Below are 57,671 nucleotides of genomic sequence, written 5' to 3' on the forward strand. Positions count from 1 at the left end.
TGGAGCACTCGAACACGCAACTGGAAGTTGGCAGATGCTGTGTATTTAAACCCAGAGCGCCCTGAAATTAAGAGCGCAACGGGCTAGCAACTGTAAGACAAGGTGACAGGTACCTTGACACGTACCGCTCGGTTGAATAGTAGGGGCCTGCTTCGCAAGCCGACGGGAGCAAGCTCCCTCGCCACAAATAAGCACTATCCCGACAGATAAGCGCTATCGCCACAAACCACGCATCGCCTTAGTATGGCGTTTTCAACTTTTGACAAGGCACGTCCATGACGATCGAAATCCGCCCGGCGACCCCCAGTGATGCACCGCAAATCCTCGCGTTCATCACTGAACTGGCCGACTACGAACGTGCCCGTCATGAAGTCATCGCCAGCGTCACCGACATCGAACGCAGCCTGTTCAGCGAAGGCGCCACGGCCCATGGCCTGATCTGCTTGCGCGACGGTTTGCCGATCGGTTTCGCGGTGTTCTTCTTCAGCTATTCGACATGGCTGGGTAGCAACTGCTTGTACCTCGAGGACCTTTACATCACCCCGGAACAGCGCGGCGGCGGTGCAGGCAAAACCCTGCTGCGTCATTTGGCAAAAATCGCCTGCGCCAATGATTGCGGGCGGTTTGAGTGGAGTGTGCTGGAGTGGAATACACCGGCCATCGATTTCTACAAATCGTTGGGCGCGCAGCCACAGGAGGAGTGGGTTCGGTATCGGATGGATGGGGCGGTGTTGCGGGATTTTGCTTCGGGTAACTGAAGTTTTTAGACGATCGCGGCGTTCGCCAACGCCTGCAGGGAACGCGAATATCCGCTAAATCGCAGGCAACAAAAAGGCCCCCATTTCGGGAGCCTTGATGTTCGCGGTTCGGCTTACATGTTCGGGTAAGTCGGGCCGCCAGCGCCTTCCGGCGTCACCCAAGTGATGTTCTGAGCAGGATCCTTAATGTCGCAGGTCTTGCAGTGAACGCAGTTCTGGGCGTTGATCTGGAAGCGCTTCTCGCCGTCTTCCTTGGTGATCACTTCGTACACGCCTGCCGGGCAGTAACGCTGAGCAGGCTCATCGTACAGGGGCAGGTTCTTGCTGATCGGGATGCTTGGATCGGTCAGCTTCAGGTGGCACGGCTGCTCTTCTTCGTGGTTGGTGCCGGAGATGAACACCGAGCTCAATTTGTCGAAGCTGATCTTGCCGTCCGGTTTCGGGTAGTCAATCTTCTTGCAGTCGGCCGCGAGCTTGAGGCAGGCGTAGTCCGGCTTGTTGTCGTGCAGGGTGAACGGCAGTTTGCCGCCGAAGATGTTCTGGTCGAGCCAGTTGAAACCACCACCGACAATGGCGCCGAACTTGTGGATCGCCGGGCCGAAGTTACGGCTGGCGAACAGTTCTTCGTGCAGCCAGCTGTTCTTGAACGCTTCCACGTAAGTGGTCAGTTCTTCGCTGCCGTCCTTGTCGGCGAACAGTGCATCAGCCACCGATTCAGCGGCGAGCATGCCGGACTTCATCGCGGTGTGGCTGCCTTTGATCTTGGCGAAGTTCAGGGTGCCGAGGTCGCAACCGATCAGCGCGCCGCCCTTGAAGACCATCTTCGGCAGCGAGTTCAGGCCGCCCTTGCAGATCGCGCGAGCGCCGTAGCTGATGCGCTTGCCGCCTTCCAGGTGCTGCTTGAGCACCGGGTGATGCTTGAGGCGCTGGAACTCGTCGAACGGCGACAGGTAGGTGTTGCTGTAGGACAGGTCGACGATCAGGCCGACTACAACCTGGTTGTTTTCCAGGTGATAGAGGAACGAGCCGCCGGTGTTCTCGGTGCCCATGATGTCCATCGGCCAACCGGCGGTGTGCACTACCAGGCCTGGCTGATGCTTGGCCGGGTCGACTTCCCAGATTTCTTTCAGGCCGATGCCGTAATGCTGGGCGTCAGCGTCAGTGTCCAGGTTGAAGCGCTTGATCAGCTGCTTGCCGATGTGGCCACGGCAACCTTCGGCGAACAGCGTGTACTTGCCACGCAGTTCCATGCCAGGGGTGTACAAGCCTTCTTTCGGGTGACCTTCGCGGTCAACGCCAAGATCACCGGTGATGATCCCGCGAACCACGCCGTTTTCGTCGATCAGCGCTTCCTGAGCGGCGAAGCCCGGGTAGATTTCCACGCCCAGGTTCTCGGCCTGCTGGGCCAGCCAGCGGCACAGGTTGCCCAGGGAGATGATGTAGTTGCCTTCGTTGTGCATGGTCTTGGGCACAAAGAAGTCAGGCACTTTCTGCGCGCTTTCGGCGTTCTTGAGCACGAAGATGTCGTCGCGGGTAACCGGCGTGTTCAACGGCGCGCCGAGTTCTTTCCAGTCCGGGAACAGTTCGTTCAGGGCGCGTGGTTCAAACACGGCACCGGACAGAATGTGAGCACCGACTTCGGAGCCTTTTTCGACCACGCAGACGCTGATTTCCTTACCGGCTTCAGCAGCCTTCTGCTTCAAGCGGCAGGCAGCGGAAAGACCAGCGGGGCCGGCACCGACGATGACCACGTCGAATTCCATGTATTCGCGTTCCACAGGTTATCTCCTACTCAAGGCTCAACAGTTTTTTTTCTAATTGGAGTTTGGTGTCGCATCCATGAATCCCGGCGTGATGCCGAAAGCGGACAAACGATTGACCACCTTTCTCTCTGGGTGGCGCATTATATCTACACCACTCCCAGCGTCCAATACAAACGTTTGTTTGAATTGGCTCAAGCCCAGAGAAATCAAAGTCACGCGCCTTATGAACGGCTATTTTGGCGTATTGACCGGAATAGGCGTTCCGGTCAAGATACGGTCGGTTTTGCGCTCGCCGTAGGCTGACTGGTGGCTTCAAGAGCACCTCTAAAGACAGGGCGATGGCAGTAGAGAGTGATGTGCAGCGCAGCTTTGGCGCGCAGTTTACACGCCGCGGTATTGAATGACTCGTCGGTCACGACTGACGAATGGTCATCCACATCATGAGCGATGGTCACTTGACACCTTTGCCGGCGTTTTTGGAGGTGCCCTTGCGCCCGATGAGCATCAACCGCCAGGTTCGCCTAGGCGACTTTCTTTTCACCGGAGAGTAACGAGGAATCCATGAAGGTTCTTGTAGCTGTCAAACGCGTTGTGGATTACAACGTGAAAGTTCGCGTCAAGGCGGACAATTCCGGCGTCGATCTTGCCAACGTCAAGATGTCGATGAACCCGTTCTGCGAGATCGCCGTTGAAGAAGCCGTACGCCTGAAAGAAAAAGGTGTTGCGACTGAAATCGTCGTCGTCTCCGTTGGCCCGTCCACCGCTCAAGAGCAACTGCGCACCGCGCTGGCTCTGGGTGCCGACCGCGCCATCCTCGTCGAATCCGCCGAAGATCTGACTTCCCTGGCCGTTGCCAAACTGTTGAAAGCTGTTGTCGACAAGGAACAGCCTCAGCTGGTGATCCTTGGCAAGCAAGCCATCGACAGCGACAACAACCAGACTGGCCAGATGCTCGCAGCATTGAGCGGCTACGGTCAGGGCACGTTCGCTTCGAAAGTCGAAATCAGCGGCGACAGCGTTGCTGTTACCCGGGAAGTCGACGGCGGCGCGCAGACAGTTTCCCTGAAGCTGCCGGCCATCGTCACCACCGATCTGCGTTTGAACGAGCCGCGCTACGCGTCTCTGCCAAACATCATGAAAGCCAAGAAGAAGCCTCTCGAAGTACTGACTCCGGATGCTTTGGGCGTTTCCACCGCCTCCACCAACAAGACCGTGAAAGTCGAAGCGCCTGCTGCACGCAGCGCGGGTATCAAGGTCAAGTCGGTGGCTGAACTGGTCGAGAAACTGAAAAACGAAGCGAAGGTAATCTAATCATGACTATCTTGGTAATCGCTGAGCACGACAACAAGGTTGTGGCGCCTGCCACCCTGAACACCGTTGCTGCTGCCGCCAAAATCGGTGGCGACATCCACGTTCTGGTCGCTGGCCAGGGTGTTGGTGCCGTGGCTGAAGCCGCTGCAAAAATCGCTGGCGTGAGCAAAGTATTGGTAGCTGACAACGCCGCCTACGCGCACCAGCTGCCGGAAAACGTCGCTCCTCTGGTGGCAGAGTTGGGCAAGGGCTACAGCCATATCCTGGCTGCCGCTACTTCCAACGGCAAAAACATCCTGCCGCGCGTTGCCGCTGCACTGGACGTTGATCAGATCTCCGAGATCATCTCGGTAGAAAGCGCTGACACTTTCAAGCGTCCGATCTACGCCGGTAACGCCATCGCTACCGTTCAGTCGAACGCAGCAGTCAAAGTCATCACCGTGCGTGCTACCGGTTTCGACCCGGTTGCAGCTGAAGGCGGCTCCGCTGCCGTTGAAGCGGTTGGCGCTGCCCACGACGCTGGCATCTCCAGCTTCGTTGGCGAAGAGCTGGCCAAGTCCGATCGTCCGGAACTGACCGCTGCCAAGATCGTCGTTTCCGGCGGCCGCGGCATGCAGAACGGCGACAACTTCAAACACCTGTACGCCTTGGCCGACAAGCTGGGCGCTGCCGTTGGTGCTTCCCGCGCCGCGGTCGACGCAGGTTTCGTACCGAACGACATGCAGGTCGGTCAGACCGGCAAGATCGTTGCTCCTCAGCTGTACATCGCCGTCGGTATTTCCGGCGCGATCCAGCACCTGGCCGGCATGAAAGACTCCAAAGTGATCGTCGCGATCAACAAGGACGAAGAAGCGCCGATCTTCCAGGTGGCCGATTACGGCCTGGTGGCAGACCTGTTCGAAGCTATCCCTGAGCTGGAGAAGCTGGTCTAAACCGGCTGCTTCACTTATAAAGAGCCCGACCTTTTGGTCGGGCTTTTTTTTGCAGTTTTTTCGTAGATGGCATAAGCGGGATTGAGAGGAGTGTATTGCCATGGATCTGCGTTTTGTCTGGAGTTTGCTGGGATTGGCGCTATTACCGGCGCTTTCGTTTGCCGCGGGAAAGTGCGAGCGCCTGGTGGTGACCGGCAGCCCTGATGCGCCACCGTATCTGTGGCAAGACCCACAAAACCCCAGGCACCTGATCGGTGCCAGTGCTGATTTGTTGCGGCACGTGGCGGGGGAGTTGGGAATCAAGGTCGAATTGCTTTACGCCGGCAAACGCTCCCAGGCTCTGGACGAAGTGCGCAGCGGGCGCATGGACATGCTGGCGGACGCGCCGTTGACGGTTAAAGAACTGGAAACGCTGGACTACATTCATCCCCCTCTGCTGGAAAACGATTACCTGGTCTGGACCCGCAAGGATTCCGCGCTGGTCTACAACGAGGCACAGGATCTGCACGGTCATTCCGGTGCCGTGTCGGAAAAGTCTCGATTGACCTCGGGATTTGCCACTTTCGCCGAGCAGCAATTGACCCTCGTCCGTACAGCCAACCTGACCCAAGCCTTTCAGAAACTGCTTTTGAGTGAGGTGGAATTCGTCCTGGCCGGGCGCTACTCAGGTATGGCGATGGCGCAGACATTGGGCATGGCCAACGACCTGGTCGCTCGCCTGCAACCTGTCGACAAGCCGGGCCTGTACCTGGCGGTTTCCCATAACTCCGCCTGCAACGATCCGTGGTTGCGCGGACAGCTGGCCAAAAAGATGACAGAATTGCCCGCGTCCGGACTGACGGAGGCCATGCTGCAACGCAATATCGAGCGCTGGACCGCGCAACAGAAGCAAGCGCCGCTGCAACCCGTCAGTACCCCAAAACAGTAGGGATTTTTAGTGAGTATTCGACCTCTTTTTGCTGCCCTGGCCCTTTTGGCTCTGGCGGGTTGTGCAGCCGATCCGGCGCCGAATGAACAAATGCGCCTGACTGAGCAGGCACTTGAACAAGCCAAGGCCGTAGGCGCCAATGCCGACGATGTGCCGGAAATGAAACTGGCCGAAGACAAGTACAACCGCGCCAAAGGCAGCATGGCCGACGATTCCTTCAAAAATGCGCGCATGCGCGCGGAGCAGGCCGAGCTTGATGCGCGTCTGGCCGAAGCCAAAGTGCTGACGCTCAAGAGCGAGGAGCAGTTGCACGTGCTAGACACCCGCATCACCCGCCTGCGCAAGCAGTTGGGAGATGCCCAATGAGCCTCAAGAACAAAGCGCTCTTCGGTTTGATGCTGGCGGGTTGTGCGAGTCTTTATGGCTGCGCAGGTCAGCGCAGCGAGGTCGCAATACAGCAAGCCAGTACCGACTTCCAGAAGGTCAAGGAAGATTCCAATGTGCTGCGTATCGCTCCCAAGGATGTGATTCGTGCCGGTGAATCCCTGGCCCGCGCCGATCGCTTGTCCAGTTACTGGGGCAGCGGCACGGATGTTGTGCACTACGCGTATCTGAGCCAGCGCTACAGCGAAATTGCCAGGGAGCACACCAATCAGGTGCTCAACGAGGAGCGTGCAGCGAAGCTCGAGCTGGAACGCCAGCGGCTGCAATTGGCCTTGCGTGAATCCAAACTGTTCAGCGTGCAGCAGCAGGGAAAATGGCTCGAAGAGCAGATTCTCGCCTTGACCACGGCCCAGACTGACCGAGGCCTGGTGATGACGTTGGGCGACATGCTGTTCGACACCGGTGAGGCGGAACTGAAAACTTCGGCCAATCGCGTGGTGTTGAAGATCGTGCAGTTCCTGCAACTCAATCCCAAGCGCGTCGTGCGCATCGAAGGCTATACCGACAGTACTGGCGGCAAGCAGGAAAACCTCAAGCTGTCCCGGGACCGTGCGCAATCGGTCGCCGATGTGCTGATTGATCTGGGTATCGATGACAAACGCATTCAAGTCGAAGGCTATGGCGATGAATACCCGGTAGAGGTGAATGCCTCCGAGCGGGGAAGGGCGCAGAACCGTCGGGTTGAAATGGTGTTCTCCGACGAAAAAGGCCAGCTCGGCGCCGCCAGGTAGGAGCGGGCGGAGCCTGCGATCTTTTGATCTTGCGCTTGATACTCAAGTGGGCCTGGACAGATCGCAGCCGCGTTTCACTCGACAGCTTCTATAGCCCGGCCTGTCCTGCAGTGCCGGGTTTTTTACGCCTGCCGATCCACTCACAAAACAGTACAGTTTTTGCTGACAATGCACTGTATGGTCGACTATTGTGGCAACTGTCCCAGTACACTTCTAAACTGTTCCGGTAATGTTTCACACAAGAATAAAATGCCCGTGAAATCGAGTGCTGCGTCATGACAAATCTCTTGCTCTACCAACGTATTGCTCAGCAACTGGCCGAAGACATCCGCCGTGGGGTCTATCAACCGGGAGAGCGCGTGCCTTCGGTGCGCAAGATGAGCTCGCAGCTCAATGTCAGCCATGCAACGGTGTTGCAGGCGTACGCCAATCTCGAAGATCAAGGGTTGATCCGTGCACGGCCGCAGTCGGGTTACTACGTGCACCAGACGCCGGCCTTGACGGCGCCCACGCCGGATATCGCCCGGGTCGAGCGCCCGGGCCTGGTCACCCGCAGCAGCATCATTCAGCAAGTCCTGGTCGAATCCCGTCGTGAAGGCGTTTTCCCATTAGGCGCTGCCGTGCCGAGTGTCGACTATTTGCCGGTGCGAGCCCTGCATCAGCAATTAGCCAAAGTCACCCGTTTCCACAGCCCGCGCGCGTTCAGCTATATGTTCAGCCCTGGGTTCGAACCCTTGCGTCGACAAGTGGCAATCCGCATGCGCGATGCCGGCGTGGTGGTCGATCCGTCGGAAGTGGTGATCACCCACGGTTGCGTGGATGCCTTGCAGATGTCCCTGCGAGTCTTGACCCGTCCGGGCGACTTGATTGCCGCTGAGTCGCCGACCTATTACGGCTTGCTGCAACTGGCGGATCTGCTGGGTCTGAAGGTCATCGAGATCCCCAGCGACCCGTCCACCGGCATGAGTCTCGAAGCCCTGCAACTGGCCGCCAACCAGTGGTCGATCAAAGCGCTGGTGCTGACCACGCGCCTGAGCAATCCATTGGGGGGCACCATGCCCGAGGAGCGGCAGAAGCAACTGCTGCGCCTGGCGTCGGACTTCGATATCCAGATTGTCGAGGACGACATTTACGGCGAACTGATGTTCGAGCAGGGGCGCACCAAATCGCTCAAGGCCTATGATCGGCTGGACCGGGTGATTTATTGCTCGAGCTTCTCCAAAACCCTGTCGCCGGGGGTGCGGATCGGCTGGATGATCGCTGGCAAGTATCAGCAGGAAATCCAGCGCTTGCAGACATTCAGCACCCATTCAGCGTGCAGTGTCACGCAAATGGGCATTGCGGCGTATCTGGAGAATGGCGGGTACGACCGGCATCTGCGTTTCATCCGCCAGGAGTACCGTAAAAATCTCAGCGCGTTTCAACTGGCGGTGCAGCAGCACTTCCCGGAAGGCACGCAGATGACACGGCCGACCGGCGGTTTCATTCTGTGGGTCAGTTTGCCGGGACGGGTCAATACCCAGGAATTGCACGTGCGGGCATTGCAGCAGGGCATCAGTATTGCGCCAGGGCTGATTTTCAGTAACACCGAGCAATTCAATCATTGCATCCGCCTGAACTGCGGCATCCCGTGGAACCGCGAAGCGGAGCGCGCCCTGATGACCTTGGGCATGCTGGCCACCCAGCTCTGCCAGGAGACGGCTGGCGGTCTGTGACCTGAAATGCGCGGTCATTGACCGCGCTTGTCTTGTCCGTTGCAACAGGCGAGCATAGACGTCTCTGCCGTTTGCACCGTTGGGTCCATGAAACCGACTTTTCCTGCCGCCTGGTTGTTGATCTGCTTGTCAGTGAGCGTTCAGCCAGCACCCGCCATTGCCGCTTCCGCGCAGGACGAGTCGTCCAACGGCAGTTCGCAGACACAAGAGACGACCGATACCCCCGTGAAAACAGCGGAACCTGCCGAAAAGCGCGCTGAGATGGTAAAAAGTCGTGCTCCCATTGCCCACAAATCGAAATCGGCCAGTGAAGTGGCGAAAACCAGGCTTCCATCCGCTCACCTGGATTTGAGACTGCCCCGGGACATGGTCCAGGCGCTGAAACCGGTGGGTACTGTGCCGCTGTCCCCGCGTGAACCGTTGTTGCCTGAGATGTTCGGTGACAAAAACAGCCCATTCCAGCTCAACGGAAAGTTGCTCAACAATGAAATGCAGTTGCAGTTGCGCAATGAAGAGCGCCGTGAGGTTGATGGTGCGTTGCTGGAGTTCGAATTCAAACAGTAACGCCTCCCAATCCGTGAGCCTCAGACCAGACGCTTTGTCGGAGACTGGCCGGTCACGCCCGTTTGCGCTGAAAAACCCGCCGGCGGGTAATTTTAAACAACTGTTTTAGGGGGTACTCTGTGCCGCGTCCTTTAACATATCGCTCGTCGCGAGGAGCTTGTCGTCATGAAATGCCGTGAGGGCTGTGGTGCTTGTTGCATTGCCCCTTCCATCAGTTCACCGATTCCCGGAATGCCCAATGGCAAAGCCGCAGGTGAACGCTGTCTGCAGTTGTCGGCCGGGAACCTGTGCAATATTTTCGGGCAACCGGAGCGGCCCGCGGTGTGTTCGGCGTTTGATGCCGACCCCGAAGTATGCGGAAGCAGCAGCGAAGAGGCCATCAGGCTGATAGGCTGGTGGGAGCAAATGACGGCTGCGTGATGTGTTCAACGGACGGAACTTCAACAATAAGGAATAAGACTATGGGTTCGCTGCATCGTATTGCTGTTTTGTGTGGTTTGACGGCCGTGCTGGTCACGTCGGTTGCACAGGCCGAGGACTGGAAAGTCGCCAAAAACGAAGACGGCATCAAGGTGTCCCTGAGTGAAGTGGCCGGCTCCGACTACAAGGCCTACCAGGGCGTCACACTGATGAAGACCTCCATGGCCAAACTGCGTGCGTTGCAGGAAGACGTAGCGGGCGCCTGCGCCTGGATTCACGAATGCAAAACCCAGAAGTTGCTCAAGCACGAAGGTGACCAGAGCTGGACCTACACCCAGTTCAACACGCCGTGGCCAGTCACTGCCCGTGATTCGGTGTTGCACATCACCACCATCGAAGGTGCCGATGGCAGCCTGACCCGCAAACTCGAAGGCGTGCCGAAGTACATTCCCGAGGAAAAAGGTTTCGTCCGTGTCGTCAAAGTCGACGGTTTCTGGAAGTTCGTGCCCAAGGGCGATCAGATCGAAGTGACCTATCAGGTACACACCGAACCGGGTGGTAACGTGCCGTCGATGGTGGCCAACAAGTTCGTGGTGGATGCACCGTTCAATACGTTGAAAGCCCTCAAGGAACGCGCCGAGAAGTAACGGTGCCATTGCGCTGAACAGGCTTGTGAAACGCCCCGACCGGTTCGGGGCGTTCTGTTTTCACAAGCGACAGCGCTTTAATTTGTATCCGAATATTCGTTGAACGAAATTTTCACCAAGCCTCCAAGACAATTCGCCCCCGCTCTTCAGGATGTGACACACATCCCGGCAGCTCTTACTCAGCGTTTGAGTGAGCGTAGTTATCAATGGCAATGCTGCCGTTGATCGTGCAACATTTGCGCACCGCGCAATCCCCGGGGCCAGGTACTGGCCATAAGAGGGCAAGGCGCCGCTGTTTTTTTGAAACTTCAACTTCCAATGGGTCCTAAAACGACATGGCAATCCCGGACGCCCTGAATCAGCAGCGAGCTTCTAGTCGCCTGCTGCAACCGACCGTCAAATCGCATCTGGCCTACACGCTGTTGTGTGCCCTGGTCATGATGGTCATGTTCAGCCTGCTGCGCGTCGCGCTGCTGGTCTACAACCGCGAGATGATCCTCGACACCCCGGCCTCGACCTTTCTCGAAGCATTCACCAATGGCCTGCGTTTTGATCTGCGCCTGGTGGTCTATCTCAGCATTCCGTTGTTGCTGGCGCTGTTCAGTGCCCGGGCCATGGCGGCGCGAGGGTTCTTTCGTTTCTGGCTGACCCTCGTCTCCAGCATCGCGTTGTTCCTGGGCCTGATGGAGATGGACTTCTACCGTGAATTCCACCAGCGCCTGAACGGTCTGGTCTTCCAGTACGTCAAGGAAGACCCGAAAACCGTGGCCAGCATGCTCTGGTACGGTTTTCCGGTGGTCCGCTACCTGCTGGCATGGGCCGTGGGCACCGTGATCCTGAGCATGGCGTTCAAGGGCGCCGACCGTGCGACCCGTCCTCGCGGCCCGTTCAGCGGCGGCAGCATCAGCACACGCAAGGTAGCGCCGTGGTATGCACGCGTTGGCGTGTTCGTGGTTTGCCTGCTGATTTGCGTCGTCGCCGCCCGTGGCACCTTGCGTCAAGGCCCGCCGATGCGCTGGGGTGACGTCTACACCACAGATTCCAACTTCGCCAACCAGCTGGGTCTCAACGGTACGCTTTCTCTGGTTGCCGCCGCCAAGAGCCGGATGTCCGAAGATCGCGACAATATCTGGAAAGCCACGCTGCCACAGCCACAAGCCCAACAAATCGTACGTGACATGCTGGTGATGGCCGATGACAAACTGGTGGATGGCGAGATCGCAGCGGTCCGTCGCGATTACACGCCACCGGCCGACAAGACCCTGCCGATCAAGAACGTCGTTGTGATCCTGATGGAAAGCATGGCCGGTCACTCGGTGGGCGCCCTCGGCGCTCCGGGCAACATCACGCCGTACCTCGACAAGCTGTCGAAGGAAGGCCTGTTGTTCGACCGTTTCTTCTCCAACGGCACCCATACCCACCAGGGTATGTTCGCCACCATGGCCTGCTTCCCGAACCTGCCGGGTTTCGAATACCTGATGCAGACCCCGGAAGGCAGCCACAAGCTGTCCGGCCTGCCGCAGCTGCTCAGTACCCGTCAATATGACGATGTGTATGTCTACAACGGCGATTTCGCCTGGGACAACCAGTCCGGTTTTTTCAGCAGCCAGGGCATGACCAACTTCATCGGCCGTAACGATTTCGTTAACCCGGTGTTCTCGGATCCGACCTGGGGCGTGTCTGACCAGGACATGTTCGACCGTGGTCTGGTCGAGCTCAAGGCGCGGGAAAACGGCAAGCCGTTCTATGCCTTGCTGCAAACCCTGTCCAACCACACGCCATACGCCTTGCCGACACCGTTGCCGGTCGAGCGCGTCACCGATCGTGGCAGTCTGAACGAACACCTGACCGCCATGCGTTATGCGGACTGGGCTTTGGGCCAGTTCTTTGAAAAGGCGCGTAAAGAGCCGTACTTCAAGGAAACCCTGTTTGTCATCGTCGGTGACCACGGTTTTGGTAACGAGCGCCAGATCACCGAAATGGACCTGGGCCGCTTCAACGTACCGATGCTGATGATCGCACCGGGCATCCAGGAAAAATTCGGCCAGCGTAACCACACAGTGGGCACTCAGATTGACCTCGTGCCGACCATCATGGGCCGCATCGGTGGTGAAGTGCGTCATCAGTGCTGGGGGCGCGACCTTCTCAACCTGCCTGAAGGCGACCCTGGTTTTGGCGTGATCAAGCCTTCGGGCAGCGAACAGACCACTGCGATCATTACCGCCGACCAGATTCTGGTATTGCCGCGCGACAAGGACATGGCGCCGAAGATGTACCAGTACGAACTGGGCGCTAATCCGCGTGCCGAGGTTATTCCCAATGCACCGCGCACGGCCGAGTTGAAAACCAAACTCGAAGCGTTCTTGCAAACGGCGACCAAGAGCCTGCTGGACAACACCGCCGGTGTGGTCAACGGCACGCCGGACTAACGTGTGACGCAATAAAAAAGAGGCTCTTCAAGAGCCTCTTTTTTTTGTTTTTAAAAACGTCATATTCTGCCGAGCAAGAGCAGGATCAACAGCACTACCAACACTACGCCGATGATACCGGACGGACCATATCCCCAACTTCTGGAGTGTGGGAAGACCGGTAAACCACCGATCAGAAGCAGGATCAGAATGATGATAAGTATGGTGCCCATGTCTGTTTCCTTGTGGATAGGTTTGTGGATTGACCATGCCAATACCAGCCAGCGGGAATGACATAAATTCGAGCTGCTTAAAAAATCCGACTGTTGCCACGGCAAGAAAATTCCAAGTTTTTTAAAGTATTTCGGACATGTCCTTATTTCGGTTTTTGTTGAGCTAGTTGGTTCGGTCGCTTCCACGGTTTGCCTGGGCCATTCAGCAATCTGATGGAGCGTGGGTCGGGACATATCCTTCGCTACACTCGGTGCATCTTCCCGGACACAACAAGGCTGTTAGCTATGCAAAATCGCATGATGATCACTGGTGCGGGCTCTGGCCTGGGTCGCGAAATCGCGCTGCGCTGGGCGCGTGAAGGCTGGCAACTGGCCTTGTCTGACGTCAGCGAGCCTGGCTTGCAGGAAACCCTCAAACTGGTGCGTGAAGCCGGCGGGGATGGTTTTATCCAGCGTTGCGACGTTCGCGACTACAGCCAGTTGACCGCGTTCGCCCAGGCCTGCGAAGTCAAACTCGGCGGGATCGATGTCATCGTCAACAACGCGGGCGTGGCCTCAGGCGGGTTTTTCAATGAGCTGTCTCTGGAGGACTGGGACTGGCAGATCGCGATCAACCTGATGGGGGTGGTCAAGGGCTGCAAGGCCTTCCTGCCATTGCTGGAAAAGAGCAAAGGCAAAATCATCAACATCGCCTCGATGGCCGCGCTGATGCAAGGCCCGGCAATGAGCAACTACAACGTGGCCAAGGCCGGCGTCGTGGCGTTGTCGGAAAGCCTGCTGATCGAACTGGCGCACCAGGAAGTCGGCGTACACGTGGTGTGCCCGTCGTTTTTCCAGACCAACCTGCTGGACTCCTTCCGCGGCCCGACTCCGGCCATGAAGGCTCAGGTCGGCAAGTTGCTGGAAAGCTCACCGATCAGCGCTGCCGACATCGCCGACTACATCTATCAGCAGGTTGCTGCCGGCGAGTTCATGATCCTGCCTCACGAACAGGGCCGTATGGCCTGGGCGATCAAGCAGAAGAACCCGCAGTTGCTCTACAACGAAATGACCGTCATGGCCGACAAAATGCGCACCAAGGCCAAGCAAACCGCAAGCTGACCTTGCCCCTGTGCAGCGCGGTCGTTAGGGTGGCCGCCATCGGCCATCCTCGCGAGACACGTGCATGCTCAATTACCTGTGGTTTTTTCTTGCCGCGCTGTTCGAAATTGCCGGGTGCTTTGCCTTCTGGATGTGGCTGCGTCAGGGCAAAAGTGCCTGGTGGGTGGTGCCGGCCCTCATCAGCCTGACGCTGTTCGCGCTGCTGCTGACCCGCATCGAAGCGACCTACGCCGGGCGCGCCTACGCCGCTTACGGCGGCATCTACATCATTGCCTCGATCGGCTGGCTGGCGGTGGTCGAGCGGATTCGTCCGCTGGGCTCGGACTGGATTGGCGTCGCGCTGTGTGTGATCGGTGCGAGCATCATCCTGTTTGGCCCGCGATTCTCCGCGTCCTGACAGAAATTTCCGACTCTCAAACGAACCTGTCAGACCTTTCCGTCAGCAGAACAGGTCTGCGTTGTAGGGCGAGACTGATTTACCGCCACTGCATTGTAGGCGTGCAGCCAGCGGGGCATCTTCAAGGGCCGGTAACCCTTGAAGGACAGACCTCATGCTCGTACTCAGCCGCGTTGTGGGCGAAACAATTTCCATCGGTAACAACATTTCCGTGCGCGTTCTTGCGATCAACGGAAACAACATCCACTTTGGCGTCGAAGCACCTCAAGACGTTGCTGTACACCGAGCGGAGGTCTACGAACGCATCCAGACCAAAGTGGCGAAAAAGAAGGGCAACTGAAGGACTCAGTCAAACAGATGCTTGGGCACGTCGTGCTTGAGCATCAATTGGCATTGCTCGCTTTCCGGATCGAACACGATCAGTGCCTGCCCCTTGGTCAAGGCCTGACGCACGCGCAGGACACGGGTTTCCAGCGGGGTGTCATCGCCATTGTCGGTACCGTCGCGGGTCACGAAATCTTCGATCAGGCGGGTCAGGGTATCGACTTCAAGTTGGTCGTGGGGGATCAGCATAGGCACCTCGGTTTCAATCAATGGCGCGATGCTACGGCGATTGGGCGAGGACAGCCAGCCCGGGATTTTGTGTTGCCTGGGCTGACGCCATCGCGAGCAGGCTCGCTCCCACAGGGGAAGGCGATCAACTGTGGGAGTGAGCCTGCTCGCGATAGCGGTTTACCTGCAATCAAGGTCCCGGATCAGCTCTGCGAGCGCTGTCCCACCAGACTGTCCACCGACGGCACCCGCGTATCGCTTTCCATCTGGGTCTCGTGTTCGAGCTGATGACTGAAACGGTCCAGTGAACCCTTGGCCGGTTGCGCATCGCTGGCGAACACCGGCGGGCTGAGGATGTAGGCACCGAGCAATCGGCTCAGCGCGGCGAGGCTGTCGATGTGGGTGCGTTCGTAGCCGTGGGTGGCATCGCAGCCGAAGGCGAGCAGGGCGGTGCGAATGTCGTGGCCGGCGGTGACCGCCGAGTGGGCATCGCTGAAGTAATAGCGGAACAGGTCGCGCCGCGCCGGCAATTCGTTGTCACTGGCCAGGCGTAACAAATGCCGGGACAGGTGATAGTCATAAGGTCCGCCGGAATCCTGCATCGCCACGCTCACGGCATGTTCGCTGGAGTGTTGGCCGGGGGCGACCGGCGCGATGTCGATGCCGACGAATTCGCTGACATCCCAAGGCAACGCCGCTGCTGCGCCACTGCCGGTTTCTTCGGTGATGGTGAACAGCGGGTGACAGTCGATCATCAGTTCTTCGCCGCTGTCGACGATGGCCTTGAGCGCCGCCAGCAACGCGGCGACACCGGCCTTGTCGTCAAGGTGACGGGCACTGATGTGGCCGCTTTCGGTGAACTCCGGCAGCGGGTCGAAGGCGACGAAATCGCCCACGCTGATGCCCAGGGATTCGCAATCGGCGCGGGTGGCGCAATACGCATCCAGGCGCAATTCGATGTGGTCCCAACTGATCGGCATTTCATCGACGGCGGTATTGAACGCATGCCCGGAAGCCATCAGCGGCAACACGCTGCCACGGATCACGCCGTTGTCGGTGAACAGGCTGACGCGGCTGCCCTCGGCAAAACGGCTGGACCAGCAGCCGACCGGTGCGAGGGTCAGGCGTCCGTTGTCCTTTACCGCACGCACGGCCGCGCCGATGGTGTCCAGGTGCGCGGAGACGGCGCGGTCCGGGCTGTTTTTCTTGCCTTTGAGCGTGGCGCGGATCGTGCCGCGCCGAGTCATCTCGAAGGGAATGCCAAGTTCCTCAAGGCGTTCGGCGACGTAGCGCACGATGGTGTCGGTGAAACCGGTCGGGCTGGGAATGGCGAGCATTTCCAGCAGGACTTTTTGCAGGTAACCGAGATCGGGTTCGGGAATTTTGCTAGTCATGGAAACTCCTGATGAGGTGAGGCCATCGATGGTTTCGATGAGGGGATGTTTTTTGCCTGTCAGGCCGCTTTCGCTGGCAAGCCAGCTCCTACAGGCGTGCGCATTCGAATGCAGGAGCTGGCTTGCCAGCGAAGGGGCCAGTCCAGGCACCACAAAACTAAGAGACCACCGGCTGACTGTGCGGAAACAACAAATCCACAAAGCGCTCCGCCGTCGGTTGCGGTTCATGGTTGGCCAGCCCGGCGCGTTCGTTGGCTTCGATAAACACGTACTCCGCTTGATCGGCAGCCGGCACCATCAGGTCGAGACCGACCATGGGAATGTCCAGTGCCCGGGCGGCCCGCACGGCGGCGTCCACCAATGTCGGGTGCAGGATCGCGGTAACGTCTTCGAGAATACCGCCGGTATGCAGGTTCGCCGTACGCCGCACGAACAGATGCTCACCGGCCGGCAAAATGCTGTTGTAGTCATACCCGGCGGACTGCAAGGTGCGCTGGGTTTCTTGATCCAGCGGGATCTTGCTTTCACCGTCGGTGGCCGCTTGTCGACGTCGACTCTGGGCTTCGATCAGCGCACCGACGGCATGCTGACCGTCGCCCACCACTTCGGCCGGCCGGCGAATGGCGGCGGCGACCACTTGGAAGCCGATCACCAGAATGCGCAGGTCGAGGCCTTCGTGGAAGCTTTCGAGCAATACGCGGTTGTCGAAGCGGCGGGCGCTCTCGATGGCTTGCTGCACCTCTTCAATGGTCCGCAAATCCACCGCCACGCCTTGGCCCTGTTCGCCATCCAGCGGCTTGACCACCACCCGCTGGTGCTCGTCGAGAAAGGCCAAATTGTCGTCAGCGTTGCCGGCCAGTTGTTGGCACGGCAAGTTCAGCCCGGCCGCCTTGAGCACTTTGTGGGTCAGGCTTTTGTCCTGACACAGCGTCATGCTGATGGCGCTGGTCAGGTCGCTGAGGGACTCGCGACAACGCACCCGGCGCCCGCCGTGACTGAGGGTGAACATCCCGGCGTCGGCGTCATCGACCTGTACATCGATGCCGCGCCGGTGCGCTTCCTCGACGATGATCCGCGCGTAAGGATTGAACTCGGCTTCAGGGCCAGGCCCGAGGAACAGCGGCTGATTGATGCCGTTCTTGCGCTTGATGGCGAAGGTCGAGAGGTTGCGAAATCCCAGTTTGCTGTAGAGGTTTTTCGCCTGGCGATTGTCATGCAGCACCGACAAATCGAGATAGGCGAGCCCGCGACTCATGAAGTGCTCGATCAGGTGCCGCACCAGCACTTCACCGACACCCGGCCGGGAGCATTGCGGATCAACCGCCAGGCACCACAGGCTGCTGCCGTGTTCCGGATCGTTAAACGCCTTGTGATGATTGAGTCCCATGACACTGCCGATAATCGCGCCGCTGTCCTCGTCCTCCGCCAGCCAATACACCGGGCCGCCCAAGTGACGCGGCGTCAGCAGCGTGGCATCGATCGGCAGCATGCTGCGGGCCTGATACAACTGATTGACCGCCTGCCAGTCGGCCTCGCTTTGTGCGCGACGAATGCGAAAACCACGAAACACACGGGTCGCCTGACGGTAATCGCTGAACCACAAACGCAACGTGTCGGACGGATCGAGAAACAGCTGCGTCGGTTCCAGCCCCAGCACTTGCTGGGGAGCGGCGACATACAGGGCGATATCCCGCTCGCCGGGTTGCTCATTGAGCAATTCCCCGGCAAGGCTCGCAGCATCGGCGAAGGTATGGCCGATCAGCAACCGGCCCCAGCCGCAGTGCACAGCAATCGGAGCGGCGCCGAGTTCACAGCGATCTTCGGCCAGACGTGCCTGCAAGCGTTCATAAGAGGGCGCCTGACCGCGCAACAAGCGTTGGCTGATGGCCGTAGCATGAGGTTTCATCGATCAGATTCCTTGTTCGCTGAGCCACAGGTTCAGCGCAGCCAGTTGCCACAGCTTCGAGCCGCGCAAGGGCGTCAATTGACCTTGTGGGTCGGTCAGCAAGCGGTCGAGCATGGCGGGGTTGAACAGGCCGCGATCCTGGCTTGGATCCAGCAACAGTTCGCGTACCCAGTCCAGTGTGTCGCCTTGCAAATGCTTGAGGCCCGGCACCGGGAAGTAACCTTTCTTGCGGTCGATCACTTCGCTCGGGATCACCAGCCGCGCGGCTTCTTTCAACACCTGTTTGCCTCCGTCCGGCAGTTTGAATTGACCCGGCACGCGAGCCGACAATTCAACCAGGCGATAGTCGAGAAACGGCGTGCGCGCCTCCAGGCCCCAGGCCATGGTCATGTTGTCGACGCGTTTGACCGGGTCGTCCACCAGCATCACCGTGCTGTCCAGGCGCAAGGCCTTGTCTACCGCAGCATTGGCGCCAGGTTGTGCGAAATGTTCCTTCACGAAGTCGCCGGCGGCGTCATTGGCGGTCAGCCATTTCGGCTGCACGGTGGCGGCGTAGTCGTCGTAGCTGCGGTCAAAAAACGCTTCGCGATACGCGGCATACGGGTCGCTGGCGCCGTCCACTTGCGGGTACCAGTGATAACCGGCGAACAGCTCGTCGGCACCCTGGCCGCTTTGGACAACCTTGCAATGCTTGGCCACTTCCCGCGACAGCAAATAAAACGCGATGCAGTCGTGGCTGACCATCGGTTCGCTCATGGCGCGGAACGCAGCGGGCAATTGCTCGATGATCTCTTTCTCGGCGATACGCAGTTGATGATGCTGCGTGCCGTAGTGCCGGGCGATCAGGTCCGAATACTGGAATTCGTCGCCGCGCTCGCCGCCGGCGTCCTGGAAACCGATGGAAAAGGTCGACAGGTTTTCCACGCCCACTTCGCGCAACAAACCGACAAGCAAGCTTGAATCGACACCGCCCGACAACAGCACACCGACATCGACCGCCGCGCGTTGGCGGATGGCAACAGCGTCGCGAGTGCTGTCGAGCACACGATCGCGCCAGTCTTCGAGTGTCAGGTTTTTCTCATCGTCATGTGGGCCATAGGGCAGGGTCCACCAGGTTTTCTGTTCGGTGCTGCCATCGGCTTCAACACGCATCCAGGTCGCCGGTGGCAGCTTTTCGATACCGGCCAGCAAGGTGCGTGGCGCCGGGACCACGGCGTGGAAATTCAGGTAGTGATTGAGCGCCACCGGATCGAGGATCGGGTTGATGTCGCCGCCCTTGAGCAACGCTGGCAATGCCGAGGCAAAGCGCAAGCGTTGGCCGGTGCGCGACAGGTACAGCGGCTTCACGCCGAGGCGGTCGCGGGCGATGAACAGACGCTGGGCATCACGTTCCCAAATGGCAAAGGCAAACATGCCGTTGAGCTTGGGCAGCAAGGCTTCGCCCCACGCGTGATAACCCTTGATCAGCACTTCGGTGTCGCCACCGGAATAGAAGGCGTAACCGAGGTTTTCAAGCTCGGTGCGCAGTTCCGGGAAGTTGTAGATCGCGCCGTTGAAGGCCAGGGACAAACCCAATTGCGGGTCGATCATCGGCTGCGCCGAGCCGTCCGAGAGGTCCATGATTTTCAGGCGCCGATGGCCCAGGGCAATCGGTCCCTGGCTATGAAAACCCCAAGCGTCAGGGCCGCGAGGGGCCAGGTGATGGGTGATTCGTTCTACGGCTGCAAGGTCTGCAGGTTGATGATCAAAACGTAACTCGCCAGCTAATCCGCACATAAATTCCTTACCGGTTTTTCCGTTGGGGAGGGTCAATCGGTACCGCGCCAAAACGGCGGGCACTCAGAAACTGACCCGGCTGGGTGCTCGTAGTTTTAGATCGATGGGTTATAAGCGGGCCATTGAGGAGGACGAGGGCATGGCATAAGCCGTTAACACAGTGGCGGTAAATATTGCTGGGATCCATAGGAGTAGTTGCTTGGATGCCCCCGGATCTGATCCGGTATTCGAATTTTTAATTGCCAATGGCAGACCGTAGGCTGATAGAACCCAAATGCAATAAGGATATTGCTCATGCTGACTACTCCAGCAACAACACCGCCAGTCAACACTGTGACATCGGTTCAACGTCTCGAAGTTTTACTGAAACATACGGGTGAGCTGGCCAAGGCCGAAGCTCTGCAAGCGTCCATACCGCAGTGGTTGGCGAATGCGAGCCTGACGGCGTCGCAAGCACTCAATTCAGATCTTGCACAGTCCCGTCTTACTTACGCCAAAGCCGCAGAGTTACTCGGGCAACTCAAACCGATGGACGAGTTCTGCAAGCAGGCGCTGACGAGCAAACTCAAGGAAAAGTGGAAACTCGACATCGATGTCGAACAGGACACACTGGAGATCGTCGAAACAGTGGTTTCTTCGATAGGACTGGTGCCTGTTGGCTACGAGACGGGCAGCACCAACACGTCTCGCAGCCTGCTTCACGCCGCCATGGAGAACTTCACAGAGCAAGAGACAAAAAGCGCTGGAATCCCTTCGAAATCATTCATCAAAATCAACGGGGTACGGAGTTCAGACCCTGAAATAACCCCCGCGAAATTCGCCAAGCTCTGTCGAGAGCTCGACTGTGGTGCCCTTTATCAAGGTCACATCCAAAAGGTCTTGGCCGTTCCAGACAAACCCAAGGGCGATTCAGCTGCCGATGTTCCAGCGTCCACGGCTGACATCCGCCAGTTGAAGCTGCTGGATATGAAGGTTGCCGCTCATATTGCCCATTTGAAGCAGGACATCAGCCCTGCCGTTTACACGATGTTGCTGAATGTCATCGAGCAGGATGTCCCGGCAGAAAAAACCCAAGACGCTGTGTTTGATGGCGGCCCGGTGATCTGGCAAGGCTTGATGATTCATGACGCCTGCATTTGTGGGGCGTTGGTGTTTACCAAGGAATCCATCGACACGGCACCGTCGGCCAAGTGCGTGGTTTACATGCCGAATGAGCCTCGACGACCGTTGTACGAATACGAGTCTCTAGATGCCTTCAAGACTTATCTGGCCCTTCACCTGAAAAGCACTGGCTATAAACGGGTTTTCGTCGAGCAATACCTTCCAGGCCATGACAAGAGCGATTTTTTCACTGTTTTTGACAAGACCAAGACGCTGGGCACGCTAATCGCCATGCCCGCCGACACCTGTCTGGGCGATTTCTTTTTCAGCGCCTTCCTCAGCAAAACCCAGAAGTATGCGAAAACTCTCGCCGTTCCGAGTGCGGACGTCGATGCGCAACAGCGAGAAAAAACTATCCAGGCACTGCTCAATGGCGGGCTTTTGATGTTGAACGCCGCCTCCTTTTTTGTACCGGTGGTTGGTCAGTTGATGCTGTCGGTTGCGGTCGTCGAAATACTCGATGAAGTGTATGAAGGTGTGCGGGACTGGGCGCACGACGAGCGTGCCGAAGCGCTTTCCCATTTACTGAGCGTCGTCGAAAGCGTCGCGCAGATGGCTGCTTTTGCGGCGGGCGGCAAGGTTATTGCGACCGCCCTTCGTAAAACAGTGAAAGAGCAGGCTGCATTTTTCGACGGTTTCGAGGCTGTGACCCGCAATGACGGCAAAGCGCGGCTATGGAAAAACGACCTCAAGCCCTATCGGCAGATCTCTCCATTGGACGCCGATGTGGAACCTGATTCTGAGGGCGTCTACAAGCAAGGCGAGTTGTCTTCAATCAAGATGGATGGTGCCATTTTTCGGGTCTCTCGCGAGGCTGCGGGGCAGCCATGGAAGATCAATCATCCAATGCACCCAGACACGTTCAAGCCCGCCATTGAGCGAACAGTGGAGGGCGGTTGGCGACATGTTTACGAGCATACGCACGAATGGCCTGATAGTGCTTACGCATTGGAACGGACGGATCCACGCCTGAACGACCTGGGCAGTGAATTGTCTGTGATTGCCGATATCACCGACATGTCGCCCGCCAAACTGCATGCCTTGCATGAAAGTCACCTGAAGCTACCGCAACGGCTCAACGATTGTGTCGAACGGGTCAGGCTTGACCGCAAAATAACGGCACTGATCACGGCAATGGAGCGCGAAGAGACCGCCAACACGAACTATGTGCAGGAGCAATTGCAGGTGCTGCCGAAACTTCCCGGCTGGCCTGCTGAGCGTTTTATTGAGTTGATCGATGAAGACGAGGTTGTCCTCTCGCGTTTTCCGGAAACGGCGCCAACGGATGACATGGTCAATGGTGTGCAGGTCTGCCAGGAGCAACTTGATGCGGGAGAGTTGCTCGATACCGTCATCAAAGGCCTCTACCCGAAAGAAGTCGAAGCAATGATAGGCAGCGAGACGACGCAATCGAAATCAGTGTTGCTGGCAAAGGCAATTGCCAGCCATCTCAAGAGCGATCGTCAGCCGTTACTCGACTGGCTCTACAAAAAACACGATGGACCCGCCATCGGCGATGTTGCGACGCTGCGCGAACAGTTCCCTGATCTGCCTGTCCGGGTGGGACAAGAGCTTTTGGATAACGCGTCGGCCCGAGACCGAATTTTGCTGCGTGACCGCAAGATCCCCGGGCTCGATCTGGCTCGGCAGGCCCGAGAGGCAGGCGCAACGATAAGGCAGGACCGTGCGCTGATGGGACTGCACCTGCCACAACTGGCCAATGCCGATACCGAGAATCTGTCGCTGAGGTTGATGGATCAGGTTCAAGGCTGGGATGAAGGTTTTCGCCTCGAAGTACGTGATGGGTCAGAGACTGGCGCTCTACTGGACAGCGTAGGAAAGGAGGATGCAGCGCTGAAGGGCGTGATCGTCAAAACAGCCGATGGCTATCAGGTCACTCAACGCGATGGCTCGGCGGTGACGACCACGACAAACAAACAGCGGGTCGAGTCGATCTATCATGCGTTGCCTCAAGCCCAGCGCAGCCGAATGGGATTCACTGAAGTGGAAACAGTGGATGTCTCCACGCTGCGCTCAAGGTTGTTGGCGGCGGCCCCCCGCGATCAGGTACGCACCCGGCGAATGCTGGATAACGAGCGCCGCGAAGTAGCAGAGCACCTCTCTTCGTGTGCTCTGTCTGACCCCTCCGGTTCAGGTTCGCACTCAAGAGGCCTGATTCGTAAAGTCAGAAAGCTTTATCCGTTGTTCACCGACGCTCAGGCTTCAACCTTTCTGGATGAAGCGGGCAGTACTCATACGTTACGAGCCAATCGGATCAAGGCGCTCGAGCAGCAGCTCAAGACGTTGCGCCAAGTGCTGCATGTGTGGCGCGACAATGAAGTGGACATGGCAAAGCTGTCGGGACAGCTTGGCGATATCCGGGTGAGCCGTCGTCAAGTGGCCGATGCCATCGAAAACTGCTGGCGCCGGATAACGCCACCGGTTCGTTTGGGATATCAATCGCCTACCACACTCAAGCTGGAGCGAAACCCGGCAGGTCCGTTGCCGACGCTGACCGAGCAGGATGTTGCCCATGTCCGTAGTCTCTACCTCAAAGACATGGAGGCGGGCGATGAGCTGGCGTATTTCCTCAAACCGTTTAAAGGCCTTGTCCATCTGGAACTGGATGGAAACAAACTCACGCGATTACCGGAAGCGCTCTCGCACATGCCCAACCTGCAGCGATTGAGCTTGGACCGCAATCAGATAACCCTGACAGAACACACGTTGCGCAAACTCGCTGACATGACTGAGCTGCGCATGTTGTCCCTATCCGACAATCGGCTCGGTGCAACGCCTGATATCCGCAAACTGTTCAGTTTGCATTCTCTGGGGTTGAGCAATACTCACGCCACCGAGCTCCCTTTGGGGCTGAACCGCTTGCCCTATCTGGACATGGTGAATCTGCGCGGGAACCAGATCCGCGAGTTGCCGGACTGGCTGTTTGAGGCTCCCGCACAATTCGCCGAGGTGGTGAATCTGCGTCTTAATCCATTGTCCGAGGCCAGCCAGACGAAGCTGCAAGCCTATCGAGACAGGACTGGCCAAGGCATGGGATATCTCGACAATGACACCGCGGTGATCGATGAGCTGAAGGCTCGTGAGCTGTGGATGGCAAAGTCCTATGAAGAAAACTATGCCAGTCGCAACCGCGCATGGCAGGCGCTGAAAAACGAACCCGATTCGGCGGGTTTCTTCGGTCTGTTGGCAGAAGTGGGAGGCTCGGCGGATAGTCGCTATGTACGCGAAGACTTGACTCGCCGGGTCTGGAGTGTGATTGAGGCCGCCCAGGCTGATCCGGCTCTGTGTGAACGACTGCTGGTCATGGCTGAGAAATCCAGCTGTGGTGATTCTGCCGCGTTGATCTTCAGCAACCTCGAACTCGCCGTCGAACTCGACAGCATGGTTCGGCAATCAGCCAATACCCACGACGAGGTGGCCCAGTTGTTGAGGTTGGGGAGAAGCCAGTTCAATCAGGATTACATCGCCAGGATCGCTCGAGAACATATCCAGTCCAAGGCTAAAGCCAAGATCATCCTCGAGCCGACCGAGGTAGAGCTGGCTTTCCGTACCGGGCTGGCCGAAAGACTCTATCTTATGGGTCAACCCAGGCATATGCGTTATGCCTCGATTGCGGGCGTGACAACCGACGACCTGGACGCGGCGTACAACCGGGTGGTCGCTGCAAATCTGTCCTCTGAACGGACGGCGGATTTGTGTCGACGTGAGTTCTGGGTCAACTTTTTGCGCACCCATCATGGCGAACAGTTCAGCGAACTCGCGGAGCCCTTTCATCAACGTTTGCAGAAGGCATTCGAAAGCGAGGCAAAGCTTGGGAACAAATATCTGCCGCTGATCGACACCATCAAGGTTGAGCAGCAGCAGGCCGAGACCACGCTGGTGGAGAAACTGACCAAGGCCGCTATCCAGGCCGAGGAAACGAAAACCTGCTTCGTCCTGGATTGACCTGTCAGGCCTTGCCGCGGATCAATCGACGCAAGGCGAAGCGGTTCGGATGACAGGCTTCTGCCACTGCCCGGGGCAAGGGCAGGGGCTCGTCATCGAGCCAGGCCGCGAGCAACTCGCCTGACAACGGCGCAGTGATCAATCCTCTCGAGCCGTGACCGCTGTTGACGTACAAACCTTCCAGCCAGGGGCAAGGGACGTCCGGGATACGCCGGGCGTCCTTGCTCAGGGCGCCATAGGCCTGCATAAACCCTTCTTCGTCAGCCAGTGGGCCGACAATCGGCAGGTAATCCGGGCTGGTACAGCGAAACGCTGCACGGCCTTCGAGCGCTTCAGTTTGCAGGGTGTCCGCGTCGAGCCTTGCAAGCAGGTCCGGCGAGATTTCCTCAAGCATTTTCAGGTTGCCGAGATGTTCGGCAGCCGTGGGGGTCAGGTCGTCACTATTAAAATCAAAACTGGCCCCCAGGGTGTGCTCGCCCAACCGTGCCGGTGCGACATAACCTTCGGCACAGACCACCGTGCTCAGGCTGCGACTTGCCGCGGTCTCGGGCAGGCGGGTGATTTGTCCGCGAATGCGTTTGAGGGGCAGCTCACGGCTGAAGGGGAATCGCTTGATTTCGGCCGCACCGGCCAGCACGACAACTGGTGCCTCGGCCAATAACCGGTCATCCGCCCAAGCCTGCCATTGACCGTTCGAGCGGCGTAAATCGAGCACGTCATGGTGGGTCAGCAACTCAATGCCGGGGTGTTGCGTTTGCCATTGGCACAAGGCGGGTGGATGGACCCACCCGCCTTCCGGGTAGAACAATCCACCGGATTGCAGATCGATACCTGCACGGCTTTGCGCCTGTTCCCGATCGAGCAATTGCAACAGGTGCTCAGGAAACGCGCTGGCCAATTGCGCCTGACGCTCGGCCTCCTTGGCATTGAACGCCAGTTGCAGGACCCCGCAGCCATCCCAATCGACACCACGGTGCAAGTGTTCAAGTACACGCCGGGTATGACCGAAACCGCTGATAATCAGTTGCGATAACGCCGTACCGTGGGCCGACAGTTTCAGATACAACACACCTTGCGGATTGCCCGAAGCCTCCTGCGCCAGCGCATCGTGACGCTCCAGCAAGGTCACTTGCCAGCCGCGTGCCGCCAGGCTTGCGGCACTGGCACAACCGGCCAGGCCGGCACCGATCACCAGGGCACGACGTTCACCATCCAAAGGTCTAGGACGAGCGAACCATGGTTTGGGCGGTGCGGGTGCCGGGAGTTCCTGCGGCCAACCGAGAAACACGCCGCGCAGAATTTCCCACTTGTGGCCGATCCCCGGCGTGCGCTTCATCTTGAAACCCGCGGCGTTCAGCAGGCGCCGGACCCAGCCGGTGCTGGTGAACGTGCTGATGGTCGAGTCGGGAGCGGCCAGGCGCGCGAGTTCGGCGAACAGTTCGGCGGTCCACATGTCCGGGTTTTTCGCCGGGGCGAAACCGTCGAGAAACCAGGCGTCGATCTGTGCGTCGAGTTGCGGCAGTTGCTCCAGCGCATCGCCGATCAGCAGGGTCAGGGTGACACGGCCGCCGTCCAGCACCAGGCGCTGGAAACCTTGATGGATTGCCACGTACTGCGCCAGCAGTTGATCGGCGAACACCTTGAGTTCCGGCCACAACGCCAAGGCGCGTTGCAGGTCGTCATGGCTCAGCGGGTACTTTTCGACACTGACAAAATGCAGCCGCGCACCGGCCGCGGCGTGTTGTTCGAACACCTGCCAGGCACACAGAAAATTCAGCCCCGTACCAAACCCCGTCTCACCAATGACCAGACGCCCGCCCTCCGGCAGCGCTGCAAAGCGCTCGGCCAAGCGGTTCTGTTCGATAAACACGTAGCGCGTTTCGTCCAGCCCCGATTTATCGGAGAAATACACATCATCGAACACACGCGAGTACGGGCGACCTTGGTCGTCCCAGTCGAGTTGGGCGTGGGGCAATACAGGTTTCATGGCAGGCTCGGCAACGGCAAGGCGGCCATTCTAGCCTGTGGTGAGGGGGCTTGCCCCCGTTGGTTGCGAAGCAACCCTGAAGCAACGCGACCAAGTTGTAGTAGTGACTGACCCCCAGTGTTTCTGGATACACGACGCTTTGCAGCCGCAAATGGTTGGCGCTGATTCTCGGGACGGCGTTGCCGTCCAACGGGAGCAAGCTCCCTCGCCACAGATTGCCTATCTGCCTCAAGGATGGATTTCTCCCACGCAGGAGAGGTCAATCCGCTAGTCTTGCTCACATCTGGAAGGGAGCCGTCCATGTTTGAATCTGCCGAAATCGATCACGTCATCGATAAAGAAACCTATGACGCCGAAGTACCTGCCCTGCGCGAAGCCTTGCTCGAAGCGCAATTTGAACTGCGTCAGCAGAGCCGGTTTCCGGTGATCATTCTGATCAATGGCATCGAGGGTGCCGGCAAAGGCGAGACGGTCAAGCTGCTCAACGAGTGGATGGACCCGCGTCTGATCGAGGTCCGCACCTTCGATCAGCAAACCGACGAGGAACTGGCACGGCCACCGGCCTGGCGTTACTGGCGAATGCTTCCGGCCAAGGGGCGCATGGGGATTTTCTTCGGCAACTGGTACAGCCAGATGTTGCAGTCGCGGGTTCATGGCCAGATCAAGGATCCGCGCCTGGACCAAAGCATCAACGCCGCCGAGCGGCTGGAGAAGATGCTCTGCGATGAAGGCGCGCTGATCGTCAAATTCTGGTTCCACCTCTCCAAAAAACAGATGAAAGCACGCCTCAAGGCCTTGGCCGACGACCCGTTGCACAGCTGGCGCATCAGCCCGCTGGACTGGCAGCAATCGCAAACCTACGACCGGTTCGTGAAGTTCGGAGAACGTGTCCTGCGACGGACCAGTCGCGACTACGCGCCGTGGCATGTGATCGCCGGGATGGATGCGCGCTATCGCAGCCTGGTGGTGGGCAAGATTTTGCTCGACAGCCTGCATCTTGCATTGAAACGACCGAAGATCCATCCGGCAAAAGTCAGCGCCGCGCCCGTGTTCCCCAGCGTCGATCAAGTGAACCTGCTCGATGCCCTGGATTTGAAACTGCGCCTGGACAAAAGCGACTACGAAGAGCAATTGGTGACCGAGCAGGCGCGGTTTTCCGGATTGATGCGTGACAAACGCATGCGCCGGCACGCTCTGGTCGCCGTGTTTGAAGGCAATGACGCGGCGGGTAAGGGCGGGGCGATCCGGCGGGTCGCGGCGGCACTCGATCCGCGTCAGTACAACATCGTGCCGATTGCCGCGCCCACGGAAGAGGAACGCGCGCAGCCGTACATGTGGCGTTTCTGGCGACACCTGCCGGCGCGAGGAAAATTCACCGTGTTCGACCGCTCCTGGTATGGCCGGGTGTTGGTGGAACGCATCGAAGGTTATTGCAGCCCGGCGGACTGGCTGCGTGCCTACAGCGAAATCAACGATTTCGAAGAGCAGGTCACCGAGGCCAGGGTGATTGTGGTCAAGTTCTGGCTGGCCATCGACAAACAGACGCAACTGGAGCGTTTCCAGGAGCGTGAGCAGATTCCGTTCAAGCGCTTCAAGATCACCGAAGACGACTGGCGTAACCGCGAAAAATGGGATGACTACCGTCTGGCCGTCGGCGACATGGTCGACCGCACCAGCACCGAGATTGCACCCTGGACCCTGATCGAAGCCAACGACAAGCGCTGGGCGCGGGTCAAGGTGTTGCGCACGATCAATCGGGCGATGGAAGAAGCGTTCGAAACGGCTGACCGTCATGACCGCAAAAAGCAAAAAGATGAGGATTGAACCGATGGTTACGCATACGCGGGGTGAATGATTGTCGCGGTCGGTAAAGGGGTGGACTTATGCTCGGTCCACTCTCAACCGACAACAACAATGAGGTATGCCATGCGTGAAGTGGTGATCGTCGACAGCGTGCGGACCGGCCTGGCCAAATCCTTTCGCGGCAAATTCAACATGACTCGTCCTGATGACATGGCGGCGCACTGTGTCGACTCGCTGTTGGCACGCACGGGCATCGACCCGGCCAGCGTCGAGGACTGCATCGTCGGCGCCGGCTCCAACGAAGGCGCGCAAGGCTTCAACATCGGTCGTAATGTCGCGGTGTTGTCGCGCCTGGGCGTCGGCACCGCCGGCATGACCCTCAACCGCTTCTGTTCATCCGGTTTGCAGGCGATCGCCATTGCCGCGAACCAGATCGCCTCGGGTTGCAGCGACATCATCGTCGCCGGCGGCGTCGAATCCATCAGCCTGACCATGAAAAGCGTCAACACCGACAACCTGATCAATCCGCTGCTCAAGGAACAGGTGCCGGGCATTTACTTCCCGATGGGCCAGACAGCCGAAATCGTCGCGCGTCGCTACAACGTCAGCCGCGAAGAACAGGACCTATACGCCCTGCAAAGCCAGCAACGCACTGCGCAGGCCCAGGCTGCCGGGTTGTTCGATGACGAGATCGTGCCGATGGCGGTGAAGTACCGCGTCGAAGACAAGGTCACCGGGCAGGTGCAGATCGTCGACGGCATCGTCGATCGTGATGACTGCAACCGTCCCGACACCACACTGGAAAGCCTCGCCGGGTTGAAACCGGTGTTCGCCGAGGACGGCTCGATCACGGCCGGCAACTCTTCGCAGTTGTCCGACGGTGCGTCCATGACCCTGGTGATGAGCCTGGAAAAAGCCCTGGAACTGGGGCTCAAGCCGAAGGCGTTCTTCCGCGGTTTTGCGGTGGCCGGTTGCGAGCCGGACGAGATGGGCATCGGCCCGGTGTTCTCTGTGCCGAAACTGCTCAAGGCCAAGGGCTTGCAGATTGCCGATATCGACCTGTGGGAACTCAATGAGGCCTTCGCTTCGCAGTGCCTGTACAGCCGCAATCGGCTGGAAATCGACAACGACAAGTACAACGTCAACGGCGGCTCTATTTCCATCGGCCACCCGTTCGGCATGACCGGTTCGCGTCAGGTCGGGCATCTGGTGCGCGAGTTGCAGCGACGAAACCTGCGTTACGGCATCGTCACCATGTGCGTGGGCGGCGGGATGGGAGCTACCGGGCTGTTTGAAGCGGTGCGTTAAACACCTCGGATGTGTAGCGACTGTTCAATAGCTATCGCTAGCAGGCTAGCTCCCACAGGGATCTGATGGGCGACACGGATCCAGTGTGGGAGCTAGCCTGCTAGCGATGAAGTCGACGCGATTTTTCTAGTCCCCCTTCAGCCAAGAAGCAGTTGTGGCGCCTGATGGCCAGATCGACGGCATTGCGCCAGATTAATGTTGCGACCCGCACAGTTTCATCCGCGGCCAGTTCCAAACTGTCCCTGTGTGCCACACGCCCCAGCGCCTAGAATGTCGCTTCTTGCCATAAGGCTTTTGGGGTTCACATGCACATTTCATCGGGTCGCTGGGTTTACGGTCTGTTTCTGGCCTTGTTGACCGCGTTGTTGTGGGGAATCCTGCCGATCAAACTCAAACAAGTGCTGCTGGTGATGGACCCGGTCACGGTGACCTGGTTTCGTCTGGCGGTATCTGGCGGCTGCCTGTTCATTTACCTGGCCGCGACCAATCGCCTGCCCAGCCGCAAAGCGCTCGGCCCACGCGGAGGCTGGCTGGTGTTGATGGCGGTGCTCGGTCTGGTGGGTAACTACGTGCTGTATCTGATGGGCCTGAACCTGCTGAGCCCCGGCACCGCGCAACTGGTGGTGCAGATGGGGCCGATCATGTTGCTGATCGCCAGTGTGTTTGTGTTCAAGGAACGCTTCAGCCTGGGGCAGGGGCTTGGTTTGCTGGTGCTGCTGATCGGCTTCGGGCTGTTTTTCAATCAGCGCTTGAGTGAACTGCTGACGTCGCTGACCGACTACACCGCCGGCGTCCTGTTGGTGCTGTTGGCGTCCACGGTCTGGACCTTCTATGCATTGGGCCAGAAGCAATTGCTGACGGTGTGGAATTCGCTGCAGGTGATGATGGTGATCTACCTGTTTTGCGCGGCGTTGCTGACGCCGTGGGTGCATCCGCTGGAAGCGCTGCAATTGAGCCCGTTGCAAGGCTGGTTGCTGTTGGCGTGCTGCCTGAACACCCTGATTGCCTATGGCGCGTTCGCCGAAGCGTTGGCGCATTGGGAGGCGTCTCGGGTCAGTGCGACGTTGGCGATTACGCCGCTGGTGACCTTCGCAGCGGTCGCCGTGGCGGCCTGGTTATGGCCGGACTTCGTGCATGCCGAGACCATCAATGGTCTTGGTTATGGCGGGGCGGTGCTGGTGGTGTTGGGTTCGGCGCTGGTGGCGTTGGGGCCTTCTTTGATTGCCGGGTTGAAGGCTCGGAAGTTACGGATGGCCTGAAGATCAAAAGATCGCAGCCTGCGGCAGCTCCTACAGGGAACATTCACATGTAGGAGCTGCCGCAGGCTGCGATCTTTTCGCTTCACTGCAAATCTCAGCCCTTGGCCCCGCCCTCCAGCATATTCTCCGGCCGCACCCACGCATCGAACTCTTCATCCGTCAGATACCCGAGTTGCAGCGCCGCTTCCCGCAAGGTCAGCCCTTCGCTGTAAGCCTTCTTGGCAATCTCGGCCGATTTGTCATAACCGATGTGCGGATTGAGCGCCGTCACCAGCATCAGTCCACGTTCCAGATGCTCAGCCATTTTCTCGGCATCCGGTTCCAGGCCGGCGATGCAGTGCTGCTGGAAGTTGCTGCAACCATCGCCCAGCAGGCGGATCGATTGCAGCAGATTGTGGATGATCACCGGTTTGAACACGTTCAATTGCAGGTGACCCTGACTGGCGGCAAAACCGATGGCGACGTCATTGCCCAGCACCTGACAGGCCAGCATCGACAGCGCTTCGCACTGGGTCGGGTTGACCTTGCCCGGCATGATCGAACTGCCCGGTTCGTTGGCCGGCAGTTTTACTTCGGCGAAACCGGCGCGTGGCCCGGAGCCCAGCAGACGCAAGTCATTGGCGATTTTCATCAGCGTCACGGCGAGGGTTTTCAGCGCACCGGACAGCGTGGTCAACGGCTCATGGCCGGCGAGGGCGGCAAATTTGTTGGGTGCGGTGATGAACGGCAAGCCGGAAAGGGCGGCCAGTTCAGCGGCAATGGCTTCACCAAAACCGTGGGGCGAGTTGAGCCCGGTGCCGACCGCCGTGCCGCCCTGGGCCAGTTCACAGACCGCGGGCAGGGAACTGCGGATCGCCCGTTCGGCGTAATCCAGTTGCGCGATGAACGCGGAGATTTCCTGGCCGAAGCTGATGGGGGTCGCATCCATCATGTGGGTGCGGCCGGTCTTGACCAGTTTCATATGGCGCGCAGCCAACTCGGCGAGCCCGCCGGACAATTCGCTGATCGCCGGCAGCAAATGCTGCTGAACGGCCTGGACGGCAGCGATGTGCATGGCGGTGGGGAAGCTGTCGTTGGAACTCTGGGAGCAATTGACGTGATCGTTGGGGTGCACCGGCGTCTTGCCGCCGCGCGGGTTACCGGCCAGTTCGTTGGCGCGCCCGGCGATCACTTCGTTGACGTTCATGTTGCTCTGGGTGCCGCTGCCGGTCTGCCAGACCACCAACGGAAACTGGTCGTCATGTTCGCCGTCGAGCACTTCGTCGGCCGCCTGTTCGATCAGCCGGGCGATGTCGGCCGGGATGTCACCGTTGCGATCGTTGACCCGGGCCGCGGCTTTCTTGATCAGTGCCAGGGCGTGCAGTACCGCCATCGGCATGCGTTCGTTGCCAATGGCGAAATTGATCAGCGAGCGTTGCGTCTGAGCACCCCAATAGGCTTCATCCGGGACTTCAACCTGGCCGAGGCTGTCGGTTTCGATACGGCTCATCTTGCACACTCCTGGTAGGTCCGATTGCGCAGTTTAGGCCGTGATCACCGGCCGTGGTTCCATCGGTCTGGATTTCACCCATTCAACCCCCCTAAATCAGGGCCGGCAAGGCTTGGGGTTGAGCGACACACTTTTTTAGGCGCAGAATGGTCGCCCTTGGGGTTTTACCTCGTCAGCTAGAAAAGGAAACTCGATGACTCGTCTTCGTGCCATCTGTACCGCCGTTGCTTTGGTCTGCGCCAGCGGCCAGGTTTTTGCCGACACCGCCAGCCATAACGCCAGTGCCGAGGCTTTCCTGACCCTGGCGCACGCTGACAAGCTGGGCACTCCGGTGTACATGCAAGTACAGCAGATGTTTGCTCAACGTTTTGCCCAGACCAAAGCTCCAGAGTCGAAAAAAGCCGTGCTGGAAACCTACCAGGCCAAGGCCAACGCCGCCCTGGACCAGGCCATCGGCTGGAACAAGCTCAAGCCTGAAATGATCAAGCTGTACACCAGCAACTTCAGCGAATCCGAACTCAAGGACCTGGTTGCCTTCTACAAGTCGCCACTGGGCAAGAAAGTCCTGGAAAAAATGCCGCAGCTGACTCAGCAGTCGGCCCAAATGACCCAGGCCAAGCTGGAAAGCGCCGTGCCGGTGGTCAACAAGCTGTTGGCTGACATGACGACCGAGCTGGATCCGAAAGGCGCCGCCGCTCCAGCCAAGAAAAAGCCTTAAGCGGAGTCCGGTATGACCATGCAACAACGCATCGAATCGACGCTGGCCCTGCTTCAGCCAGAGCATCTGCAAGTGCTGGATGAAAGCCACATGCACAGCCGTGGGTTGCAGACCCACTACAAGGCCGTGGTGGTCAGCGCGCAGTTCGAAGGCCTGAACCGGGTCAAGCGCCACCAGAAAGTCTACGGCACGCTCGGCGAGCTGATGGGCGAGTTCCATGCGTTGGCGCTGCATACCTACACGCCAGAGGAGTGGGCACAGATCGACGCGGCTCCGGCCTCGCCGACCTGTGCTGGCGGCAGCAAGCACTAATAAGCTGCACGTTCACCTGTAGGAGCCGGCTTGCTGGCGATGGCGTCCTCGAGATCGCTATCGCTGGCAAACCGCAAGCGGGCGTCAGCTCCTACAGGGATGGCTTTATTTTTGTTAGAATGCCCAACGCGCCGCTCACCCGGCGCGTTTTTTTTCGCATCCGGTTCACCCCTTACGAGGGTAGCCACCTGGAGATTTACCCATGACACAACAGATTGTCGTGGCGGCACTGTATAAGTTCGTCACCCTGGAAGATTACGTCGCCCTGCGCGAGCCCCTGCTGCAAGCAATGGTCGACAACGGCATCAAAGGCACGCTGCTGATCGCCGAAGAAGGCATCAACGGCACCGTGTCCGGTAGCCGCGAAGGCATCGACGGGCTGATGGCCTGGCTCAAGAACGACCCGCGCATGGACGACATCGACCACAAAGAGTCGTACTGCGACGAGCAGCCGTTCTACCGCACCAAAGTCAAACTCAAGAAAGAAATCGTCACCCTCGGCGTTGAAGGCGTGGACCCGAACAAAAAGGTCGGCACCTACGTTGATCCACAGGACTGGAACGCGTTGATCAGCGATCCGGAAGTGTTGTTGATCGATACCCGTAACGATTACGAAGTCTCGATCGGCACCTTCGAAGGCGCCATCGACCCGAAAACCACCAGTTTTCGCGAATTTCCCGACTACATCAAAGCCAACTTCGACCCGGCCGTGCACAAGAAGGTTGCGATGTTCTGCACCGGCGGCATTCGCTGCGAGAAGGCCTCGAGCTACATGCTCAACGAAGGTTACGGTGAGGTCTATCACCTCAAGGGCGGTATCCTGAAGTACCTCGAAGAGGTGCCGCAGGAAGAAACCAAATGGCAGGGCGACTGCTTCGTGTTCGATAACCGCGTGACGGTTCGCCACGACTTGAGTGAAGGCGATTACGATCAATGCCATGCCTGCCGCACGCCAGTCAGCGTTGAAGATCGCGCTTCCGAGCATTACGTGGCCGGTATCAGCTGCCCGCATTGCTGGGATAAATTGAGCGAAAAAACCCGTCGCAGCGCCATCGATCGGCAAAAGCAGATCGAACTGGCCAAAGCCCGTAACCAGCCGCACCCGATCGGCTACAACTATAAGCAAGCACCTTCCGAGGTCTGAACCATGTCTGCGCGCCTGCTCTATGTGATGGATCCGATGTGTTCCTGGTGTTGGGGGTTTGCCCCGGTCGCCAATGCATTGGTCGAGCAGGCGCAAGCCGCCGGCGTGGAGGTGCATCTGATCGTGGGTGGTTTGCGCACCGGCAGCGGCTCGGCATTGGAACCGACCACCCGGCGCTACATTCTTGAGCACTGGCAGGCGGTCACCGAGGCCACCGGCCAGCCCTTCAAACTCGAAGGGGCGTTGCCGGACGGTTTTGTCTACGACACCGAGCCGGCCTGCCGGGCATTGGTGACAGCGCGCAGCCTCGCGCCGGATTGTGCCTGGAAACTGCTGGGGCTGATTCAGCACGCGTTTTATGCCGAAGGTCGGGATGTCACCCGTGCCAGCGTGTTGGTGGAACTGGCCGAGCAGGCTGGTGTGCCGCGTATCGAGTTCGCTGCCGCGTTCGACCGTGCCGATATGCACACCGCCACCGAAGCCGATTTCACTTGGGTGCAAGACCTGGGCATCGCCGGTTTTCCGACCCTGCTGGCTGAACGTAACGGCCAATTGGCGCTGCTGACCAATGGTTATCAGCCACTGAACGAGCTGTCCCCGCTCCTCGGCCGTTGGCTGGAGCGCGCCGCCTGTGCATGACCTGCCCGACGATGTTCCAACCGAAAAACGTGTCGACCGTCTGAGCTGGGCGGAAATCCGCCGCCTGGCCCTGCATCATAAAAAGTCCCTGTGGATCGCCAACGGCGTGGCCGTGCTCGCGACGCTGTGCAGCGTGCCGATCCCGTTGCTGTTGCCGTTACTGGTGGACGAAGTGCTGCTGGGGCACGGCGATTCTGCACTGAAAGTCATGAACCTCGCGCTGCCCGAGGTTTGGCAAAAAGCCGCGGGCTACATCGGCCTGATGCTGGTGGTGACCCTGGTCCTGCGCTGTTCGGCCTTGCTGTTCAACGTGGTGCAGGCGCGATTGTTCGCCGCGTTGGCCAAAGACATCGTCTACCGCATTCGCTTGCGCCTGATCGAACGACTCAAGCGCATCTCGCTCGGTGAATACGAGAGCCTGGGCAGCGGCACGGTGACCACGCATTTGGTCACAGATCTCGACACCCTGGACAAATTCGTCGGCGAAACCCTCAGTCGCTTCCTTGTGGCCATGCTGACCCTGGTCGGCACCGCTGGCATTCTGATGTGGATGCACTGGAAACTGGCGCTGCTGATTCTGCTGTTCAATCCGCTGGTGATCTACGCCACGGTGCAGTTGGGCAAGCGGGTCAAACACCTGAAAAAACTCGAGAACGACAGCACTTCGCGCTTCACCCAGGCATTGACCGAAACACTGGATTCCATCCAGGAAGTGCGCGCCGGCAACCGGCAGGGGTTCTTCCTCGGTCGCCTCGGGCAACGTGCCCGGGAAGTCCGTGATTACGCGGTGAACTCGCAGTGGAAAACCGATGCCTCGAACCGTGCCAGCGGTTTGCTGTTCCAGTTCGGTATCGATATTTTCCGTGCGGCGGCGATGCTCACCGTGCTGTTCTCCGACCTGTCCATCGGCCAGATGCTCGCGGTGTTCAGTTACCTTTGGTTCATGATCGGCCCGGTGGAACAACTGCTGAACCTGCAATATGCCTACTACGCCGCCGGCGGTGCGTTGTCGCGGATCAACGAGTTGCTGTCCCGTGCCGATGAGCCCGAGTATCCGGGCGGCGTCGATCCGTTCAACGGTCGCGAGACGGTCGGACTTGAAGTGCAGGGATTGAGTTTTGGTTACGGTGACGAACTGGTCTTGAACCAGATGAACCTGTCCATCGCTCCCGGTGAGAAGGTCGCGATCGTCGGTGCCAGTGGCGGCGGCAAGAGCACGCTGGTGCAATTGCTGCTGGGCTTGTACACGCCACTGGCCGGGACCATCCGCTTCGGCGGCTCGACCCAGCAAGAGATCGGCCTGGAAACCGTGCGGGAAAACGTCGCCGTGGTGCTTCAACACCCGGCGCTGTTCAACGACACCATTCGGGCCAACCTGACCATGGGCCGTGAGCGCAGCGACGAGGCGTGCTGGCAGGCCCTGGAAATCGCGCAGCTGCACAGCACGGTCCGCGAGTTGCCCAATGGCCTGGACAGCATCGTCGGGCGATCCGGCGTGCGTTTATCCGGCGGTCAGCGCCAACGCCTGGCGATTGCCCGGATGGTATTGGCCGAACCCAAAGTGGTGATCCTCGACGAGGCCACCTCCGCATTGGATGCCGCCACCGAATACAACCTGCATCAGGCGCTGGCGCGTTTCCTGAGCAATCGCACCACGCTGATCATTGCCCATCGACTCTCTGCGGTGAAACAGGCCGATCGCGTGCTGGTATTCGACGGCGGACAAATTGCCGAAGATGGCGACCACCAGCAACTGATCGCCGATGGTGGTTTGTACGCCAAGCTTTATGGGCATCTGCAGCAGTTGTAACGAAATGGCGAGTTCATGGGGAACCCCGGCGCAGCTACCTCCAGGCAAGGTCTGTCGCTTGCCTGGACTGCAATCGCACCTTAGTCTAGCTGTAGCGATTTCGTCAGGATGGCGAGCAAGCGGTGCTAAAAAACAAGGGACCTCATGAATCAAGCACGGACACTCGGAACGCCGCGGTTGTTGGGCATCGTCTGGCCATTTATCGCCGTCGTGTTGTTTCAGGCCCTGTTGGGCGGCGTGAGCCTTTATGTACTGTCGGCGGTGCGTGGTTATGTTGCCGGTGAAAGCTTGTGGTCCAAGGGCCAGAAAGACGCGATCTATTACCTGAACCTCTATGGCGACAGCCGTGACGAGGCGATTTTCCGCAAGTACCAGACCGTCATTTCGGTGCCTCAGGGAGGCCACGAGTTGCGGATGGCGCTGGACCATCAACCGCCGGACATCGAAGCTGCGCGGATAGCCATCCTCAAGGGTGGCAACCATCCCGACGACGTTTCCAGTCTGGTCTGGCTGTACCTCAACTTCCGCCATTTCAGTTATCTCGAGAAAGCCATCGAACTCTGGGCCTTCGGAGACTCCTATCTGGTCCGGCTCGATGAGGTTGCCCGGGAGATGCATCAGGGCATCATCGCCAATCAGGCAACGCACGCCGATATCCAACGCTGGAAAGAACAGATTCTCGCCATCAACGAAGGCGTTACGCCTGTGGCAAAAGCCTTCAGCGACGCGTTGGGTGAAGGCTCGCGGATGATACTTCGCCTGTTGCTGGGGACAAACCTGGCCACCGCGCTGGGCTTGATCGTGCTGGCACTGATGCGTACCCATAAACTGCTCAAGCAACGCCACGCCTTCGCCGATGCGCTGCAAATGGAGAAGGAGCGGGCGCAGATCACACTGCAATCGATTGGCGACGGGGTCATCACCACGGATGTCTCGGGCGCTATCGCTTACATGAACCCGGCCGCCGAGGCGCTGACCCACTGGAAAGCCGAGCAGGCGACGGGCTTGCCGCTGGCGGCGTTGTTCAACCTGCTGGATGAAAATGCCCAGGCCGATGGCTTTACGTTGATCGAGCACATCTTGAGCGGCCAGCTCAGCGGAGGCAGTAAGCATTCCAAGGTGATCCAGCGCCTGGACGGCAGCACGGTGTCGGTCACGCTGGTGGGCGCGCCGATCCGCAATGCCGGCAAGGTCAGCGGGACGGTGTTGGTGTTGCACGACATGACCCAGGAGCGGCAGTACATCGCCAATCTGTCCTGGCAGGCCACCCATGATGCGCTGACCGGGCTCGCCAATCGTCGCGAGTTCGAGTATCGACTGGAGCAGGCGCTGCACAATCTGACGCGGTACGCAGGGCGCCATGCCCTGATGTTCCTCGATCTCGATCAGTTCAAGCTGGTCAACGACACCTGCGGGCACGCGGCGGGCGATGAACTGTTGCGACACATTTGCGCGCTGTTGCAATCCGGGTTGCGCGAAGGCGATACCCTGGCCCGCCTCGGCGGTGACGAATTCGGCATCTTGCTGGAAAACTGTTCGTTGGAAGCTGCGGAAAAAATTGCCGAGGGCCTGCGCCAGACCGTGCAAAACCTGCACTTTGTCTGGAAAGGTCGGCCCTTTGTAACGACCGTGAGTATCGGGCTGGTGCATATTGCGCAGAATCCGACCACGCTGGAGGCCTCGCTTCGCAGCGCCGACATGGCCTGCTACATGGCCAAGGAAAAGGGTCGTAACCGGGTTCAGGTCTATCACCCGGACGACTCTGAACTGTCCCTGCGTTTCGGCGAAATGGCCTGGGTGCAGCGCCTGCACCTGGCATTGGAAGACGACCGCTTCTGCCTCTATGCCCAGGAAATCGTACCGCTGGGTCACGTCGACAAGGACGGCGGGCATATCGAGATTTTGCTGCGTTTGCATGATGAGACCGGGCGCATGATTCTGCCCGACAGTTTCATTCCCGCTGCCGAGCGCTATGGACTGATGAGTTCACTCGACCGCTGGGTCGTGGAGAACGTGTTCAAGGTCATCGCCCAGTGCCGGGCCGAGCAGCGCCAGGGGCCGCTGGCCATGTGTGCGATTAATCTGTCAGGCGCGACGATAGGAGACGAGGCGTTTCTGGACTTCCTGCGGGAACAGTTCATTGCGTACTCGATTCCGCCTGAAATGATTTGTTTTGAAATTACTGAAACCAGCGCAATTTCAAATCTTCCCAGCGCAATCAGATTCATTAATGAACTCAAAGGCTTGGGTTGCCATTTTTCGCTTGACGACTTTTGTGCCGGAATGTCCTCGTTCGCGTACCTGAAACATTTGCCTGTAGACTTCCTGAAGATCGACGGGAGTTTCGTAAAGGATATGCTGGACGACCCGATTAACCGCGCCATGGTCGAAGTGATCAATCACATCGGGCATGTCATGGGTAAGCGTACGATTGCCGAGTTTGTTGAAACGCCCCAGATTGAGCAGGCATTGCTGGAGATCGGGGTGGATTACGCTCAAGGGTATGTGATTGAACACCCGCATCCGTTTACCTGCGACAGTTTACAAAGTCGTCCTGCCAGGCCTCAGCCTTTGCTGTTCAAGGCGCCTGGCACGTTCCGTTGAAGTCTCTCGCCGATCCTGAAAATCACCATCAAAAGGAGCTCGACAGTGATAGACACATTCAACAGGACCGGACCCCTCATGGAAGCTGCAAGTTATCCCGACTGGGCCCAGCGCCTGATTCAGGATTGCAGCGAGAGCAAGCGCCGGGTTGTCGAACATGAACTGTATCAGCGCATGCGAGACAACAAACTCAGTGCGAAGACCATGCGCCACTACCTGATCGGTGGCTGGCCGGTGGTCGAACAGTTCGCGTTGTATATGGCACAAAACCTCACCAAGACCCGTTTTGCCCGTCATCCCGGCGAGGACATGGCGCGTCGGTGGCTGATGCGCAACATTCGCGTCGAATTGAACCACGCCGATTATTGGGTGCACTGGAGCCGAGCGCATGGGGTCAGCCTGGAAGAGTTGCAGGTGCAACAGGTTGCCCCTGAACTTCACGCCTTGAGCCATTGGTGTTGGCACACCAGTTCGTCGGATTCGCTGATCGTTGCCATTGCCGCCACCAACTACGCCATTGAAGGGGCTACCGGTGAGTGGTCGGCCGTAGTCTGTTCCAATGGCGTCTATGCGGCGTCGTTTCCCGAGGAAGATCGCAAGCGGGCGATGAAGTGGCTGAAGATGCATGCCCAGTATGACGATGCCCATCCCTGGGAAGCCCTGGAAATCATCTGCACATTGGCTGGTACGAGTCCGAGCGCATCCTTGCAGGCGGAATTACGCATGGCCGTGTGCAAGAGCTACGACTACATGTACCTGTTTCTTGAGCGCTGCATGCAGTTGGAACACGCGGAAAAAGCACCGGTCGTACACGAGCGAATGGCGTTGGCAGAAAGCTGATTTAACAATCTTGCAGTAAACCTGTGGGAGCAAGCTTGCTCGCGATAGCGGTGTATCAGACGGTATGGATACCAACTGATGTTCCGTCATCGCGAGCAGGTTCGCTCCCGCATTGTTTTGCGTTGTGGCGAAGGGTTCAGCCCGCCATTGCCAACCGATTGCGCCCCTCGCGCTTGGCCACGTACATCGCACTGTCAGCACGTCGCAACAGGCTGTCGGCAGACTCGCCCGGTAGCAAGGTCGAGCAGCCGAGGCTGACGGTCAGTTCAATCGAATGGCCGTCGACCGAGTAATCCGCAGTCTGCGTTGCAAACCTCAGTCGCTCACCGACCATCGCCGCAGCTTCGCGGGTGGTGTTGGACAGCAGGATCAGGAACTCTTCGCCGCCATAGCGAAACACCATGTCCACGTTACGCAGCTGGCTCTTGATTGAGGCGGCAACGGCCTTGAGCACTTGGTCGCCGGCACTGTGTCCGTAGGTGTCGTTGATTTGCTTGAAATGATCGATGTCCAGCATCAGCACCGACAGGGGGTGCAAGTGGCGACGGGAAAGTTCGATTTCCCGTTGCAGCGTCTGATCCATGGCGATGCGGTTGCCGGTGTCCGTCAGCGGGTCACGTAATGCGCTTTGGGTCGCGGCGCGATACAGAAGGCTGTTACGCATCGGATAGAGCAACGCTGCCAACAGGGACTCCAGATTGGCCTGTTCCTCTTCGTTGAAGCGCTGATTGCGACGAAAAACCAGCTCACCCAAATGTTCGCCCTCATGGCTCAGGCTATAGCTGAGGGAGTGGTGGCCGCGTTGACCGAGCTCCAGGCGCAGGTCACTGCTGGTGTGCTGGTAACTCAAGGCGTCCAGCGGCACCCTGCGCTGAACTTCGCGAAAGAAAATACCGAGGATACGCTGCGGTTCAAGGCTGGTTTGCAGTTGCAAGCCAAGTTGTTGACGCAGGTGCGCAAGGCTGACTGGCCTTTCCAGAAAGGGAGGCTGTTGACCAAAGCCCAGGCGTTGCAATTTGGCGCTATCAAAGTCAATTGCGTTGGTCTGGGAAGGTGGTTTCATAAGGCGTGCGCCCCTAGGCAGTAAGACTGTCTTACAAGCAGGGTGAGAGCGGCTTTGGGCTGCGCGTCGTACTGGTCCGTCAGTCCCGTAGGACATTTCGTACAAGTCTAATCTGCTTTTGCTGATAGCGAGTAACCTATCAACTCAAGCTTCGCCCACCTGCCATCACATTGCGTGTCTGAGCAAACTTAGAGCGAAAGTCGTGCCATTCGGTTCAGACGAATAAAATGCTAACTAAATCAATTGGATGTACAAAGACCTAAAGGTCTGCCAAGGTCTTTTCGACAGTTTTTTGACAAGAAGGGACAGTCATTCAGCGGTCTTTCCCTGCTGCGACGAGAATCGGCGCAACAGGGAAAGCGACACACGGCAGTTATTGAGCGTTAAAAGCCTGGCCGTTGACGCCGGTACTGTCCGGACCCATCAGGTACAGGTAGACCGGCATGATCTCTTCGGGCGTCGGGTTGTTCAGTGGGTTTTCCCCAGGATAAGCCTGGGCGCGCATGCTGGTGCGGGTTGCGCCCGGGTTGATGCTGTTGGAGCGAACCGGCGCCACAGTGTCGACTTCGTCGGCCAGGGTTTGCATCAGGCCTTCGGTGGCGAATTTTGAAACGCCGTAAGCGCCCCAATACGCACGCCCTTTGCGCCCGACACTGCTGGAGGTGAACACCACCGAGGCATCCTGGGACAGCTTGAGCAGCGGCAACAGCGTGCTGGTGAGCATGAACATCGCGTTGACGTTGACTTGCATCACGCGCATGAAGTTTTCGCCGGAGAGCTGTTCGATTGGTGTGCGCGGGCCAATGATCGAGGCGTTGTGCAGCAAACCGTCGAGGTGGCCGAACTCGGTTTCGATCATCGCGGCCAGTTCATCGTACTGATGGGGCAGGGCAGTTTCGAGGTTGAACGGGATGACGGCCGGTTGTGGATGGCCGGCCGCTTCGATTTCGTCGTAGACCTGGGTCAGGTTGGCTTCGGTCTTGCCCAGCAGCAGAACGGTTGCACCGTGCGCAGCATAGGTTTTTGCAGCGGCAGCGCCGATGCCGCGACCGGCACCGGTCACCAGAATGACCCGGTCCTTGAGCAGCTCGGGGCGGGCGGAATAATCAAACATAAAGAAACCTCATCAAAGACCTGCATCGTACCTGTGGCGAGGGAGCTTGCTCCCGCTCGGCTGCGAAGCAGTCGTAATCTTTTAATCGCAGTGCATAGGACTGCGCATGCCAGGTAAAGGGGCCGCTTCGCGGCCCAGCGGGAGCAAGCTCCCTCGCCACAAAAGCACGTGCCCGGCTCAGCAGCTACAGAGGGCGCTATCCAAAACCTTGCGCAACTCCAGCGGATGGTCGACCACCACGTCCGCACCCCAATGCCGCGGGTTATCGTCCGGATGGATATAACCGAAGGTCACCGCAGCGGTCTTGGTGCCGGCATCGCGACCCGACTCGATATCACGCAGGTCATCGCCCACGAACAGCACGCTGGCCGGATCCAGGTCGAGCATCTTGCAGGCGAGGATCAGCGGCTCGGGGTCTGGTTTGCTGTTCTTCACATGATCCGGGCAGATCAACAGCGCCGAGCGCTCGGCCAGCCCCAGTTGTTGCATGATCGGCTCGGCGAAGCGCAGCGGCTTGTTGGTGACCACGCCCCAGATCAGGTTGGCCTTTTCGATGTCCGCCAGCAGTTCGCCCATGCCGTCGAACAGCTTGCTGTGAACGGCGCAACCCACGAGATAGCGCTCCAGGAATTCCAGGCGCAACTCTTCGAAACCAGGGGACTCCGGGTCCATGGCGAAGGTCGCTGCAACCATCGCCTTGGCGCCGCCGGAGATCTCGTCGCGGATGTGTTTATCGTTGATCGGCGGCAAGCCGCGGTCGGCAAGCATCGCCTGGCAAATCGCGATGAAGTCCGGCGCGGTGTCGAGCAGGGTGCCGTCCATGTCGAAAAGAACTGCTCTGATAGGCATCGACTTACTCCTCGCGCAGGGTCTGGATCATGTAGTTGACGTCCACGTCGGCCGCCAGTTTGTAATGCTTGGTCAGTGGGTTGTACGTCAGGCCGATGATGTCCTTGACGGTCAGGCCGGCCATGCGGCTCCAGGCGCCGAGCTCGGAAGGGCGGATGAATTTCTTGAAGTCGTGGGTGCCGCGCGGCAACAGCTTCATGATGTATTCGGCGCCGACGATGGCGAACAGGTACGCCTTCGGGTTGCGGTTGATGGTCGAGAAGAACACCTGGCCGCCGGGCTTGACCATGCGGAAGCAGGCGCGGATCACCGAAGATGGGTCCGGCACGTGTTCGAGCATTTCCAGGCAGGTGACCACGTCGAACTGCTCGGGCATTTCCTCGGCCAGGGCTTCAGCGGTGATCTGTCGGTATTCGACGCTCACGCCGGATTCCAGCTGATGCAAACGCGCGACCGCCAGCGGCGCTTCGCCCATGTCGATGCCCATTACGGTCGCGCCGCGCTGAGCCATGGCTTCGCTGAGGATACCGCCGCCACAACCGACGTCGAGGACTTTCTTGCCGGCCAGGTTGACCCGTTCGTCAATCCAGTTGACCCGCAGCGGGTTGATGTCGTGCAGCGGTTTGAATTCGCTCTCACGGTCCCACCAGCGATGGGCCAGGGCCTCGAATTTGGCGATTTCGGCGTAGTCGACGTTGCTCATGGTTTAAGTCCTCGAAAAACTTGAAAAATCCTGTTGCCCCGGGGTTGGTCCGGGGGGCTTACGATTCGGTACGGCCGCTGATGCGCTGGCCCCAGGCCTTGGCGGTGGCGCTGAGTTGCTGTTCATCCATGCGCGTCAGGCGACGGTCATCGAGCAATTGTTTGCCGGCGACCCAAAGGTGTTTCACGCAATCCCGGCCGGTGGCGTATATAAGCTGCGATACCGGGTCGTACACCGGTTGCTGGGCCAGGCCGGAAAGATCGAACGCCACGATGTCCGCAGCCTTGCCGATTTCCAGCGAGCCGACGTCGGCCTCGATCCCCAGCGCCCGGGCGCCGTTGAGGGTGGCCATGCGCAGGGCGCGGTGGGCGTCCAGTGCCGTGGCGGAACCGGCGACGGCCTTGGCCAGCAGGGCAGCGGTGCGGGTTTCCCCCAGCAGGTCGAGGTCATTGTTGCTGGCCGCACCATCAGTGCCAACCGCGACATTGACCCCGGCCTGCCACATACGCTCGACCGGACAGAAACCGCTGGCGAGCTTCAGGTTCGACTCCGGGCAATGAATCACATGGGTGTTGCTTTCTACCAGCAGCGCCAGGTCTTCTTCGCTGACCTGGGTCATATGAACCGCCTGGAAGCGCGGCCCCAGCAGGCCAAGGCGCGCAAGACGGGCCAACGGACGTTCGCCGCGTTGTTCGACCGACTGCTGCACTTCGAATGCGGTTTCGTGCACGTGCATATGGATCGACGCGTCTAGCTCTTCGGCGATCACACGGATTTTTTCCAGGTTCTCATCGCCCACGGTGTAAGGCGCGTGGGGGCCGAAGGTGATCTTGATGCGTTCGTGATGCTTGAGATCGCCGAACAACTCGACGCCCTGACGAATGGCTTCGTCCGCGCTGCTGGCGCCCGGGATCGGGAAGTCGAGGATCGGAATGGCGATCTGCGCACGGATGCCGGCGTTGTGCACGCGTTCGCTGGCGATCTTCGGGAAAAAATACATGTCGGAAAAGCAGGTGATACCGCCCTTGAGCTGCTCGGCGATGGCCAGGTCCGTGCCATCGCGCACGAAATCCTCGTCGACCCATTTGGCTTCAGCGGGCCAGATATGGTTTTCCAGCCAGGTCATCAGCGGCAGGTCATCGGCCAGCCCGCGGAACAGGCTCATCGCCGCGTGACCATGGGCGTTGATCAGGCCGGGGCTGAGCAGCACGTCAGGCAATTCGCGAATTTCGGTTGCGTTAAGCTTCAGGGCAGCGGAACGTGGGCCGATAAACACGATGCGTCCATCACGGATGCCCACGCCATGTTCTTTGAGGACAACACCAGCGGGTTCGACGGGTACCAGCCAGGTCGGCAGTAATAACAGGTCGAGCGCAGCGGCAGTGTTCGGCATCGAAGGTTGGTTCCAGTGCTTTTGTAAAGGATGGCGAAGTATACCCGAGCGTCTTCGCGGGGGGCTCGCTATAATCGGCGGCTTTGTTACTGAGTACGGGGTGTGGGATGCGCGATCGACTGTTGGCTGCGGAAAAGGTTAAGGCCATCGATTGGCGTGATGGTGCCCTGTATCTGCTGGATCAGCGTATTTTGCCGTTCGAGGAAACCTGGATTGCCTACACCAGCGCAGCCGGCGTGGCAGAGGCCATTCGCTCGATGGTGGTGCGTGGCGCCCCGGCCATTGGTATCAGTGCGGCTTACGGCATTGTGCTGGCAGCCCGTGAGCGAATTGCCGAGGGTGGCGACTGGTACGCGGCGCTGGAAGAGGATTTCGCGCTGCTGGCCGATTCCCGTCCGACAGCAGTCAACCTGTTCTGGGCGCTAGGCCGCATGCACGACCGACTTGATCGCCTGAAAGAAAATGCCGATCCGCTGACGGCGCTGGAGGCCGAGGCTATCGCCATTCACGAAAGTGATCGCGAAGCCAACCTGACCATGGCGCAGTTGGGTGTCGACCTGATCCGCAAACACCAGGGCAATGCCCAGACCATTCTGACCCACTGCAATACCGGCGCACTGGCCACCGGCGGCTTCGGTACGGCGCTGGGGGTGATCCGCGGTGCGTTCATCGAGGGCATGATCGAGCGCGTGTACGCCGACGAGACCCGTCCATGGCTGCAGGGTTCGCGGTTGACCGCGTGGGAACTGGCCAACGAGGGCATTCCCGTGACCCTCAATGCCGACTCCGCTGCCGCCCACATCATGAAGACCAAGGGCATTACCTGGGTGATCGTCGGCGCTGACCGGATCACCGCCAATGGCGACGTGGCGAACAAAATCGGCACCTATCAATTGGCAGTCAACGCCATGCACCACGGCGTGCGCTTCATGGTTGTCGCGCCGAGCTCGACCATCGACATGCACCTGGCCAGTGGCGACGACATCCCGATTGAAGAGCGTGATGGTCGCGAACTGCTGGACGTTGGCGGCAAGCGAGTCGGGGCGGATGTCGATGCGTTCAATCCCGTGTTTGACGTGACCCCGGCGGACCTGATTGATGCGATCGTCACCGAAAAAGGCATCGTCGAGCGCCCGGACACTGCGAAAATGGCGCAGTTGATGTGCCGTAAGCGTCTGCATTAAAGGGATGTTGTGTCTGAAAGGTCCCCATCGCTGGCAAGCCAGCTCCCACAGGTTTTGCGCCCGCCACTAATCCTGTAGGAGCTGGCTTGCCAGCGATGGGGCCTTAAAAGTCAATAAACATCCGCAAGCCAAGCCTCATATCTGCATTCAAAGAAGCTCTAAGCTTCTCTCGTCCCCTTCAAGCCTGTCACCGGTCAACTAACTACTCTCCATGCGCGTCAGGGGGATAGGTGCGTGGCGGCTCTTGTGATAACATCCGGCGGTTTCCAGGGTTGCCCGAAGTGGCAACCTGTACTGCGCAGATCCATGGCATAACTCGTTGATTTGTCGTAAGTCGGTGCATGGCACTCAGCCTGTAGCGACGAGCTTCGTTGGTCCCATATGGATATGACGAAGTTTCACCAGAAAAAGGAATCAGGCTTCTCATGGGCGAACTGGCCAAAGAAATCCTCCCGGTCAATATCGAAGACGAGCTGAAGCAGTCCTACCTCGACTACGCGATGAGCGTAATTGTCGGGCGGGCACTGCCGGATGCGCGCGATGGCTTGAAGCCCGTGCACCGGCGTGTGCTGTTCGCGATGAGCGAGCTGGGCAACGACTTCAACAAGCCGTACAAGAAATCTGCCCGTGTTGTCGGTGACGTGATCGGTAAGTATCACCCGCACGGTGATACCGCGGTGTACGACACCATCGTTCGGATGGCGCAGCCATTCTCTTTGCGCTACCTGCTGGTAGACGGTCAGGGCAACTTCGGTTCCGTGGACGGCGACAACGCCGCGGCCATGCGATACACCGAAGTGCGCATGACCAAGTTGGCGCACGAACTGCTGGCTGACCTGCATAAAGAAACCGTGGACTGGGTGCCGAACTACGACGGCACCGAAATGATCCCGGCGGTCATGCCAACCCGTATTCCCAACTTGCTCGTCAACGGCTCCAGCGGTATCGCCGTGGGCATGGCGACCAACATTCCGCCGCACAACCTCGGTGAAGTCATCGACGGTTGCCTGGCGCTCATCGACAATCCCGAGCTGACTGTCGACGAGCTGATGCAATACATCCCGGGTCCGGACTTCCCGACCGCGGCGATCATCAACGGTCGTGCCGGCATCATCGAAGCCTACCGCACCGGTCGTGGCCGCATTTACATGCGCGCCCGCTCGATGATCGAAGACATCGACAAGGTCGGTGGCCGCCAGCAGATCGTCATCACCGAACTCCCATACCAGCTGAACAAGGCGCGTCTGATCGAGAAGATCGCCGAGCTGGTTAAAGAGAAGAAGCTGGAAGGCATCACCGAACTGCGCGACGAGTCCGACAAGGACGGTATGCGCGTCGTGATCGAGCTGCGTCGCGGCGAAGTGCCTGAGGTCATCCTCAACAATCTCTACGCCCAGACCCAGCTGCAAGCAGTATTCGGTATCAACATCGTTGCGCTGATCGATGGCCGTCCGCGGATCCTGAACCTCAAGGACCTGCTGGAAGCGTTCGTTCGCCACCGTCGCGAAGTCGTTACCCGCCGTACCGTGTTCGAGCTGCGTAAAGCCCGCGAACGTGGCCACATTCTTGAAGGTCAAGCGGTTGCCCTGTCGAACATCGACCCGGTCATCGCCCTGATCAAGGCCTCGCCAACCCCGTCGGAAGCCAAGGAAGCGCTGATCAGCACGGCCTGGGAATCCTCCGCCGTAGTGGCGATGGTCGAGCGTGCCGGTGCCGATTCTTGCCGTCCGGAGACCCTGGACCCGCAATACGGTCTGCGCGAGGGCAAGTACTTCCTATCCCCGGAACAGGCACAAGCCATTCTGGAACTGCGTCTGCACCGTCTGACCGGTCTGGAACACGAAAAGCTGCTGGCCGAGTATCAAGAGATCCTCAACCAGATCGGCGAACTGATCCGCATCCTCAGCAGCGCCACGCGCCTGATGGAAGTGATCCGCGAAGAGCTGGAAGTGATCCGCGCCGAGTACGGCGACGTGCGTCGCACCGAGATTCTCGATGCGCGTCTGGACCTGACCCTGGGTGACATGATCCCGGAAGAAGAGCGCGTCGTGACCATTTCCCACGGTGGCTACGCCAAGACCCAGCCATTGGCTGCGTACCAGGCTCAGCGTCGTGGCGGTAAAGGCAAATCGGCTACCGGTGTGAAGGATGAGGACTACATTGCTCACCTGCTGGTCGCCAACAGCCACACCACGCTGCTGCTGTTCTCCAGCAAAGGCAAAGTGTACTGGCTGAAAACCTACGAAATTCCGGAAGCGTCCCGCGCTGCCCGTGGTCGTCCGCTGGTCAACCTGCTGCCGCTGGACAGTGATGAATACATCACCACCATGCTGCCGGTCGAGGAATACACCGAAGGTCACTTCATCTTCATGGCCACTGCCAAAGGCACTGTGAAGAAGACCCCGCTGGAATCCTTCAGCCGTCAACGCAGCGTCGGTCTGATCGCGCTGGAACTGGACGAAGGCGACGTACTGATCTCTGCCGCCATTACCGATGGCGAGCGCGAAGTCATGCTGTTCTCCGATGGCGGCAAGGTTACCCGTTTCAAGGAAACTGACGTTCGCGCCATGGGCCGTACCGCTCGCGGTGTCCGCGGCATGCGTCTGCCAGAAGGCCAGAAGCTGATTTCCATGCTGATCCCGGAAGAAGGCAGCCAGATCCTCACCGCTTCGGCGCGTGGCTTCGGCAAGCGCACCGCGATCACCGAGTTCCCTGAGTACAAACGTGGCGGTCAAGGCGTTATCGCCATGGTCAGCAACGACCGTAACGGCCGTCTGGTCGGCGCGGTCCAGGTGCTTGATGGCGAAGAAATCATGCTGATTTCCGACCAGGGCACGCTGGTACGTACCCGTGTCGACGAAGTGTCCAGCCTGGGTCGTAACACCCAGGGCGTGACCCTGATCAAACTGGCCAGCGACGAAACGCTGGTCGGGCTGGAACGGGTTCAGGAACCGTCGGAAGTCGAAGGCGAAGAGCTGGAAGGCGAAGAGGGTGCCGTGTTCGAGGGTGAAGTTGTGATCGACGACGCTGTCGAAGACCAACAGCTCGACGCCGCCGCTGACGAAGAACCACAAGAGTAAGCGGGTAAACAGGGGGCGGATGAAAATTCGCCCCCTTCTTGTTTCTCCCGTTTGAATGTAGGACCTGTAGGAGCTGTCGAGTGAAACGAGGCTGCGATCTTTTGATCTTGCTTCATGGGGATCGGGAAAGATCGCAGCCTCGTTTCACTCGACAGCTCCTACAGGGTTTCAGTGTTTACAGATTTATTGCGTGATACCACCAAATCAGAGCGAGATTGGATGTGAGCAAGAGAGCCTATAACTTCTGTGCCGGTCCTGCGGCGCTTCCCGAAGCTGTCCTGAAGCGCGCCCAGGGTGAACTCCTTGACTGGCACGGCAAGGGCCTGTCGGTCATGGAAATGAGCCATCGCAGTGATGAGTTCGTGTCCATCGCCACCAAGGCCGAGCAGGATCTGCGTGATCTGCTGAATATCCCCTCGAACTATAAAGTGCTGTTCCTGCAAGGTGGCGCCAGCCAGCAGTTCGCTCAGATCCCTCTGAACCTGCTGCCGGAAAACGGCTCTGCCGACTATATCGACACCGGTATCTGGTCGCAGAAAGCGATCGAAGAAGCTTCGCGCTTCGGCAATGTCAATGTGGCTGCCACCGCCAAGCCTTACGACTATTTCGCCATTCCCGGCCAGAACGAATGGAAGCTGTCGAAAGACGCGGCCTACGTTCATTACGCGCCGAACGAAACCATCGGCGGCCTGGAATTCCAGTGGATCCCGGAAACCGGCGACGTTCCGCTGGTAGCCGACATGTCTTCGGACATCCTGTCGCGCCCGGTGGATGTTTCGCGTTTCGGCATGATCTACGCCGGCGCCCAGAAAAACATCGGCCCGAGCGGCATCGTGGTCAACATCGTTCGCGAAGACCTGCTGGGTCACGCGCGTTCCATCTGCCCGACCATGCTCAACTACAAGGTCGCGGCCGATAACGGCTCGATGTACAACACGCCGCCGACCCTGGCCTGGTACCTGTCCGGCCTGGTGTTCGAATGGCTGAAGGAGCAGGGTGGTGTCGAAGCCATCGGCAAGCTCAATGAAGTGAAAAAGCGCACGCTTTACGACTTCATTGACGCCAGCGGCCTCTACAGCAACCCGATCAATGAGCCGGACCGTTCGTGGATGAACGTGCCGTTCCGCCTCGCGGACGACCGTCTGGACAAGCCGTTCCTGGCCGGTGCCGACGAGCGCGGACTGCTGAACCTCAAGGGTCACCGCTCCGTGGGTGGCATGCGCGCCTCCATCTATAACGCCGTCGACATCGTTGCGGTCAACGCACTGGTTTCGTACATGGCAGAGTTCGAGAAGGAACATGGCTAATGTCTGAGCAAGAACTCAAGGCACTGCGCGTTCGCATTGATGCTCTGGACACCAAAGTCCTGGAGCTGATCAGTGAGCGCGCACGCTGCGCCCAGGAAGTTGCGCGGGTAAAGATGGCCTCGCTGGCCGAAGGCGAAGTGCCGGTGTTCTATCGTCCTGAGCGTGAAGCTCAGGTGCTCAAACGAGTTATGGAGCGCAATCAGGGGCCGTTGGGCAACGAAGAGATGGCGCGGCTGTTCCGCGAAATCATGTCTTCGTGCCTGGCGCTCGAGCAGCCGCTGAAAGTGGCGTACCTCGGTCCTGAAGGCACCTTTACCCAAGCGGCGGCCATGAAGCATTTCGGTCACGCCGTGATCAGCAAGCCGATGGCGGCGATCGACGAAGTGTTCCGCGAAGTGGCGGCCGGTGCGGTGAATTTTGGTGTGGTCCCGGTGGAAAACTCCACCGAAGGCGCGGTCAACCACACCCTCGACAGCTTCCTCGAGCATGACATGGTGATCTGCGGCGAAGTCGAGTTGCGCATCCACCATCACCTGTTGGTGGGCGAAAACACCAAGACCGACAGCATCAGCCGCATCTATTCCCACGCCCAGTCCCTGGCCCAGTGCCGCAAATGGCTGGACGCCCATTACCCGAATGTCGAGCGCGTGGCGGTGTCCAGCAACGCCGAAGCGGCCAAGCGGGTCAAAGGTGAGTGGAACTCGGCGGCGATTGCCGGCGATATGGCGGCGGGCCTGTACGGTCTGACCCGATTGGCCGAGAAGATCGAGGATCGCCCGGACAACTCCACACGCTTCCTGATGATCGGTAATCAGGAAGTGCCACCGACCGGCGACGACAAAACGTCCATCATCGTTTCGATGAGCAACAAGCCGGGCGCGTTGCACGAGTTGCTGGTGCCATTCCACGATAACGGTATCGATCTGACGCGGATCGAGACTCGTCCTTCGCGCAGCGGTAAATGGACCTACGTGTTCTTCATCGACTTCGTCGGCCACCACCGCGACCCGCTGGTCAAAGGTGTGCTGGAAAAGATCAGTCAGGAAGCAGTGGCACTCAAAGTGCTGGGTTCCTACCCGAAAGCAGTTCTCTAAGGGGCGGTAGCAATGAGTGGCAATTTCCTCGCTCTGGCACAGCCGGGCGTGCAACAACTTTCGCCTTACGTTCCGGGCAAACCCGTGGACGAACTGGCGCGTGAGCTGGATCTCGATCCGGCCAGCATCGTCAAACTGGCGAGCAACGAAAACCCGTTGGGTGCCAGCCCCAAGGCATTGGCAGCCATTCGCGAAGAGCTGGCCGAGCTGACCCGCTATCCGGACGGCAATGGTTTTGCGCTCAAGACCTTGTTGGCTGAACAGTGCCGCGTCGAGCTGAACCAGGTGACCCTGGGTAACGGTTCCAACGACATTCTCGAGCTGGTCGCGCGCGCCTACCTGGCGCCGGGCCTGAATGCCGTGTTCAGTGAACACGCATTCGCGGTTTATCCGATCGCGACTCAGGCTGTAGGCGCTCAAGCCAAAGTGATTCCGGCCAAGGAGTGGGGGCATGATTTGCCTGCCATGTTGGCGGCGATCGATGCCGAAACCCGCGTAGTCTTCATTGCCAACCCGAACAACCCGACCGGGACCTGGTTTGGCGCCGAGGCGCTGGACGAATTCCTGCAGGACGTGCCGGAACATGTGCTGGTGGTGCTGGATGAGGCCTACATCGAGTACGCCGAAGGCAGCGACCTGCCGGACGGTCTCGACTTCCTGGCGGCCTATCCAAACCTGCTGGTTTCGCGCACGTTCTCCAAGGCATACGGCCTGGCTGCGCTGCGTGTGGGTTACGGCTTGTCCACCGCTGTGGTCGCCGATGTATTGAATCGCGTGCGTCAGCCATTCAACGTCAACAGCTTGGCCCAGGCCGCTGCTTGTGCGGCGTTGAAGGACGATCAGTACCTGGCGGAAAGCCGTCGCCTCAACGAATCCGGCATGCAGCAACTGGAAGCAGGTTTTCGCGAGCTGGGGCTGGGCTGGATTCCGTCCAAGGGCAATTTCATTTGCGTGGATCTGGCGCGTGAGGCGGCTCCGGTCTTCCAGGGCTTGCTGCGCGAAGGCGTGATCGTGCGTCCGGTGGCCAACTACGGCATGCCGAACCATTTGCGCGTCACCATTGGTTTGCCGGCGGAAAACAGCCGCTTCCTTGACGCGCTGACCAAGGTTCTGGCTCGTGGTTGATGTCACAGCACCGCAATCTGCTGAACCTATGATCGGGCGCCTGGTGGTGGTCGGTCTGGGGTTGATCGGCGGTTCGTTTGCCAAGGGGCTGCGTGAAAGTGGCCTGTGCCGCGAAGTGGTGGGGGTCGATCTCGATCCGCAGTCGCGCCTGTTGGCTGTTGAGCTGGGTGTGGTGGATCGCTGCGAAGAAGATCTGGCTGTTGCTTGTCAGGGCGCCGATGTCATTCAGTTGGCGGTGCCGATTCTGGCCATGGAAAAAATGCTTGGCCGGTTGGCTGGCATGGATCTGGGTAAGGCGGTTTTGACCGACGTCGGCAGCGCCAAGGGTAATGTTGTGCGCGCAGCGACTGAGGCATTTGGCGGCATGCCGGCGAACTTCGTGCCCGGGCATCCGATTGCCGGTTCCGAGCAGAGCGGGGTGGAAGCCTCCAATGCCGAGTTGTTCCGTCGCCATAAAGTCATTCTGACGCCACTGGATCAAACCGATCCGGCAGCGTTGGCGGTGGTCGACCGCTTGTGGCGCGAGCTGGGTGCCGATGTCGAACACATGCAGGTCGAACGTCACGACGAAGTCCTCGCGGCGACCAGTCATCTGCCGCACTTGCTGGCGTTCGGTTTGGTCGATTCACTGGCCAAGCGCAATGAAAATCTTGAGATCTTCCGTTACGCTGCGGGCGGTTTCCGCGATTTCACAAGAATCGCCGGAAGCGACCCGGTCATGTGGCACGACATCTTCCTCGCCAACCGCGAAGCTGTCCTGCGCACACTCGATACATTTCGCAGCGACCTCGACGCCTTGCGCGACGCGGTCGATGCAGGGGATGGGCACCAATTATTGGGCGTTTTCACTCGCGCCCGGGTTGCCCGCGAGCATTTCAGTAAAATCCTGGCCCGCAGGGCCTATGTGGACGCTATGAATTCCAACGATCTGATTTTCCTGGCTCAACCTGGTGGCCGCCTGTCCGGTCGGATTCGCGTACCAGGTGACAAATCGATTTCCCACCGTTCGATCATGCTTGGCTCCCTGGCTGAAGGCGTCACCGAAGTCGAAGGTTTCCTTGAGGGCGAAGACGCCCTGGCGACCTTGCAGGCGTTTCGTGACATGGGCGTCGTGATCGAAGGTCCGCACCACGGTCGCGTGACCATTCACGGTGTCGGCCTGCATGGCCTGAAGCCTGCGCCGGGCCCGATCTATCTGGGCAACTCCGGCACTTCGATGCGTCTGCTGTCCGGCCTGCTGGCTGCGCAGAGCTTCGACAGCACCCTGACCGGCGACGCCTCGCTGTCCAAGCGCCCGATGAATCGCGTGGCCAATCCACTGCGTGAAATGGGTGCGGTGATCGAGACCGCCGCTGAAGGTCGTCCACCGATGATCATTCGTGGTGGTCACAAGCTCAAAGGCCTGACCTACACCATGCCGATGGCCAGTGCTCAGGTTAAATCCTGCCTGCTATTGGCCGGTCTGTATGCCGAAGGCAAAACCACTGTGACCGAGCCTGCGCCGACCCGCGATCACACCGAACGCATGCTGCGTGGCTTCGGTTACCCGGTCAGCGTCGACGGTGCAACCGCGTCGGTCGAATCCGGCAACAAACTGACGGCCACTCATATCGAAGTGCCGGGCGACATCTCTTCGTCGGCTTTCTTCCTGGTGGCTGCATCGATCGCCGAAGGTTCGGAGCTGGTGCTGGAGCACGTCGGCATCAACCCGACCCGCACTGGTGTCATCGACATCCTGCGTCTGATGGGCGCCGACATCACGCTGGAAAACCAGCGTGAAGTGGGTGGCGAACCGGTAGCCGACCTGCGCGTACGGGCAGCTAAACTCAAGGGTATCGAGATTCCCGAAGCGCTGGTGCCCTTGGCGATCGACGAATTCCCGGTGCTGTTCGTGGCGGCAGCCTGCGCCGAAGGGCGTACCGTGCTGACCGGCGCAGAAGAGCTGCGGGTCAAGGAGTCGGACCGTATCCAGGTCATGGCCGATGGCTTGCTGGCGCTGGGCGTCAAGTGCGAGCCGACCCCGGATGGCATCATCATTGACGGTGGCTCGATCGGCGGCGGCGAAGTGCATGGTCACGGCGACCACCGGATTGCGATGGCCTTCAGCGTTGCTTCGCTGCGCGCTACAGCCCCGATCCGCATCCATGATTGCGCCAACGTCGCGACCTCGTTCCCCAACTTCCTCGCGCTGTGCGCGCAGGTCGGCATCCGCGTTGCGCAAGAGGCACAGTCGTGATCAGCATTGCACCGGTCATCACCATCGATGGGCCAAGCGGTTCGGGCAAAGGCACGGTAGCCGGGATTCTGGCCAAACGTCTGGGCTGGAATCTGCTGGACTCCGGTGCGTTGTACCGACTGCTGGCGTTCGCTGCCCATAACCATGGCGTCGATCTGACCAACGAAGAATTGCTGAAGAAACTTGCCGCTCATCTGGATGTTCAGTTCATTGCAGCGACCGAAGGTCAGTTGCAGCGAATCATTCTGGAAGGCGATGAAGTCAGCGACGTCATTCGCACCGAAAGCGTCGGCTCCGGTGCCTCCCAAGTGGCTGCGCTGCCGGCTGTACGTGAGGCGCTGCTGCAGCGCCAACGTGCTTTTCAGGAAGCGCCGGGCCTGGTGGCGGATGGTCGCGACATGGGAACGGTGGTTTTTCCGGACGCACCGCTGAAGATTTTCCTGACCGCCAGTGCCGAGGAGCGGGCACGCCGTCGATATTTGCAGTTGAAGGGCAAAGTCGAGGGTGTTAGTCTGTCGAGTCTGCTAGATGAGATACGTGCACGCGATGAGCGTGACACCCAGCGAGCGGTAGCCCCGCTCAAACCGGCGGCTGACGCCATACAGCTGGATTCCACGGAATTGTCCATCGAACAGGTGCTGGAACGCATCATGAGCGAGATCGCCATTCGCGATATCGCCGGGTGACCAAGAGGGCCGCAGGGGACCAGTCATAGTCCTGCGGTGGCTTCTTTTAAATGAAACTAACCCACACCGTCTGGGGTGTGGAGATGGGCGTTTTCTTCGCCCTCATCAACAGGAATTAAAATGAGCGAAAGCTTTGCGGAACTCTTTGAAGAAAGCCTAAAAACCCTGAACCTTCAGGCAGGCTCCATCATCACCGGTGTTATCGTTGATATCGATTACCAAGCTCGCTGGGTAACCGTTCACGCTGGCCTGAAGTCTGAAGCACTCATCCCGCTTGAGCAGTTCTACAACGACGCTGGCGAACTGAACATCAACGTCGGTGACGAAGTTCACGTTGCTCTGGACTCGGTTGAAGACGGCTTTGGTGAAACCAAGCTGTCCCGTGAAAAAGCCAAGCGCGCTGAATGCTGGATTGTTCTGGAAGCAGCCTTCGCAGCCGAAGAAGTGGTCAAGGGCGTTATCAACGGTAAGGTTAAAGGCGGCTTCACTGTCGACGTTAACGGCATCCGTGCGTTCCTGCCAGGTTCTCTGGTTGACGTCCGTCCAGTGCGCGACACCACGCACCTGGAAGGCAAAGAGCTGGAATTCAAGGTCATCAAGCTGGACCAGAAGCGCAACAACGTTGTCGTTTCCCGTCGTAGCGTCCTGGAAGCCGAGAACTCCGCCGAGCGCGAAGCTCTGCTGGAATCCCTGCAGGAAGGCCAACAAGTCAAAGGTATCGTCAAGAACCTCACCGATTACGGCGCATTCGTCGATCTGGGTGGCGTCGATGGCCTGCTGCACATTACCGACATGGCTTGGAAGCGTATCAAGCATC

At 59.0% G+C, this 57,671-nt stretch carries 45 protein-coding genes and 1 pseudogene (1 of these 46 running past the window's edge); 33 read left to right on the forward strand and 13 right to left on the reverse strand.

The window, feature by feature from the left end:
* Positions 1-275: 275 nt before the first annotated feature.
* Complete coding sequence (locus CKW15_RS22540; RefSeq protein ID WP_095056632.1) at positions 276-758, forward strand: GNAT family N-acetyltransferase; 483 nt, start codon at positions 276-278, stop codon at positions 756-758.
* Positions 759-871: 113 nt separating this feature from the next.
* Here CKW15_RS22540 and CKW15_RS22545 read toward each other — a convergent pair whose 3' ends face one another.
* On the reverse strand, positions 872-2,536 hold the full coding sequence (locus CKW15_RS22545) for an electron transfer flavoprotein-ubiquinone oxidoreductase (RefSeq protein ID WP_095056633.1): 1,665 nt from the start codon (positions 2,534-2,536) through the stop codon (positions 872-874).
* A gap of 546 nt (positions 2,537-3,082) precedes the next feature.
* On the opposite strand from CKW15_RS22545, the gene CKW15_RS22550 reads away from it, so the two are divergent.
* From CKW15_RS22550 to CKW15_RS22595, 10 genes are all read left to right on the forward strand, one after another.
* Complete coding sequence (locus CKW15_RS22550; RefSeq protein ID WP_007945693.1) at positions 3,083-3,832, forward strand: electron transfer flavoprotein subunit beta/FixA family protein; 750 nt, start codon at positions 3,083-3,085, stop codon at positions 3,830-3,832.
* Between the two features lie 2 nt (positions 3,833-3,834).
* Positions 3,835-4,764, forward strand: a complete 930-nt coding sequence (locus CKW15_RS22555) for an electron transfer flavoprotein subunit alpha/FixB family protein (RefSeq protein ID WP_057713740.1) — start codon at positions 3,835-3,837, stop codon at positions 4,762-4,764.
* A 100-nt stretch (positions 4,765-4,864) separates the two neighbouring features.
* Positions 4,865-5,692: an ABC transporter substrate-binding protein gene (locus CKW15_RS22560; RefSeq protein WP_095056634.1), complete on the forward strand. Its 828-nt coding sequence runs from the start codon at positions 4,865-4,867 to the stop codon at positions 5,690-5,692.
* A 9-nt stretch (positions 5,693-5,701) separates the two neighbouring features.
* Entirely contained in the window at positions 5,702-6,058 is a 357-nt protein-coding gene (locus tag CKW15_RS22565) for a DUF4398 domain-containing protein (protein WP_095056635.1), read from the forward strand.
* Positions 6,055-6,867 (forward strand): OmpA family protein, encoded by an 813-nt coding sequence (locus CKW15_RS22570; protein WP_095056636.1) that lies wholly within the window; start codon positions 6,055-6,057, stop codon positions 6,865-6,867. Before CKW15_RS22565 ends, CKW15_RS22570 begins: the two co-directional genes overlap by 4 nt.
* A gap of 275 nt (positions 6,868-7,142) precedes the next feature.
* Positions 7,143-8,582 (forward strand): PLP-dependent aminotransferase family protein, encoded by a 1,440-nt coding sequence (locus tag CKW15_RS22575; RefSeq protein ID WP_095056637.1) that lies wholly within the window; start codon positions 7,143-7,145, stop codon positions 8,580-8,582.
* A gap of 87 nt (positions 8,583-8,669) precedes the next feature.
* On the forward strand, positions 8,670-9,146 hold the full coding sequence (locus tag CKW15_RS22580; protein ID WP_095056638.1) for a translation initiation factor 2: 477 nt from the start codon (positions 8,670-8,672) through the stop codon (positions 9,144-9,146).
* 165 nt (positions 9,147-9,311) lie between these two features.
* Positions 9,312-9,566 carry a YkgJ family cysteine cluster protein gene (locus CKW15_RS22585; protein ID WP_095056639.1) on the forward strand — a complete coding sequence of 85 codons (255 nt, stop codon included), beginning with the start codon at positions 9,312-9,314 and terminating at the stop codon, positions 9,564-9,566.
* Between the two features lie 41 nt (positions 9,567-9,607).
* Positions 9,608-10,213 (forward strand): START domain-containing protein, encoded by a 606-nt coding sequence (locus CKW15_RS22590; RefSeq protein ID WP_095056640.1) that lies wholly within the window; start codon positions 9,608-9,610, stop codon positions 10,211-10,213.
* A gap of 335 nt (positions 10,214-10,548) precedes the next feature.
* The gene (locus CKW15_RS22595; protein ID WP_095152717.1) at positions 10,549-12,642 is read left to right on the forward strand and encodes an LTA synthase family protein; all 2,094 of its coding nucleotides are present in this window, start codon (positions 10,549-10,551) and stop codon (positions 12,640-12,642) included.
* A gap of 59 nt (positions 12,643-12,701) precedes the next feature.
* Here CKW15_RS22595 and CKW15_RS22600 read toward each other — a convergent pair whose 3' ends face one another.
* The gene (locus tag CKW15_RS22600) at positions 12,702-12,854 is read right to left on the reverse strand and encodes a DUF3309 family protein (protein ID WP_007973689.1); all 153 of its coding nucleotides are present in this window, start codon (positions 12,852-12,854) and stop codon (positions 12,702-12,704) included.
* 285 nt (positions 12,855-13,139) lie between these two features.
* Here CKW15_RS22600 and CKW15_RS22605 point away from each other — a divergent pair, with 285 nt between their 5' ends.
* From CKW15_RS22605 to csrA, 3 genes are all read left to right on the forward strand, one after another.
* On the forward strand, positions 13,140-13,955 hold the full coding sequence (locus tag CKW15_RS22605; protein ID WP_095056642.1) for an SDR family oxidoreductase: 816 nt from the start codon (positions 13,140-13,142) through the stop codon (positions 13,953-13,955).
* Between the two features lie 64 nt (positions 13,956-14,019).
* A complete protein-coding gene (locus tag CKW15_RS22610) occupies positions 14,020-14,352 on the forward strand; it encodes a YnfA family protein (protein WP_095056643.1) in 333 nt (110 codons plus the stop codon).
* 154 nt (positions 14,353-14,506) lie between these two features.
* The gene (csrA, locus tag CKW15_RS22615) at positions 14,507-14,692 is read left to right on the forward strand and encodes a carbon storage regulator CsrA (protein WP_095056644.1); all 186 of its coding nucleotides are present in this window, start codon (positions 14,507-14,509) and stop codon (positions 14,690-14,692) included.
* Positions 14,693-14,697: 5 nt separating this feature from the next.
* On the opposite strand, the gene CKW15_RS22620 is transcribed toward csrA, so the two are convergent.
* The 4 genes and pseudogenes from CKW15_RS22620 to CKW15_RS22635 form a co-directional block, all read right to left on the reverse strand.
* Positions 14,698-14,925: a YheU family protein gene (locus tag CKW15_RS22620; RefSeq protein WP_003199186.1), complete on the reverse strand. Its 228-nt coding sequence runs from the start codon at positions 14,923-14,925 to the stop codon at positions 14,698-14,700.
* A gap of 169 nt (positions 14,926-15,094) precedes the next feature.
* A pseudogene (locus CKW15_RS22625) lies at positions 15,095-16,298 on the reverse strand (osmoprotectant NAGGN system M42 family peptidase).
* Between the two features lie 157 nt (positions 16,299-16,455).
* The gene (gene ngg / locus CKW15_RS22630; RefSeq protein ID WP_095056646.1) at positions 16,456-18,204 is read right to left on the reverse strand and encodes an N-acetylglutaminylglutamine synthetase; all 1,749 of its coding nucleotides are present in this window, start codon (positions 18,202-18,204) and stop codon (positions 16,456-16,458) included.
* 3 nt (positions 18,205-18,207) lie between these two features.
* Positions 18,208-19,980, reverse strand: coding sequence for an N-acetylglutaminylglutamine amidotransferase (locus CKW15_RS22635; protein WP_095056647.1), 1,773 nt, complete (start codon positions 19,978-19,980; stop codon positions 18,208-18,210).
* Positions 19,981-20,274: 294 nt separating this feature from the next.
* Between CKW15_RS22635 and CKW15_RS22640 the strand changes: the two genes are divergently transcribed.
* Complete coding sequence (locus CKW15_RS22640; RefSeq protein WP_095152718.1) at positions 20,275-25,107, forward strand: NEL-type E3 ubiquitin ligase domain-containing protein; 4,833 nt, start codon at positions 20,275-20,277, stop codon at positions 25,105-25,107.
* A 4-nt stretch (positions 25,108-25,111) separates the two neighbouring features.
* Here the strand turns inward: CKW15_RS22640 and mnmC are convergent, their stop codons facing one another.
* Entirely contained in the window at positions 25,112-27,094 is a 1,983-nt protein-coding gene (mnmC, locus tag CKW15_RS22645; RefSeq protein ID WP_095056649.1) for a bifunctional tRNA (5-methylaminomethyl-2-thiouridine)(34)-methyltransferase MnmD/FAD-dependent 5-carboxymethylaminomethyl-2-thiouridine(34) oxidoreductase MnmC, read from the reverse strand.
* Between the two features lie 300 nt (positions 27,095-27,394).
* Between mnmC and pap the strand changes: the two genes are divergently transcribed.
* The 3 genes from pap to CKW15_RS22660 all read left to right on the forward strand — a co-directional run bounded on the left by pap (position 27,395) and on the right by CKW15_RS22660 (position 31,464).
* Positions 27,395-28,918 carry a polyphosphate:AMP phosphotransferase gene (gene pap, locus CKW15_RS22650; RefSeq protein WP_095056650.1) on the forward strand — a complete coding sequence of 508 codons (1,524 nt, stop codon included), beginning with the start codon at positions 27,395-27,397 and terminating at the stop codon, positions 28,916-28,918.
* A 102-nt stretch (positions 28,919-29,020) separates the two neighbouring features.
* Positions 29,021-30,205: a thiolase family protein gene (locus CKW15_RS22655; protein ID WP_095056651.1), complete on the forward strand. Its 1,185-nt coding sequence runs from the start codon at positions 29,021-29,023 to the stop codon at positions 30,203-30,205.
* 305 nt (positions 30,206-30,510) lie between these two features.
* The gene (locus tag CKW15_RS22660) at positions 30,511-31,464 is read left to right on the forward strand and encodes a DMT family transporter (protein WP_095056652.1); all 954 of its coding nucleotides are present in this window, start codon (positions 30,511-30,513) and stop codon (positions 31,462-31,464) included.
* Between the two features lie 94 nt (positions 31,465-31,558).
* On the opposite strand, the gene CKW15_RS22665 is transcribed toward CKW15_RS22660, so the two are convergent.
* Entirely contained in the window at positions 31,559-32,953 is a 1,395-nt protein-coding gene (locus CKW15_RS22665) for a class II fumarate hydratase (protein WP_095056653.1), read from the reverse strand.
* 193 nt (positions 32,954-33,146) lie between these two features.
* Between CKW15_RS22665 and CKW15_RS22670 the strand changes: the two genes are divergently transcribed.
* The 7 genes from CKW15_RS22670 (at position 33,147) to CKW15_RS22700 (ending at position 41,020) form a co-directional block, all read left to right on the forward strand.
* Positions 33,147-33,671, forward strand: a complete 525-nt coding sequence (locus CKW15_RS22670; RefSeq protein ID WP_095056654.1) for a DUF2059 domain-containing protein — start codon at positions 33,147-33,149, stop codon at positions 33,669-33,671.
* A gap of 12 nt (positions 33,672-33,683) precedes the next feature.
* Positions 33,684-33,983 (forward strand): BolA family transcriptional regulator, encoded by a 300-nt coding sequence (locus tag CKW15_RS22675; RefSeq protein ID WP_095056655.1) that lies wholly within the window; start codon positions 33,684-33,686, stop codon positions 33,981-33,983.
* 202 nt (positions 33,984-34,185) lie between these two features.
* The gene (locus tag CKW15_RS22680; RefSeq protein WP_095056656.1) at positions 34,186-35,127 is read left to right on the forward strand and encodes a rhodanese-related sulfurtransferase; all 942 of its coding nucleotides are present in this window, start codon (positions 34,186-34,188) and stop codon (positions 35,125-35,127) included.
* A 3-nt stretch (positions 35,128-35,130) separates the two neighbouring features.
* Complete coding sequence (locus tag CKW15_RS22685; protein ID WP_095056657.1) at positions 35,131-35,766, forward strand: DsbA family protein; 636 nt, start codon at positions 35,131-35,133, stop codon at positions 35,764-35,766.
* Positions 35,759-37,576, forward strand: coding sequence for an ABC transporter ATP-binding protein (locus CKW15_RS22690; RefSeq protein ID WP_095056658.1), 1,818 nt, complete (start codon positions 35,759-35,761; stop codon positions 37,574-37,576). Before CKW15_RS22685 ends, CKW15_RS22690 begins: the two co-directional genes overlap by 8 nt.
* Positions 37,577-37,720: 144 nt before the next feature.
* Positions 37,721-40,180 (forward strand): EAL domain-containing protein, encoded by a 2,460-nt coding sequence (locus tag CKW15_RS22695; protein ID WP_095152719.1) that lies wholly within the window; start codon positions 37,721-37,723, stop codon positions 40,178-40,180.
* A 78-nt stretch (positions 40,181-40,258) separates the two neighbouring features.
* Entirely contained in the window at positions 40,259-41,020 is a 762-nt protein-coding gene (locus CKW15_RS22700; protein ID WP_371856316.1) for a TenA family transcriptional regulator, read from the forward strand.
* Positions 41,021-41,156: 136 nt separating this feature from the next.
* Here the strand turns inward: CKW15_RS22700 and CKW15_RS22705 are convergent, their stop codons facing one another.
* From CKW15_RS22705 to CKW15_RS22725, 5 genes are all read right to left on the reverse strand, one after another.
* Positions 41,157-42,083, reverse strand: a complete 927-nt coding sequence (locus CKW15_RS22705; protein ID WP_095056661.1) for a GGDEF domain-containing protein — start codon at positions 42,081-42,083, stop codon at positions 41,157-41,159.
* Between the two features lie 373 nt (positions 42,084-42,456).
* Entirely contained in the window at positions 42,457-43,197 is a 741-nt protein-coding gene (locus CKW15_RS22710; protein ID WP_095056662.1) for a YciK family oxidoreductase, read from the reverse strand.
* A gap of 177 nt (positions 43,198-43,374) precedes the next feature.
* Positions 43,375-44,046, reverse strand: a complete 672-nt coding sequence (gene mupP, locus CKW15_RS22715; RefSeq protein WP_095056663.1) for an N-acetylmuramic acid 6-phosphate phosphatase MupP — start codon at positions 44,044-44,046, stop codon at positions 43,375-43,377.
* Positions 44,047-44,050: 4 nt separating this feature from the next.
* Positions 44,051-44,749: a bifunctional 2-polyprenyl-6-hydroxyphenol methylase/3-demethylubiquinol 3-O-methyltransferase UbiG gene (gene ubiG / locus CKW15_RS22720; protein WP_095056664.1), complete on the reverse strand. Its 699-nt coding sequence runs from the start codon at positions 44,747-44,749 to the stop codon at positions 44,051-44,053.
* 58 nt (positions 44,750-44,807) lie between these two features.
* Entirely contained in the window at positions 44,808-46,142 is a 1,335-nt protein-coding gene (locus CKW15_RS22725) for a TRZ/ATZ family hydrolase (protein WP_095056665.1), read from the reverse strand.
* A gap of 107 nt (positions 46,143-46,249) precedes the next feature.
* On the opposite strand from CKW15_RS22725, the gene mtnA reads away from it, so the two are divergent.
* From mtnA to rpsA, 8 genes are all read left to right on the forward strand, one after another.
* Complete coding sequence (gene mtnA, locus CKW15_RS22730; RefSeq protein ID WP_095056666.1) at positions 46,250-47,326, forward strand: S-methyl-5-thioribose-1-phosphate isomerase; 1,077 nt, start codon at positions 46,250-46,252, stop codon at positions 47,324-47,326.
* Between the two features lie 425 nt (positions 47,327-47,751).
* Positions 47,752-50,406, forward strand: a complete 2,655-nt coding sequence (gyrA, locus tag CKW15_RS22735) for a DNA gyrase subunit A (protein ID WP_095056667.1) — start codon at positions 47,752-47,754, stop codon at positions 50,404-50,406.
* 221 nt (positions 50,407-50,627) lie between these two features.
* Positions 50,628-51,713: a 3-phosphoserine/phosphohydroxythreonine transaminase gene (serC, locus tag CKW15_RS22740; protein ID WP_095056668.1), complete on the forward strand. Its 1,086-nt coding sequence runs from the start codon at positions 50,628-50,630 to the stop codon at positions 51,711-51,713.
* Positions 51,713-52,807, forward strand: coding sequence for a prephenate dehydratase (gene pheA / locus CKW15_RS22745; protein WP_027620100.1), 1,095 nt, complete (start codon positions 51,713-51,715; stop codon positions 52,805-52,807). Before serC ends, pheA begins: the two co-directional genes overlap by 1 nt.
* Positions 52,808-52,819: 12 nt before the next feature.
* Entirely contained in the window at positions 52,820-53,932 is a 1,113-nt protein-coding gene (gene hisC, locus CKW15_RS22750; protein ID WP_095056669.1) for a histidinol-phosphate transaminase, read from the forward strand.
* A gap of 28 nt (positions 53,933-53,960) precedes the next feature.
* The gene (locus tag CKW15_RS22755; RefSeq protein ID WP_256580294.1) at positions 53,961-56,168 is read left to right on the forward strand and encodes a bifunctional prephenate dehydrogenase/3-phosphoshikimate 1-carboxyvinyltransferase; all 2,208 of its coding nucleotides are present in this window, start codon (positions 53,961-53,963) and stop codon (positions 56,166-56,168) included.
* Complete coding sequence (gene cmk, locus CKW15_RS22760; protein WP_095056671.1) at positions 56,165-56,854, forward strand: (d)CMP kinase; 690 nt, start codon at positions 56,165-56,167, stop codon at positions 56,852-56,854. Before CKW15_RS22755 ends, cmk begins: the two co-directional genes overlap by 4 nt.
* Before the next feature lie 120 nt (positions 56,855-56,974).
* A protein-coding gene (gene rpsA, locus CKW15_RS22765) for a 30S ribosomal protein S1 (RefSeq protein ID WP_095056672.1) crosses the window boundary here: on the forward strand, positions 56,975-57,671 show its 5' portion. It continues 1,001 nt past the right edge of the window; only the first 697 of its 1,698 coding nucleotides appear in the window; the start codon lies at positions 56,975-56,977; its stop codon lies beyond the right edge, outside the window.

The organism is Pseudomonas sp. Irchel s3b5 (assembly GCF_900187435.1).
Taxonomy (GTDB): Bacteria; Pseudomonadota; Gammaproteobacteria; order Pseudomonadales; family Pseudomonadaceae; genus Aquipseudomonas.

Bases quoted from the DNA above. Each gene is read 5' to 3' on its own strand.
- CKW15_RS22540 (WP_095056632.1), top strand. From the start codon at position 276: ATGACGATCGAAATCCGCCCGGCGACCCCCAGTGATGCACCGCAAATC.
- CKW15_RS22550 (WP_007945693.1), top strand. From the start codon at position 3,083: ATGAAGGTTCTTGTAGCTGTCAAACGCGTTGTGGATTACAACGTGAAA.
- CKW15_RS22555 (WP_057713740.1), top strand. From the start codon at position 3,835: ATGACTATCTTGGTAATCGCTGAGCACGACAACAAGGTTGTGGCGCCT.
- CKW15_RS22560 (WP_095056634.1), top strand. From the start codon at position 4,865: ATGGATCTGCGTTTTGTCTGGAGTTTGCTGGGATTGGCGCTATTACCG.
- CKW15_RS22570 (WP_095056636.1), top strand. From the start codon at position 6,055: ATGAGCCTCAAGAACAAAGCGCTCTTCGGTTTGATGCTGGCGGGTTGT.
- CKW15_RS22575 (WP_095056637.1), top strand. From the start codon at position 7,143: ATGACAAATCTCTTGCTCTACCAACGTATTGCTCAGCAACTGGCCGAA.
- CKW15_RS22580 (WP_095056638.1), top strand. From the start codon at position 8,670: ATGAAACCGACTTTTCCTGCCGCCTGGTTGTTGATCTGCTTGTCAGTG.
- CKW15_RS22585 (WP_095056639.1), top strand. From the start codon at position 9,312: ATGAAATGCCGTGAGGGCTGTGGTGCTTGTTGCATTGCCCCTTCCATC.
- CKW15_RS22590 (WP_095056640.1), top strand. From the start codon at position 9,608: ATGGGTTCGCTGCATCGTATTGCTGTTTTGTGTGGTTTGACGGCCGTG.
- CKW15_RS22595 (WP_095152717.1), top strand. From the start codon at position 10,549: ATGGCAATCCCGGACGCCCTGAATCAGCAGCGAGCTTCTAGTCGCCTG.
- CKW15_RS22600 (WP_007973689.1), bottom strand. From the start codon at position 12,854: ATGGGCACCATACTTATCATCATTCTGATCCTGCTTCTGATCGGTGGT.
- CKW15_RS22605 (WP_095056642.1), top strand. From the start codon at position 13,140: ATGCAAAATCGCATGATGATCACTGGTGCGGGCTCTGGCCTGGGTCGC.
- CKW15_RS22610 (WP_095056643.1), top strand. From the start codon at position 14,020: ATGCTCAATTACCTGTGGTTTTTTCTTGCCGCGCTGTTCGAAATTGCC.
- csrA (WP_095056644.1), top strand. From the start codon at position 14,507: ATGCTCGTACTCAGCCGCGTTGTGGGCGAAACAATTTCCATCGGTAAC.
- CKW15_RS22620 (WP_003199186.1), bottom strand. From the start codon at position 14,925: ATGCTGATCCCCCACGACCAACTTGAAGTCGATACCCTGACCCGCCTG.
- ngg (WP_095056646.1), bottom strand. From the start codon at position 18,204: ATGAAACCTCATGCTACGGCCATCAGCCAACGCTTGTTGCGCGGTCAG.
- CKW15_RS22635 (WP_095056647.1), bottom strand. From the start codon at position 19,980: ATGTGCGGATTAGCTGGCGAGTTACGTTTTGATCATCAACCTGCAGAC.
- CKW15_RS22640 (WP_095152718.1), top strand. From the start codon at position 20,275: ATGCTGACTACTCCAGCAACAACACCGCCAGTCAACACTGTGACATCG.
- mnmC (WP_095056649.1), bottom strand. From the start codon at position 27,094: ATGAAACCTGTATTGCCCCACGCCCAACTCGACTGGGACGACCAAGGT.
- pap (WP_095056650.1), top strand. From the start codon at position 27,395: ATGTTTGAATCTGCCGAAATCGATCACGTCATCGATAAAGAAACCTAT.
- CKW15_RS22655 (WP_095056651.1), top strand. From the start codon at position 29,021: ATGCGTGAAGTGGTGATCGTCGACAGCGTGCGGACCGGCCTGGCCAAA.
- CKW15_RS22660 (WP_095056652.1), top strand. From the start codon at position 30,511: ATGCACATTTCATCGGGTCGCTGGGTTTACGGTCTGTTTCTGGCCTTG.
- CKW15_RS22665 (WP_095056653.1), bottom strand. From the start codon at position 32,953: ATGAGCCGTATCGAAACCGACAGCCTCGGCCAGGTTGAAGTCCCGGAT.
- CKW15_RS22670 (WP_095056654.1), top strand. From the start codon at position 33,147: ATGACTCGTCTTCGTGCCATCTGTACCGCCGTTGCTTTGGTCTGCGCC.
- CKW15_RS22675 (WP_095056655.1), top strand. From the start codon at position 33,684: ATGACCATGCAACAACGCATCGAATCGACGCTGGCCCTGCTTCAGCCA.
- CKW15_RS22680 (WP_095056656.1), top strand. From the start codon at position 34,186: ATGACACAACAGATTGTCGTGGCGGCACTGTATAAGTTCGTCACCCTG.
- CKW15_RS22685 (WP_095056657.1), top strand. From the start codon at position 35,131: ATGTCTGCGCGCCTGCTCTATGTGATGGATCCGATGTGTTCCTGGTGT.
- CKW15_RS22695 (WP_095152719.1), top strand. From the start codon at position 37,721: ATGAATCAAGCACGGACACTCGGAACGCCGCGGTTGTTGGGCATCGTC.
- CKW15_RS22700 (WP_371856316.1), top strand. From the start codon at position 40,259: ATGGAAGCTGCAAGTTATCCCGACTGGGCCCAGCGCCTGATTCAGGAT.
- CKW15_RS22705 (WP_095056661.1), bottom strand. From the start codon at position 42,083: ATGAAACCACCTTCCCAGACCAACGCAATTGACTTTGATAGCGCCAAA.
- CKW15_RS22710 (WP_095056662.1), bottom strand. From the start codon at position 43,197: ATGTTTGATTATTCCGCCCGCCCCGAGCTGCTCAAGGACCGGGTCATT.
- mupP (WP_095056663.1), bottom strand. From the start codon at position 44,046: ATGCCTATCAGAGCAGTTCTTTTCGACATGGACGGCACCCTGCTCGAC.
- ubiG (WP_095056664.1), bottom strand. From the start codon at position 44,749: ATGAGCAACGTCGACTACGCCGAAATCGCCAAATTCGAGGCCCTGGCC.
- CKW15_RS22725 (WP_095056665.1), bottom strand. From the start codon at position 46,142: ATGCCGAACACTGCCGCTGCGCTCGACCTGTTATTACTGCCGACCTGG.
- mtnA (WP_095056666.1), top strand. From the start codon at position 46,250: ATGCGCGATCGACTGTTGGCTGCGGAAAAGGTTAAGGCCATCGATTGG.
- gyrA (WP_095056667.1), top strand. From the start codon at position 47,752: ATGGGCGAACTGGCCAAAGAAATCCTCCCGGTCAATATCGAAGACGAG.
- pheA (WP_027620100.1), top strand. From the start codon at position 51,713: ATGTCTGAGCAAGAACTCAAGGCACTGCGCGTTCGCATTGATGCTCTG.
- hisC (WP_095056669.1), top strand. From the start codon at position 52,820: ATGAGTGGCAATTTCCTCGCTCTGGCACAGCCGGGCGTGCAACAACTT.
- CKW15_RS22755 (WP_256580294.1), top strand. From the start codon at position 53,961: ATGATCGGGCGCCTGGTGGTGGTCGGTCTGGGGTTGATCGGCGGTTCG.